55 protein-coding genes and 4 pseudogenes (2 of these 59 cut by a window edge) are annotated in these 57,671 nt (G+C 43.7%); 38 read left to right on the forward strand and 21 right to left on the reverse strand.

All coding sequences use genetic code 11. The annotated features are described in order from the left end of the window. From CKV74_RS10415 to CKV74_RS10340, 6 genes are all read left to right on the forward strand, one after another. Window positions 1-1,702 carry the 3' portion of a hypothetical protein gene (locus tag CKV74_RS10415; protein WP_164703773.1) on the forward strand. It extends 4,388 nt beyond the left edge of the window, so 1,702 of the gene's 6,090 nt are visible here — the last part of the coding sequence; the start codon falls outside the window, past its left edge; it ends in the stop codon at window positions 1,700-1,702. Window positions 1,703-1,845: 143 nt separating this feature from the next. Next, entirely contained in the window at window positions 1,846-2,094 is a 249-nt protein-coding gene (locus tag CKV74_RS10420) for a hypothetical protein (protein ID WP_164703771.1), read from the forward strand. A 144-nt stretch (window positions 2,095-2,238) separates the two neighbouring features. Beyond that, window positions 2,239-2,478: a DNA-directed RNA polymerase II gene (locus CKV74_RS10425; RefSeq protein ID WP_164703774.1), complete on the forward strand. Its 240-nt coding sequence runs from the start codon at window positions 2,239-2,241 to the stop codon at window positions 2,476-2,478. A 51-nt stretch (window positions 2,479-2,529) separates the two neighbouring features. Continuing rightward, complete coding sequence (locus CKV74_RS10430) at window positions 2,530-3,405, forward strand: hypothetical protein (RefSeq protein ID WP_164703775.1); 876 nt, start codon at window positions 2,530-2,532, stop codon at window positions 3,403-3,405. Window positions 3,406-4,617: 1,212 nt separating this feature from the next. Beyond that, on the forward strand, window positions 4,618-5,007 hold the full coding sequence (locus CKV74_RS10335; protein WP_123947605.1) for a hypothetical protein: 390 nt from the start codon (window positions 4,618-4,620) through the stop codon (window positions 5,005-5,007). Window positions 5,008-5,265: 258 nt separating this feature from the next. After that, window positions 5,266-5,535, forward strand: a complete 270-nt coding sequence (locus CKV74_RS10340) for a DNA-directed RNA polymerase II (RefSeq protein WP_123947606.1) — start codon at window positions 5,266-5,268, stop codon at window positions 5,533-5,535. A gap of 1,211 nt (window positions 5,536-6,746) precedes the next feature. Here the strand turns inward: CKV74_RS10340 and rdgC are convergent. After that, window positions 6,747-7,661: a recombination-associated protein RdgC gene (gene rdgC, locus CKV74_RS00555; RefSeq protein WP_095176609.1), complete on the reverse strand. Its 915-nt coding sequence runs from the start codon at window positions 7,659-7,661 to the stop codon at window positions 6,747-6,749. Window positions 7,662-7,732: 71 nt separating this feature from the next. On the opposite strand from rdgC, the gene proC reads away from it, so the two are divergent. Genes proC through xerD form a run of 3 tightly spaced genes read left to right on the forward strand, consistent with a single transcriptional unit; the run spans window position 7,733 to window position 10,604 of the window. Continuing rightward, window positions 7,733-8,548, forward strand: coding sequence for a pyrroline-5-carboxylate reductase (gene proC / locus CKV74_RS00560; protein ID WP_039847731.1), 816 nt, complete (start codon window positions 7,733-7,735; stop codon window positions 8,546-8,548). Beyond that, window positions 8,548-9,711, forward strand: a complete 1,164-nt coding sequence (locus CKV74_RS00565; protein WP_095177122.1) for a 3-phenylpropionate MFS transporter — start codon at window positions 8,548-8,550, stop codon at window positions 9,709-9,711. The genes proC and CKV74_RS00565 overlap by 1 nt, the downstream gene beginning before the upstream one ends. Next, window positions 9,711-10,604, forward strand: coding sequence for a site-specific tyrosine recombinase XerD (gene xerD, locus CKV74_RS00570; protein ID WP_007241827.1), 894 nt, complete (start codon window positions 9,711-9,713; stop codon window positions 10,602-10,604). Before CKV74_RS00565 ends, xerD begins: the two co-directional genes overlap by 1 nt. A 270-nt stretch (window positions 10,605-10,874) precedes the next feature. Here the strand turns inward: xerD and groL are convergent, their stop codons facing one another. Both groL and CKV74_RS00580 read right to left on the reverse strand, forming a co-directional pair. Further along, complete coding sequence (gene groL, locus CKV74_RS00575) at window positions 10,875-12,521, reverse strand: chaperonin GroEL (protein ID WP_095176610.1); 1,647 nt, start codon at window positions 12,519-12,521, stop codon at window positions 10,875-10,877. Window positions 12,522-12,613: 92 nt separating this feature from the next. Next, window positions 12,614-12,907 carry a co-chaperone GroES gene (locus CKV74_RS00580; RefSeq protein WP_007241745.1) on the reverse strand — a complete coding sequence of 98 codons (294 nt, stop codon included), beginning with the start codon at window positions 12,905-12,907 and terminating at the stop codon, window positions 12,614-12,616. Window positions 12,908-13,128: 221 nt separating this feature from the next. On the opposite strand from CKV74_RS00580, the gene aspA reads away from it, so the two are divergent. Next, complete coding sequence (aspA, locus tag CKV74_RS00585) at window positions 13,129-14,550, forward strand: aspartate ammonia-lyase (protein WP_007241629.1); 1,422 nt, start codon at window positions 13,129-13,131, stop codon at window positions 14,548-14,550. Between the two features lie 224 nt (window positions 14,551-14,774). Here aspA and uvrA read toward each other — a convergent pair whose 3' ends face one another. Further along, window positions 14,775-17,606 (reverse strand): excinuclease ABC subunit UvrA, encoded by a 2,832-nt coding sequence (gene uvrA / locus CKV74_RS00590; protein WP_007241680.1) that lies wholly within the window; start codon window positions 17,604-17,606, stop codon window positions 14,775-14,777. 156 nt (window positions 17,607-17,762) lie between these two features. On the opposite strand from uvrA, the gene ssb reads away from it, so the two are divergent. The 6 genes from ssb (at window position 17,763) to CKV74_RS00620 (ending at window position 23,295) form a co-directional block, all read left to right on the forward strand. After that, window positions 17,763-18,248, forward strand: a complete 486-nt coding sequence (gene ssb / locus CKV74_RS00595; protein ID WP_007241594.1) for a single-stranded DNA-binding protein — start codon at window positions 17,763-17,765, stop codon at window positions 18,246-18,248. Window positions 18,249-18,481: 233 nt separating this feature from the next. Beyond that, the gene (locus CKV74_RS00600; RefSeq protein ID WP_007241540.1) at window positions 18,482-19,060 is read left to right on the forward strand and encodes an NAD(P)H-dependent oxidoreductase; all 579 of its coding nucleotides are present in this window, start codon (window positions 18,482-18,484) and stop codon (window positions 19,058-19,060) included. A gap of 334 nt (window positions 19,061-19,394) precedes the next feature. Beyond that, entirely contained in the window at window positions 19,395-20,684 is a 1,290-nt protein-coding gene (locus CKV74_RS00605) for an ATP-binding protein (protein WP_095176612.1), read from the forward strand. A 70-nt stretch (window positions 20,685-20,754) separates the two neighbouring features. Beyond that, window positions 20,755-22,155 carry an SIR2 family protein gene (locus CKV74_RS00610; RefSeq protein WP_095177123.1) on the forward strand — a complete coding sequence of 467 codons (1,401 nt, stop codon included), beginning with the start codon at window positions 20,755-20,757 and terminating at the stop codon, window positions 22,153-22,155. Window positions 22,156-22,157: 2 nt separating this feature from the next. Next, complete coding sequence (locus tag CKV74_RS00615; RefSeq protein ID WP_007241627.1) at window positions 22,158-22,652, forward strand: TIR domain-containing protein; 495 nt, start codon at window positions 22,158-22,160, stop codon at window positions 22,650-22,652. A gap of 16 nt (window positions 22,653-22,668) precedes the next feature. Further along, window positions 22,669-23,295 (forward strand): TIR domain-containing protein, encoded by a 627-nt coding sequence (locus CKV74_RS00620; protein ID WP_007241620.1) that lies wholly within the window; start codon window positions 22,669-22,671, stop codon window positions 23,293-23,295. A gap of 26 nt (window positions 23,296-23,321) precedes the next feature. On the opposite strand, the gene CKV74_RS00625 is transcribed toward CKV74_RS00620, so the two are convergent. Continuing rightward, on the reverse strand, window positions 23,322-24,212 hold the full coding sequence (locus CKV74_RS00625) for a LysR family transcriptional regulator (protein WP_007241728.1): 891 nt from the start codon (window positions 24,210-24,212) through the stop codon (window positions 23,322-23,324). A 177-nt stretch (window positions 24,213-24,389) separates the two neighbouring features. Between CKV74_RS00625 and CKV74_RS00630 the strand changes: the two genes are divergently transcribed. The 5 genes from CKV74_RS00630 to CKV74_RS00655 all read left to right on the forward strand — a co-directional run bounded on the left by CKV74_RS00630 (window position 24,390) and on the right by CKV74_RS00655 (window position 27,960). Further along, a complete protein-coding gene (locus CKV74_RS00630) occupies window positions 24,390-24,968 on the forward strand; it encodes an NAD(P)H-dependent oxidoreductase (protein WP_007241562.1) in 579 nt (192 codons plus the stop codon). Window positions 24,969-25,167: 199 nt separating this feature from the next. Next, complete coding sequence (locus CKV74_RS00640; protein WP_197691636.1) at window positions 25,168-25,668, forward strand: OsmC family protein; 501 nt, start codon at window positions 25,168-25,170, stop codon at window positions 25,666-25,668. 92 nt (window positions 25,669-25,760) lie between these two features. Then, a complete protein-coding gene (locus CKV74_RS00645) occupies window positions 25,761-26,096 on the forward strand; it encodes a thioredoxin family protein (protein WP_007241657.1) in 336 nt (111 codons plus the stop codon). 267 nt (window positions 26,097-26,363) lie between these two features. Continuing rightward, window positions 26,364-26,675 carry an ArsR/SmtB family transcription factor gene (locus CKV74_RS00650; protein ID WP_007241804.1) on the forward strand — a complete coding sequence of 104 codons (312 nt, stop codon included), beginning with the start codon at window positions 26,364-26,366 and terminating at the stop codon, window positions 26,673-26,675. Between the two features lie 73 nt (window positions 26,676-26,748). After that, entirely contained in the window at window positions 26,749-27,960 is a 1,212-nt protein-coding gene (locus CKV74_RS00655; RefSeq protein ID WP_007241529.1) for an NADH:flavin oxidoreductase/NADH oxidase family protein, read from the forward strand. Window positions 27,961-28,075: 115 nt separating this feature from the next. Here CKV74_RS00655 and CKV74_RS00660 read toward each other — a convergent pair whose 3' ends face one another. Continuing rightward, on the reverse strand, window positions 28,076-28,693 hold the full coding sequence (locus CKV74_RS00660) for a glutathione S-transferase family protein (RefSeq protein ID WP_007241858.1): 618 nt from the start codon (window positions 28,691-28,693) through the stop codon (window positions 28,076-28,078). A gap of 70 nt (window positions 28,694-28,763) precedes the next feature. Next, a complete protein-coding gene (locus CKV74_RS00665; protein ID WP_039847754.1) occupies window positions 28,764-29,195 on the reverse strand; it encodes an organic hydroperoxide resistance protein in 432 nt (143 codons plus the stop codon). A gap of 86 nt (window positions 29,196-29,281) precedes the next feature. Here CKV74_RS00665 and CKV74_RS00670 point away from each other — a divergent pair, with 86 nt between their 5' ends. The 5 genes and pseudogenes from CKV74_RS00670 to CKV74_RS00685 all read left to right on the forward strand — a co-directional run bounded on the left by CKV74_RS00670 (window position 29,282) and on the right by CKV74_RS00685 (window position 32,427). Further along, window positions 29,282-30,196 (forward strand): AraC family transcriptional regulator, encoded by a 915-nt coding sequence (locus CKV74_RS00670; RefSeq protein ID WP_007241640.1) that lies wholly within the window; start codon window positions 29,282-29,284, stop codon window positions 30,194-30,196. Between the two features lie 133 nt (window positions 30,197-30,329). Then, window positions 30,330-31,122, forward strand: a pseudogene (locus tag CKV74_RS00675) (ABC transporter permease). Next, window positions 31,122-31,547: an ATP-binding cassette domain-containing protein gene (locus CKV74_RS10560; protein ID WP_231897298.1), complete on the forward strand. Its 426-nt coding sequence runs from the start codon at window positions 31,122-31,124 to the stop codon at window positions 31,545-31,547. Before CKV74_RS00675 ends, CKV74_RS10560 begins: the two are co-directional and overlap by 1 nt. Window positions 31,548-31,571: 24 nt before the next feature. Then, entirely contained in the window at window positions 31,572-31,898 is a 327-nt protein-coding gene (locus tag CKV74_RS10565; protein WP_231897299.1) for a P-loop NTPase family protein, read from the forward strand. Continuing rightward, window positions 31,813-32,427: a CadD family cadmium resistance transporter gene (locus CKV74_RS00685; RefSeq protein WP_003766668.1), complete on the forward strand. Its 615-nt coding sequence runs from the start codon at window positions 31,813-31,815 to the stop codon at window positions 32,425-32,427. The genes CKV74_RS10565 and CKV74_RS00685 overlap by 86 nt, the downstream gene beginning before the upstream one ends. Before the next feature lie 108 nt (window positions 32,428-32,535). Here the strand turns inward: CKV74_RS00685 and CKV74_RS00690 are convergent, their stop codons facing one another. Continuing rightward, on the reverse strand, window positions 32,536-32,754 hold the full coding sequence (locus CKV74_RS00690; protein WP_007241575.1) for an OsmC family protein: 219 nt from the start codon (window positions 32,752-32,754) through the stop codon (window positions 32,536-32,538). A gap of 130 nt (window positions 32,755-32,884) precedes the next feature. On the opposite strand from CKV74_RS00690, the pseudogene CKV74_RS00695 reads away from it, so the two are divergent. After that, window positions 32,885-33,748, forward strand: a pseudogene (locus CKV74_RS00695) (AraC family transcriptional regulator N-terminal domain-containing protein). A 202-nt stretch (window positions 33,749-33,950) separates the two neighbouring features. On the opposite strand, the gene CKV74_RS00700 reads toward CKV74_RS00695, so the two are convergent. Further along, complete coding sequence (locus CKV74_RS00700) at window positions 33,951-34,715, reverse strand: hypothetical protein (RefSeq protein WP_095176614.1); 765 nt, start codon at window positions 34,713-34,715, stop codon at window positions 33,951-33,953. Window positions 34,716-34,876: 161 nt separating this feature from the next. Here CKV74_RS00700 and CKV74_RS00705 point away from each other — a divergent pair, with 161 nt between their 5' ends. Together CKV74_RS00705 and CKV74_RS00710 are read left to right on the forward strand one after the other, a co-directional pair. Then, window positions 34,877-35,263 (forward strand): pyrimidine dimer DNA glycosylase/endonuclease V, encoded by a 387-nt coding sequence (locus CKV74_RS00705; RefSeq protein WP_095176615.1) that lies wholly within the window; start codon window positions 34,877-34,879, stop codon window positions 35,261-35,263. 2 nt (window positions 35,264-35,265) lie between these two features. Next, entirely contained in the window at window positions 35,266-36,411 is a 1,146-nt protein-coding gene (locus CKV74_RS00710) for an iron-containing alcohol dehydrogenase (protein ID WP_007241507.1), read from the forward strand. A 128-nt stretch (window positions 36,412-36,539) separates the two neighbouring features. Here the strand turns inward: CKV74_RS00710 and CKV74_RS00715 are convergent, their stop codons facing one another. The 3 genes from CKV74_RS00715 to greB all read right to left on the reverse strand — a co-directional run bounded on the left by CKV74_RS00715 (window position 36,540) and on the right by greB (window position 38,604). Beyond that, window positions 36,540-37,463, reverse strand: a complete 924-nt coding sequence (locus tag CKV74_RS00715) for a DMT family transporter (RefSeq protein ID WP_007241676.1) — start codon at window positions 37,461-37,463, stop codon at window positions 36,540-36,542. A 110-nt stretch (window positions 37,464-37,573) separates the two neighbouring features. Beyond that, the gene (locus CKV74_RS10520) at window positions 37,574-37,915 is read right to left on the reverse strand and encodes a YMGG-like glycine zipper-containing protein (protein ID WP_007241576.1); all 342 of its coding nucleotides are present in this window, start codon (window positions 37,913-37,915) and stop codon (window positions 37,574-37,576) included. Window positions 37,916-38,127: 212 nt separating this feature from the next. Then, a complete protein-coding gene (greB, locus tag CKV74_RS00725; protein ID WP_007241736.1) occupies window positions 38,128-38,604 on the reverse strand; it encodes a transcription elongation factor GreB in 477 nt (158 codons plus the stop codon). A gap of 113 nt (window positions 38,605-38,717) precedes the next feature. Here greB and CKV74_RS00730 point away from each other — a divergent pair. After that, window positions 38,718-40,892, forward strand: a pseudogene (locus tag CKV74_RS00730) (Tex family protein); the annotation flags it as partial. A 334-nt stretch (window positions 40,893-41,226) separates the two neighbouring features. Here CKV74_RS00730 and CKV74_RS00735 read toward each other — a convergent pair. From CKV74_RS00735 to rplU, 5 genes are all read right to left on the reverse strand, one after another. Continuing rightward, a complete protein-coding gene (locus CKV74_RS00735; RefSeq protein ID WP_007241855.1) occupies window positions 41,227-43,461 on the reverse strand; it encodes a TonB-dependent siderophore receptor in 2,235 nt (744 codons plus the stop codon). 179 nt (window positions 43,462-43,640) lie between these two features. Then, on the reverse strand, window positions 43,641-45,299 hold the full coding sequence (locus tag CKV74_RS00740) for an ABC transporter ATP-binding protein/permease (protein WP_007241790.1): 1,659 nt from the start codon (window positions 45,297-45,299) through the stop codon (window positions 43,641-43,643). Beyond that, on the reverse strand, window positions 45,299-46,213 hold the full coding sequence (locus CKV74_RS00745) for a DMT family transporter (RefSeq protein WP_007241631.1): 915 nt from the start codon (window positions 46,211-46,213) through the stop codon (window positions 45,299-45,301). The genes CKV74_RS00740 and CKV74_RS00745 overlap by 1 nt, the downstream gene beginning before the upstream one ends. Before the next feature lie 156 nt (window positions 46,214-46,369). Continuing rightward, window positions 46,370-46,627, reverse strand: coding sequence for a 50S ribosomal protein L27 (rpmA, locus tag CKV74_RS00750; RefSeq protein ID WP_005539872.1), 258 nt, complete (start codon window positions 46,625-46,627; stop codon window positions 46,370-46,372). Window positions 46,628-46,647: 20 nt separating this feature from the next. Beyond that, on the reverse strand, window positions 46,648-46,959 hold the full coding sequence (gene rplU, locus CKV74_RS00755) for a 50S ribosomal protein L21 (RefSeq protein ID WP_005626416.1): 312 nt from the start codon (window positions 46,957-46,959) through the stop codon (window positions 46,648-46,650). A gap of 235 nt (window positions 46,960-47,194) precedes the next feature. Here rplU and ispB point away from each other — a divergent pair, with 235 nt between their 5' ends. Together ispB and CKV74_RS00765 are read left to right on the forward strand one after the other, a co-directional pair. Beyond that, window positions 47,195-48,166: an octaprenyl diphosphate synthase gene (gene ispB / locus CKV74_RS00760; protein WP_039847752.1), complete on the forward strand. Its 972-nt coding sequence runs from the start codon at window positions 47,195-47,197 to the stop codon at window positions 48,164-48,166. Between the two features lie 52 nt (window positions 48,167-48,218). Then, window positions 48,219-48,941, forward strand: a complete 723-nt coding sequence (locus CKV74_RS00765; protein WP_095176616.1) for an epoxyqueuosine reductase QueH — start codon at window positions 48,219-48,221, stop codon at window positions 48,939-48,941. A 179-nt stretch (window positions 48,942-49,120) separates the two neighbouring features. Here CKV74_RS00765 and glpK read toward each other — a convergent pair whose 3' ends face one another. After that, window positions 49,121-50,632 (reverse strand): glycerol kinase GlpK, encoded by a 1,512-nt coding sequence (glpK, locus tag CKV74_RS00770; protein WP_005694750.1) that lies wholly within the window; start codon window positions 50,630-50,632, stop codon window positions 49,121-49,123. 367 nt (window positions 50,633-50,999) lie between these two features. Between glpK and CKV74_RS00775 the strand changes: the two genes are divergently transcribed. The 6 genes and pseudogenes from CKV74_RS00775 (at window position 51,000) to CKV74_RS10530 (ending at window position 55,206) form a co-directional block, all read left to right on the forward strand. Next, a complete protein-coding gene (locus CKV74_RS00775) occupies window positions 51,000-51,743 on the forward strand; it encodes an MIP/aquaporin family protein (RefSeq protein ID WP_007241818.1) in 744 nt (247 codons plus the stop codon). Window positions 51,744-52,057: 314 nt separating this feature from the next. Beyond that, window positions 52,058-52,687 carry a YkgB family protein gene (locus tag CKV74_RS00780; RefSeq protein ID WP_007241583.1) on the forward strand — a complete coding sequence of 210 codons (630 nt, stop codon included), beginning with the start codon at window positions 52,058-52,060 and terminating at the stop codon, window positions 52,685-52,687. Window positions 52,688-52,787: 100 nt separating this feature from the next. Beyond that, window positions 52,788-52,997, forward strand: a pseudogene (locus tag CKV74_RS10645) (hypothetical protein); the annotation flags it as partial. Window positions 52,998-53,316: 319 nt separating this feature from the next. Further along, window positions 53,317-54,282, forward strand: a complete 966-nt coding sequence (locus CKV74_RS00785) for a retron St85 family effector protein (protein ID WP_095176617.1) — start codon at window positions 53,317-53,319, stop codon at window positions 54,280-54,282. Beyond that, complete coding sequence (locus tag CKV74_RS10525) at window positions 54,279-54,698, forward strand: hypothetical protein (protein WP_197691639.1); 420 nt, start codon at window positions 54,279-54,281, stop codon at window positions 54,696-54,698. The genes CKV74_RS00785 and CKV74_RS10525 overlap by 4 nt, the downstream gene beginning before the upstream one ends. Continuing rightward, entirely contained in the window at window positions 54,685-55,206 is a 522-nt protein-coding gene (locus CKV74_RS10530) for a reverse transcriptase domain-containing protein (protein WP_197691641.1), read from the forward strand. Before CKV74_RS10525 ends, CKV74_RS10530 begins: the two co-directional genes overlap by 14 nt. A gap of 163 nt (window positions 55,207-55,369) precedes the next feature. Here CKV74_RS10530 and glpQ read toward each other — a convergent pair whose 3' ends face one another. The 3 genes from glpQ to glpT all read right to left on the reverse strand — a co-directional run. Next, a complete protein-coding gene (gene glpQ / locus CKV74_RS00795; RefSeq protein WP_007241563.1) occupies window positions 55,370-56,455 on the reverse strand; it encodes a glycerophosphodiester phosphodiesterase in 1,086 nt (361 codons plus the stop codon). Between the two features lie 17 nt (window positions 56,456-56,472). Then, window positions 56,473-57,384: a hypothetical protein gene (locus tag CKV74_RS00800; RefSeq protein ID WP_007241643.1), complete on the reverse strand. Its 912-nt coding sequence runs from the start codon at window positions 57,382-57,384 to the stop codon at window positions 56,473-56,475. A 95-nt stretch (window positions 57,385-57,479) separates the two neighbouring features. Further along, window positions 57,480-57,671, reverse strand: partial view of a glycerol-3-phosphate transporter gene (glpT, locus tag CKV74_RS00805; protein ID WP_007241762.1) — the final stretch only. Its footprint extends 1,251 nt past the window's final position; only the last 192 of its 1,443 coding nucleotides appear in the window; the start codon falls outside the window, past its right edge — the gene reads right to left on this strand; it ends in the stop codon at window positions 57,480-57,482.

Below are 57,671 nucleotides of genomic sequence, written 5' to 3' on the forward strand. Positions count from 1 at the left end.
TCCGCCGCAGATGCTGAAGAGCTTGCCGCTTTCGCTGAGCTGTCCGCTGCTGATGCAGAAGAACTTGCTGCTGTTGCTGAACTATCCGCCGCAGATGCTGAAGAGCTTGCTGCTTTCGCTGAGCTGTCCGCTGCTGATGCAGAAGAACTTGCAGCTGTTGCTGAACTATCTGCCGCAGATGCAGAAGAACTTGCAGCTGTTGCTGAACTATCTGCCGCAGATGCTGAAGAGCTTGCCGCTTTCGCTGAGCTATCCGCTGCAGAGGCAGAACTTGAAGCTGCGGTTGCTGAACTATCCGCCGCAGATGCTGAAGAGCTTGCCGCCTTCGCTGAGCTGTCCGCTGCTGATGCAGAAGAACTTGCAGCTGTTGCAGAACTATCCGCCGCAGACGCTGAAGTTGATGCCGCCTTCGCTGAGCTATCCGCTGCTGATGCAGAAGAACTTGCTGCTGTTGCTGAACTATCCGCCGCAGATGCTGAAGAGCTTGCTGCTTTCGCTGAGCTGTCCGCTGCTGATGCAGAAGAACTTGCAGCTGTTGCTGAACTATCTGCCGCAGATGCAGAAGAACTTGCAGCTGTTGCTGAACTATCTGCCGCAGATGCTGAAGAGCTTGCCGCTTTCGCTGAGCTGTCCGCTGCTGATGCAGAAGAACTTGCTGCTGTTGCAGAGCTATCCGCCGCTGATGCTGAAGAGCTTGCCGCTTTCGCGGAGCTATCTGCTGCTGATGCAGAAGAACTTGCTGCGGTTGCAGAACTATCCGCCGCAGATGCTGAAGAGCTTGCCGCTTTCGCTGAGCTATCCGCTGCAGAGGCAGAACTTGAAGCTGCGGTTGCTGAACTATCCGCCGCAGATGCTGAAGAGCTTGCTGCTTTCGCTGAGCTGTCCGCTGCTGATGCAGAAGAACTTGCTGCTGTTGCAGAGCTATCCGCCGCTGATGCTGAAGAGCTTGCCGCTTTCGCGGAGCTATCTGCTGCTGATGCAGAAGAACTTGCTGCGGTTGCAGAACTATCCGCCGCAGATGCTGAAGAGCTTGCCGCTTTCGCTGAACTGTCCGCTGCTGATGCAGAAGTACTTGCTGCGCTTGCAGAACTATCCGCCGCAGAAGCTGAAGTTGATGCAGCTTTCGCAGAGCTATCTGCTGCTGATGCAGAGCTTGATGCTGCAGTTGCAGAACTATCCGCTGCTGATGCAGAAGAACTTGCAGCTGTTGCTGAACTATCTGCCGCAGATGCAGAAGAACTTGCAGCTGTTGCTGAACTATCCGCCGCAGATGCTGAAGAGCTTGCTGCTTTCGCTGAGCTATCCGCTGCAGAGGCAGAACTTGAAGCTGCGGTTGCTGAACTATCCGCCGCAGATGCTGAAGAGCTTGCCGCTTTCGCTGAGCTGTCCGCTGCTGATGCAGAAGAACTTGCTGCTGTTGCTGAACTATCCGCCGCAGATGCTGAAGAGCTTGCTGCTTTCGCTGAGCTGTCCGCTGCTGATGCAGAAGAACTTGCAGCTGTTGCTGAACTATCTGCCGCAGATGCAGAAGAACTTGCAGCTGTTGCTGAACTATCTGCCGCAGATGCTGAAGAGCTTGCCGCTTTCGCTGAGCTATCCGCTGCAGAGGCAGAACTTGAAGCTGCGGTTGCTGAACTATCAGCCGCAGAAGCCGAAGTTGACGCTGCAGTCGCTGAGCTGGTTGCTTGAGATGCAGAAGTAGATGCTATCGTTGCAGAACTGGTCGCTTGAGAAGCAGCGGCCACCGCTTGAGATGCCGCAGACACCGATGTTGATGCTGCTGATTGAGCGGTTGAGATCGCTGTAGTCGCGGAAGTTGCTGCGTTTGAAGCCATAGAATAAGCTGTGCTTGCTAAGGATGCAGCGCTATTGGCTGTACTTGCAGCTGTGCTTGCAACGGTTGCTGTACTATCGATCGCTGTGCCCAATACACTGGCTACCGCATATAATTGTGAACCATTGATCGCTTCAGTAGATGTTGCAGAAATATTGCCTGCAGCAAGATTGGTGATCTTACGCTCATTACCAACTGCACCTACGCTAACAAAACTGCCCGCGCCGGCAACGGTACCCGCAAAGGTTCCGAACGTATAATTACCAACAGTTGCAGAAGAGGTTGTTTGAATATTGTGACTACCGGTAGTAGAAGATGCATGACCTAATACAACAGCGTTATCCACACCTGCACCAATATTTTGGTTATTACCTAGTGCAATAACGTTCTCGGAAGCAACAGTATTGTTATTACCGATTGAAATTGAACCGGCACCAGTTAATTTACTGTCTTTACCGATCACAGTACCGGAAGCGGTTGCCGTGGTGTTTTCACCCAATGCAAAAGCGCTTGCCGCTGTAGCGGTGACATTCACACCCGCTGCGATCGAATTTGTACCGGTTGCACCGCCGGCTTCGCCAACACGACCTTCATTCGTAGTCGCATTACCGCCGGTGGCTGTACCATTATTTACATGGAAATAGGTTTTCGCGTTATACGCGTTTTCTGCTGTAGTCAATGCAGTTGCAGCAGCTGTGCTGGCTGCTACCGCGGTTGCATTTGCAGTATTGGCTACAGTTGCTGCGCTGGCAGCAGTGCTTGCCGCAGTTGAAGCTGTGCTATTTGCTACAGTCGCTGTAGAAAGCGCAGTACTTGCAGAAGAGTTTGCTGTATTCGCAGTGGTATTTGCTGCATTCGCTGTAGTTAACGCGCTGTTTGCTGTACTTGCTGCAGTTGAAGCTGTGCTATTGGCTACAGTCGCTGTAGAAAGCGCAGTACTTGCAGAGGAATTTGCAGTATTCGCAGTGGTATTTGCTGCATTCGCAGTGGTATTTGCTGCATTCGCTGTTGTTAACGCGCTGTTTGCCGTGCTTGCCGCAGTTGAAGCTGTGCTATTTGCTACAGTCGCTGTAGAAAGCGCAGTACTTGCGGTGGAGTTTGCAGTATTCGCAGTTGTATTCGCTGCATTTGCAGTCACCACAGCGGTGCTAGCGGCTGTGCTAGCTGCACGCGCAGTTGTATTTGCCGCATTAGCTGTCGCATTAGCTGTACTTGCGGTTGTGTTCGCTGTATTAGCTGTCACTACGGCTGTACTTGCTGCTGTGCTTGCAGCAACGGCAGTTGTATTCGCAGCATTAGCGGTCACCACTGCGGTGCTAGCGGCTGTGCTAGCTGCACGTGCAGTCGTATTTGCCGCATTGGCTGTGGCATTTGCTGTACTTGCGGTTGCATTCGCAGCATTGGCAGTCACTATGGCTGTACTTGCTGCGGTGCTTGCAGCACGCGCGGTCGTATTAGCGGCATTCGCTGTTGAAAGCGCAGTACTTGCGGTACTGTTGGCTACAGTCGCTGTGCTAAATGCGGTACTTGCTACGCTCGCCGTAGAATCGGCAGCCATCGCTACTGCGTAAAGTTGTGAGCCGTTCACCGCATCGGTGGATGTTGAGTTTAAAACACCGGCCGCCACATATTGAACGCGACGAAGGTTGGATGCACTACCCACGGCAACCACACCGTTACCGCCCGTAGGGCCACCGCTCCCGGTAGTGCCCACTTCAACGCCACCAACTTTTACAGAAGTCAATGCTGCAGCAGTGGAGGTTTTAGAATCTTTACCTAAGGCAACATCATATGTGCTTGTCGCTGTAGCTGAATCACCGAGGGCAACAGAGTAATCTTTTGTCGCATTAGCACTTTTACCTAATGCAACACTACTGATACCTGCGCTAGCCTGTTTACCTATTGCAACGCCATTGATGCCGCTAGCATTAGCCTGCGTACCAGCAGCAATACTATCATTCGAGGTTGCTTTGGCATTAGTACCTAATGAAATCGCATAGTTAGAAGCATTTGCATTTAGACCAAGTGCAATCGAGCTCCCTGCACCGGTTGCATTATTCCCCAGTGCAATACCATTTCCACCGGTGGTTGTTGAACCTTTACCGATAGCCATAGAATAATCACCGGTTGCATTACCACCGCCTACTGCAATGGTATAAGCATTTGCAGAAGCAACAGAACCACCACCAAGAGCAACAGAATTCAAGCCTTGCGCCTTAGAACTATTCCCGATAGCAACAGCACTGGCATTACTTGATGTTGCATTGTCACCCAAGGCAATCGCCGAGGCTCCAGAAGCATTAGCTAATAGACCGGCCGCGATACTAGATTCGCCTGTAGCACTTGCACCGGTTCCCAAGGCGAGGGTCGCGCGACCGGAAGCGGTGGTGTTATTACCCATGGCCGTAGACAGAATACCCGTGGCTTTAGCATTCGGACCAACTGCAGTGGTGTACATATTGGTTGCCACCGCATTATAACCTATCGCTGTAGCACAGGTACTAGTGGCTTGAGCCCCAACGCCTAACGCTGTCGCATTCACTCCTGAAGCTACGGAACTTAGCCCCATCGCCATAGCATTAGTATTATTGGCTTGAGCCCCAACACCTAACGCGGAAGCATTCTCTCCTGAAGCTACGGAATTTAGCCCCATCGCCATAGCATTAGTATTAGTGGCTTGAGCCTTAACGCCTAACGCTGTCGCATTCATTCCTGAAGCTACGGAACTTAGCCCCATCGCCATAGCATTCGTTTTATTTGCAGTTGACGCGTTACCAATTGCGATGGTGGAATTGCCTTTTGCCGTGGCATTCGTACCAAAAGCAATAGCATCATTAGAAAGATCACCTACGCCGCTATTAACATTTGCGCCCACACCAAAGGCAATCGAGTTTGTGGAGTATCCGCCTAAGGTTGCACCGGATCCCATCGCCATCGCATTGATTGCGCCATGGGTATTCCCGGTACCAATTGCGATACCGCCAACATTGGATACGCCGGTATTAGTACCGATCGCAATAGTATTCTGGTTAGAAGCGAGAGAACCAAGACCAATTGCAGTAGCGTTTGCTCCACTGGCATTGGCGAGTGAACCTAAGGCACTTGCATTAGCACCTGAGGCCGTGGCATTTGCACCAACAGCGGTAGCATTCATTCCTGATGCCATCGCTTGACGACCAATCGCAGTTGTGTCATTGGCAGTCGCATTTGCGCGTACACCCACGGCTAGCCCCCCCTGCGCACTAGCCGTTGCGTATGCACCCTGAGCAATTGCACCATTTTGTGAAGCAGTAGCATTGGAACCTAATGCTAAAGCATTACCTGCTAAAGCTTGAGCATTATAACCAAAGGCTGAAGCATAATCGCTTCCTACAACTGTATTAACACCTAATGCCGCCGCATAATTACCTGTCACATTAGCGTTCTGACCAATGGCAATTGCGCTGGTATTCGCTGCATTTGAAGCGGTACCGAGTGCTATAGTATTTTCTTTAGAAGCGAGAGAACCAAGACCAATTGCAGTAGCGTTTGCTCCACTGGCATTGGCACTTGTCCCCAAAGCCGTCGCGTTCACTCCGGCAGCATTTGCACCGCTACCAATAGCAGAAGCTTCGCTTCCTGATGCATTCGCATCAGAGCCAATAGCAATCGCTTTTAAACCTGATGCCTTAGTAGCAATACCATTAGCGACTGAGTTCTGACCACTTGCCAAAGCCATATTACCTAATGCGGTCGCGCCTACAGCTGAAGCTTCTGAACCACTACCAATGGCCGTGCCATTAGCCTGAGCAGTAGCTTGAAAACCTGCCGCTAATGCGAATTGACCTACAGCAGATGCCGATGCCCCAAAGGCTGACGCGTAATTACCGCTAGCCGAGGTACGCGTACCGAGTGCACTAGACCAGTGGCCTGTTGCATCAGCAGCATAACCTAATGCTGCACTATCTCGCCCTCTAGCATTCACATCACGGCCGATAGCCACACCACCGTGATCGGCAGTTGTTCCACCACCGATAGCCACAGAGCCGGTATCAAGAGCGGTACCGCCACCGACTGCAACTAATTTATTAGGGTTGTTACCAACAATACCGTTAAATGGCGCAGTAATCGCATTTGCCTGTTGCGATAGGCCTAAGGTTGCCAATGCGATAGCGCTTAGTTTAAATAATTTCATAACGCGGCCAACAGAATTTGGCGATGCGTCAGAGGACGATTTTACCTGTCCCTTGGCTAATTCAGAGGTGACCACTAAGGATTGCGTAGTACGATTCCAAATCACCTTAAATATTTTGTTCATTAAAAATTCCTCATCATTAAATAGGGAAACCAAAGTAAAAATGCTAATTCCCGTTCCGCCTCCCCAATCGCCGGGATGTTAAAAATGCACGGCGGCAACAGAAAGTGATAAAAAGCGTCACAATATACTGTAAATCCTCCGACCTGTCTAACCAAAAAATGAACATTTTGATGTTTTTTTAGGCACTCTCTTTACACAATCTTTACGAAAACGATTTCGCAATTCCAACCCAACCCATTAGGGGTAAAAGAAAACAAACGTTCATTTTTGTATGGGGAAAAACTCCAATATTCCAGGTTAAATTTTTTCCTTTTCTCGTCGTAATAAGTGCCTGATTCTGTGGTGAAACAGTCGCCCATCAGCAAATGGATAAAAAATAGATTTTTAAAGTAATACTAATAAAATCAATAACTTAGATAGTGTTTTAAAGAAAACTTTGATTTTGATGGGGGCGTTGCTAGGGACAGGTTTTATCTCTGCCTTACGCATCATTGAATTATTGCAGGAATGGGGCAACTCGCCCTTTCGTCAACTTGACCGTTGGGAGATATGTTGGCAGCGAAACAAGGACAGACATAAAGTCTGTCCCTAGATGTTATTAAGAAGGGAAGCTGATTAATCAGCCAAACGGGCTTTTTCACCACCGAAGGCATCGAGTAGATTTTCGGTCAATTTACTGAGAATGCCGGTCATCAAAACAAAATCGGCATCAAAACGTTGAGTATAATCTTCCTTGAGGATATCTTCATTTTTCTCGCGCACCGGATCAGCAAATTTTAAACGTTTCAGAGTGCAATCTTCATTAAACAGGAAGCTCAGGGTTTCCGGCCATTCCAAGGCCAATTTGCTGACGAGCTTTTTACCGTCCTGCAAGAGGGCGAGGATTTCTTCATTTTCCAATGGCTGTTTTTTACAGCGGATCACACTGTCCTCTTGGCTACCGCGCAATTCGGCCTCTTCCAAGGCGGTTAACCAATGCGGCAAGCTCTCTCCCAAGATCCAATCGGTCAGCACTTGCGCCGGCTCATTAGCAAAAGCCAACGGCACCACCGGTAACGAACCTAAGGATTTACGCAAGAGTGCCAAGGCATCTTCGGCACGTTTGGCGGAAGCGGCATCCACATACACAAGGGCATTTTGCGGATCGATCCAGAGCGCAGTTTGTTGCATTTTAGAAAAAGCACGCGGCAATAAATTGAGCACTACGGCGTCTTTCAAGCTTTGTTTTTCGGTTTTCGAGGCTTTACGATTTTCCCGTTGTTCAAAATCGGCGATGCGTTCGTCCAATTCGCGTTTCACCACATTGGCCGGCAGCATTTTGTCCTCTTTTTGCGCCAGCAACAGAATTTGCCGTCCGTCAGAAAAATACAAGGTTTCGCCACCACGCAATGGGCTCACCCAGCCGAACTTGGATTGTTCCTGCGCGCCACAAGGATGAAATTCACAATCGCTCAAGGCGTTTTGCAATGTATCCAACGTCCAATCCAATGGCTTGGTGAGACGATATATCATCAAATTTTTAAACCACATCGGTAGATCCTTTAAGGTTATCGGGTAAAATGGGCGGCAATTTTAACCTTAGAATACAGGCAGGGCAAATCATGCAACAGCGTACAATCACTTTTATCGGCGGCGGCAATATGGCGCAAGCCATTATTTTAGGCTTGTTAAAACAGGGCTATCCTGCTGCCTTATTGGGAGTGAGCGATCCGAGTGCGGAAAAACGCGCCTATTTTGCCGCCCTTGGCCTGCGCACCTATACGGATAACCTAAGCGCGGTGGCGGAAGCCGAAGTTGTCTTATTGGCGGTGAAACCACAGGTGCTGACGGAAGTTTGCGCGCCCTTTGCTGCGTTGGACTTTAGTCAAAAATTATTGATTTCAATTGCTGCCGGTATTAATACCGCCCGCTTGGCACAATTAATTCCTTCCGTGCAAGCCATTGTGCGGGTGATGCCGAATACCCCGGCACTGGTTGGCGAAGGCATGGCCGGACTCTTTGCTGCAACGCAAACGGCACAACCGGATCGTGATTTTGCCGCGGAATTGCTTTCTGCCGTGGGCGATATTCTGTGGGTGAAGGATGAAGCGCAAATGCATGCAGTTACCGCGGCTTCAGGGAGCAGCCCGGCTTATTTCTTCCTCTTTTTAGAAGCCATGCAACACAATTTAATCGAGCAAGGTTTGAATGCCGAAGAGGCTCGCCATTTGGTGCAACAGGCGATGTTCGGTTCAGCCAAAATGGTGTTGGAAAATCCGCAATTAGACTTAGCCACCCTGCGTCAAAATGTCACCTCTAAGGGCGGCACCACCGCCGCCGCCTTAGCGGTATTTGAACAACAACAATTTCAACAAACCGTACAGCAAGCCATGGCCGCCTGTATTGCCCGTTCACAAGAAATGGAAAGTCAATGCTAATGCGTATCTCCCCATTCAATTGGCTCGCTTTGAGCTTTTTGGGCTATTACTGCGCCTACGGCGTATTTTTACCGTTATTTCCTGCCTGGCTGAAACAGCAAGCCTATGATGCGGAAACCATCGGCCTGTTATTGGCGAGCGCCTATGTATTTCGCTTTATCGGCGGTATTTTCTTCTCCGGTTTGATTAAACGCGCCTCCGGCCTGATTCGCACCTTGCGCTATTTGGCCTGGGCTGGCTGTCTTACGATGCTATTGATGGGCTGGTTTTCCCACTCCTTTATATTGTTGTTCGGCGGACTAATGCTATTTTCAATGGTTAATGCCGCCGGTATGCCAATTGGCGATAGTTTGGCCACCACTTGGCAACAACAAATTGGTCTGGATTATGGCAAAGTCCGCTTGATTGGGTCGGCTGCATTCGTGGTGGGCGTGGTGCTCTTTGGGCAAGTTGTCGGTTACTTGGGCGAATCGACCATTCCTTGGATTATCGCCACTTTATTGGCACTCAATGGGATATTGCAATTACTCCAACCGCAACCGATGCCGCTGGATATTACGGGCAAGGCTCATGAAGCTTCCATTGGCTTTGTAACCCTCTTAAAAGATCCCACCACAACCCGCCTATTGTTGGCGATTGCACTTATTCAAGGCTCCCATGCAGCCTATTACGCCTACAGCGTACTGTATTGGCAAAGCCTTGGGATTAGCGTTTCGGTAACCGGTTTGTTGTGGGGCTTAAGTGTCATTGCAGAAATCGCGCTGTTTTTTTTCTCTTCCCGGTTATTTAAAAATACCTCCGTCACCCGACTATTTTATATCACCGGGATTGCTTCCATTGTGCGCTGGCTGTGCTTCCCTTATGCCGATGTATTATGGGAAATTGCGCTGCTGCAATGTATGCACAGTCTCACCTATGTAGTAGGACACTATGCCACCGTGCGCTATATTTCCACCCGACCGCAGGGGCACATTGCCAAACTACAAGGGCTGTATAACGCCATTGCCGCCTGTGCAGCCATTGCCTTGTTGACCGCCTTAAGCGGTGTACTCTACCCGATTCAACCGGCCTACGCCTTTGCTGCCATGGCTGCCTCGGCCGCCTTAGGTCTACTTATCACACCGCGTCGGGTGAAGGGCTTTTTGTTGCGCGAGGTGAACTAATGAATAATTTGGTGCTGATGGATTTATTCCTGAACGAATATTGGATTGAAAAAGGCCTATCTGAAAATACCGTACAATCCTATCGTTTGGATTTAACCGCGCTGTGCCAATGGTTGGAAAGCCAAAATCTGACTTTGGAAACTTGTGATGGTGTGGATCTTCAACAATTTTTAGGTGAACGCTTACAACAGGGTTATAAAGCCACCAGTACCGCACGTTTACTGAGCGCCATGCGTAAGCTGTTTCAATATTTGTATCGGGAAAAATATCGAGATGATGATCCCAGTGCGATTCTCAGCTCACCGCGCCTGCCCGGACGCCTCCCCAAATATCTTAGTGAACAACAGGTGGCGGATTTGTTAAATACGCCAAGCATTGATGTGCCGCTGGAATTGCGCGACAAAGCCATGCTGGAATTGCTATATGCCACGGGATTGCGGGTATCGGAATTGGTCGGCCTTACCATTGAAAATATTGGTTTGGAACAGGGCGTAGTGCGAGTTATCGGGAAAGGTAATAAGGAACGGATTGTGCCAATGGGCGAAGAAGCCGCGTTTTGGTTGCAGCAGTTTATCGCTTACGGACGGCCGTTATTATTAAACGGACAAAGTTCCGATGTGGTTTTCCCAAGTCTACGTGGCCAACAAATGACCCGACAAACCTTTTGGCATCGCGTCAAACATTATGCCGTACTGGCTGGCATTGATAGTGAAGCACTTTCCCCGCACGTATTACGCCATGCCTTCGCCACCCATTTAGTCAATCACGGTGCGGATCTGCGCGTGGTACAAATGCTGCTCGGACACAGCGATTTATCCACCACACAAATCTATACCCATGTCGCTAAAGAACGTCTCAAACGCCTACACGAACGCTTCCACCCACGCGGTTGATTTCGCTAATGCAAGGGGAAAGAAGGACTCGTATAAAAAACCTATCCCTACGAATCGCATAATTTTGAACCGAATCGCAAAAAAACCTTAGGGACAGACTTTATGTCTGTCCTTTGTGCGATGATAAAAGATTATGGGGGATTTTAGAACGCCCTATCAAAAATCAGAGTTTTTGCCAAAATAGCATGTAACCCATTGATTTTATTGATATTCGATTAAAAACAAAAAAATGCGACCCGAAGGTCGCATTTTTGTTTGGAGCAGGGGAAATTACATCATTCCGCCCATGCCTCCCATTCCGCCCATGCCGGCGCCGCCTAGGTCGGCTTTGTCATCTTTCGGTAGGTCGGTCACCATACATTCGGTGGTGATCATTAGACCTGCGATAGATGCAGCAAATTGTAATGCGGAGCGGGTTACTTTAGTTGGATCCAAGATACCCATTTCGATCATATCGCCGTATTGTTCGGTCGCGGCGTTATAACCGAAGTTACCTTCGCCATTTTTCACTGCGCTAGCTACCACCGATGCTTCTTCACCGGCGTTGGAAACGATTTGACGTAATGGGGCTTCCATTGCACGTAATGCCAATTTGATACCCACATTTTGTTCTTCGTTGTCGCCTTTTAAGCTGCCGGCAACTTTCGCTGCTGCGCGGACTAAGGCCACACCACCACCGGCAACAATACCTTCTTCAACCGCTGCACGGGTGGCGTGTAATGCGTCATCCACACGGTCTTTTTTCTCTTTCATCGCCACTTCGGTCGCTGCACCTACTTTGATTACTGCTACACCGCCGGCTAATTTAGCCACACGCTCTTGTAGTTTTTCTTTATCGTAATCAGAAGTAGATTCTTCGATTTGTTGACGAATTTGCAATACACGGCCTTTGATTTGTTCTTCATCACCGATACCATCAATGATAGTGGTATTGTCTTTGTTGATTACTACGCGTTTAGCTTGACCTAAATCTTCTAATGTCGCTTTTTCAAGTTCCATACCGATTTCTTCAGAAATCACGGTACCTGCAGTTAAGATCGCAATATCTTGTAACATTGCTTTACGACGATCACCAAAGCCCGGCGCTTTTACTGCAGCCACTTTCACGATACCGCGCATAGTGTTCACCACTAAGGTAGCTAAGGCTTCGCCTTCAACATCTTCAGCAATAATCAATAATGGTTTACCGGCTTTCGCTACGCCTTCAAGTACCGGTAGCAATTCACGGATATTGCTGATTTTTTTGTCCACTAACAGGATGTATGGGTTATCCAATTCAACGGTAGCCGCTTCCGGTTTGTTGATGAAGTATGGAGAAAGGTAACCACGGTCAAATTGCATCCCTTCAACAACCGCTAATTCATCTTCCAAGCCGGTACCATCTTCTACGGTAATCACGCCTTCTTTACCAACTTTTTCCATCGCTTGAGCAATTAATTGACCAACGATGTTATCGCTGTTCGCGGAAATCGTACCCACTTGTTCGATTTCTTTGGAGGTTTCGCAAGGTTTGGAAAGGGATTTTAATTCTTCCACTACGGCATTTACCGCTTTGTCGATACCGCGTTTTAAATCCATTGGATTCATGCCTGCGGCAACTGCTTTTAAGCCTTCGTTTACAATAGCTTGCGCCAATACGGTTGCGGTAGTAGTACCATCACCGGCTGCATCATTCGCTTTAGAAGCCACTTCTTTCACCATTTGTGCGCCCATATTTTCGAATTTATCTTCTAATTCGATTTCACGTGCAACGGATACGCCATCTTTGGTGATGGTCGGTGCGCCAAAGGATTTATCTAAAATCACATTACGGCCTTTTGGACCTAGAGTGACTTTAACTGCATCGGCTAATACGTTTACGCCGTTTAACATTTTTACGCGGGCTTCATTGCCAAATTTTACGTCTTTTGCTGCCATTTTTAATTTTCCTTTTCTTTGTCGAAGCGGCTTTAATACCGCCTAATATTCATTACAAGGTAAACCCGACACGGTGTCGGATTAGGGGCTTTCTATTCTTCTACGATAGCTAAGATATCGTCTTCAGAAACGATTAAAACTTCTTCACCATCGATTTTTTCGGTTTTTGCACCGTAACCGTCGTTAAAGATAACGGTATCGCCCACTTTAACGTGCATCGGATGAACACTACCATTATCCAAAATGCGACCAGCGCCTACCGCTAATACTTTGGCACGGGTGGATTTGGTTGCGGCAGAACCGGTTAATACGATGCCACCGGCAGAACGGGTTTCAACTTCTTCACGTTTTAAAATCACTTTGTCATGTAACGGACGAATTTTCATTGGAATTTCCTTCTAGTAAAAATAAAAGCAGACACTATATAGGGGGGATTCAATAGCCTTTCAAGGGTTGCTAAAAAATTTTTCGCAATAAAAAAACTAATGCGAAAAATGAAAATATGTCTTACTCGCTTGGGATTAAATGTGATCCATGTCAAGTTTATTTTGTACTCGACTCCCTATAATGCCCCCGAATTTTTGATTAACCATAAAGGGTGATTACCATGACAGAACAATACAGAACCGAAGTTGATTTATTGGGTGAACGCGAAGTGCCAGCTGATGCATACTGGGGCATCCATACATTGAGAGCGGTTGAGAATTTTAATATTTCCAATGTGACTATTTCCGATGTGCCGGAATTTGTACGCGGTATGGTCATGGTGAAAAAAGCGACTGCTTTGGCCAATGGTGAATTAGGTGCAATCCCAAGCGATATCGCAAAAGCAATTGTGGATGCCTGTGATGAAATCTTAACAACCGGTAAATGTTTAGATCAATTCCCGTCTGATGTGTATCAAGGCGGTGCCGGTACTTCCGTTAATATGAACACCAACGAAGTTGTAGCCAACTTAGCCTTAGAAAAAATCGGTCATAAAAAAGGCGAATACAATGTGATTAACCCAATGGATCACGTAAACGCCAGCCAATCTACCAACGATGCCTACCCTACCGGTTTCCGTATCGCAGTATACAACAGCATTTTGAAACTCATCGAAAAAATCCAATATTTGCATGATGGTTTCGATAATAAAGCAAAAGAATTTGCCAAAATCTTAAAAATGGGTCGTACCCAATTACAAGATGCGGTTCCGATGACCGTAGGCCAAGAATTCAAAGCCTTTGCTGTGCTTTTAGAAGAAGAAGTGCGCAACTTAAACCGCACCGCCAAATTATTACTTGAAGTGAACCTTGGTGCGACTGCAATCGGTACAGGTTTAAACACCCCACAAGGCTACACCGAACTAGCCGTAAAACGTCTTGCTGAAGTGACCGGTTTACCTTGCGTACCGGCTGATAACCTAATCGAAGCAACCTCCGACTGTGGTGCTTATGTAATGGTACATGGTGCGTTAAAACGTACTGCAGTGAAACTCTCTAAAGTATGTAACGACTTACGTTTACTTTCTTCCGGTCCACGTGCTGGTTTGAAAGAAATCAACTTACCTGAATTACAAGCCGGTTCCTCTATCATGCCAGCTAAAGTAAATCCGGTCGTGCCTGAAGTTGTTAACCAAGTGTGCTTTAAAGTGATCGGTAACGATACCACCATCACCTTCGCCTCCGAAGCAGGTCAATTACAATTAAACGTAATGGAACCGGTGATTGGTCAAGCGATGTTCGAATCTATCGATATCTTAACCAACGCTTGTGTGAACCTACGCGATAAATGTGTGGACGGTATCACCGTAAACAAAGAAATCTGTGAAAACTTCGTATTCAACTCCATCGGTATCGTGACCTACTTGAACCCATTCATCGGTCACCACAACGGCGACTTAGTGGGTAAAATCTGTGCTCAAACCGGTCGTGGCGTACGTGAAGTTGTGTTAGAGAAAGGCTTGCTCACTCAAGAACAATTGGATGATATCCTATCCGTTGAAAACTTGATGAACCCAACCTATAAAGCCAAATTGAATAAATAATTCAAGGACATCAAATACAAGACCGCATCCATTGGATGCGGTCTTTTTTATGGGTAAATGTCCTTTTTTGACAGACGGTATGTTTCAAACGCCCCTATGAAAATTGGAGTTTTTGCTAAAAACGCATGTAACCCATTGATTTTATTAGAATTGATTTAAAAACCGATTATTATCACGTTTCTCCATAAAAAAGCAGGCATTACGCCTGCTTCTATTTATTATTCTCAGCCTTTTGCCAAAATTGGTTTTAAGAAACGTGCGGTATGCGAACCTTCTACTGTGGCCACCTCTTCCGGCGTTCCTTCAGCGATGATTTGACCACCGCCACTACCGCCCTCCGGACCAAGATCAACGATCCAGTCAGCTGTTTTGATCACATCCAAGTTATGCTCAATCACCACAATGGTATTGCCCTGATTACGTAAACGATGCAACACTTCCAGCAATTGTTTGATATCGGCAAAATGCAAACCGGTGGTCGGTTCATCCAAAATATACAAGGTTTTACCGGTATCCCGTTTGGATAATTCCGTCGCCAATTTCACCCGCTGCGCTTCCCCACCGGATAAGGTTGTCGAGGATTGTCCCAAGCGAATATAGGACAGGCCAACATCCATTAGCGTTTGTAATTTACGGGCAATCATCGGAATCGCATCAAAGAATTCACGTGCCTCTTCCACGGTCATATCCAATACTTGATGAATGGTTTTACCTTTATAACGGATTTCCAAGGTTTCGCGGTTATAACGCTTGCCCTTACATTGATCACAAGGCACATAAACATCCGGTAAAAAGTGCATTTCTACTTTAATCACGCCATCGCCCTGACAGGCTTCACAGCGACCGCCACGTACGTTAAAACTAAAACGCCCCGGATTATAGCCACGCGCACGCGCTTCCGGCACCCCGGCAAACAGTTCGCGGATTGGCGTAAACAATCCGGTGTAAGTCGCCGGGTTAGAGCGTGGCGTCCGGCCAATTGGACTTTGATCGATATCGATCACCTTGTCAAAATGCTCAAGACCTTCAATCGATTTATAAGGAGCAAAATCCGTTTTATCCGCGCGGTTTAAGGCATTTTGCGCCAACGGGAATAAGGTATCATTGATTAGGGTCGATTTCCCCGAACCCGACACCCCTGTGATACAAGTGAAAAGCCCAACCGGAATACGGAGATCCACCGCTTTTAGATTGTTACCGGTCGCACCTTTTAATTGCAGTATTTTCTTTTTATCGATTTTCGTGCGCTGATGGGGAATTTCAATTTTTTCTGTACCGGACAAATAGCGACCGGTGATCGATTGTGGATTCGCCATAATTTGTGCGGCGTTACCTTCGGCAATTACCTGTCCACCATGCACCCCGGCACCGGGGCCGATGTCGATAATATGATCGGCGGCACGAATTGCATCTTCATCGTGTTCCACGACGATCACTGTATTTCCCAAATTACGCAGATGGATCAAGGTATCCAACAAACGTTCGTTATCCCGTTGATGTAAGCCGATGGACGGTTCATCCAACACATACATGACGCCGACCAATCCGGCACCGATTTGACTAGCCAAGCGAATACGCTGTGCTTCACCACCCGATAGGGTTTCCGCCGAACGGGATAAGGAAAGATAATTCAAGCCAACGTTCACCAAAAATTGCAGGCGTTCACGGATCTCTTTCAGAATTTTCTCAGCAATTTGCGCTTTTTGTCCGGTTAGAGATAGCGCATGGAAAAATTCTAAACTTTCGCCAATGCTTTTTTCTGAAATTTGCGGCAGATTGGTTTCCCCAATATACACGTGGCGGGCTTCCGGCCGTAGACGTGAGCCACCACAATCGGCACAAGGACGATTGCTAATATTCTTGGCCAACTCTTCACGCACCGCTAAAGATTCGGTTTCTTTATAGCGGCGCGCCATATTATTCAAAATGCCTTCAAAAGGATGCTTGCGGGTTACCGTATCGCCACGATCATTGACATATTGAAAAGCAATATCCTCTTTACCGGAACCATGCATTAATACATGGCGAATGTGCTCCGGCAGCTGTTCATACGGGGTTTCTATATCAAAATCATAATGTTTAGCGAGGGAAAGTAGCATTTGGTAATAATAGAAATGACGACGATCCCAGCCCTTGACTGCCCCACTGGCCAAGGAAATGCTCGGATTCTGGATTACCCGTTGTTCATCGAAATATTGCTGAATCCCCAAACCATCACAGGTTGGGCAAGCCCCTGCAGGATTATTGAAGGAAAATAAACGCGGCTCTAATTCAGGAATCGAATAACCACAATGCGGACAAGCAAAATTAGCGGAGAACACCAACTCCTCTGCGGATTTGTCATCCATATCCGCCACCACTGCCGTACCACCGGAGAGTTCTAAGGCTGTCTCAAAGGATTCCGCCAAACGTTGGGCTAAATCCTCCCGCACTTTAAAACGATCCACTACGACTTCAATGGTATGCTTTTTCTGTAATTCCAGTTTCGGGGGATCTGATAAATCGCAGATTTCACCATCAATACGGGCGCGGATATACCCTTGAGCAGCAATATTCTCAAGGATCTTAAGATGTTCCCCTTTACGATTTTTTACCACCGGTGCCAACAACATCATTTTGCTATCCGCCGGTAAACTCAATACCTTATCCACCATTTGGCTGATGGTTTGTGCGGTGAGCGGAATATTATGAGTTGGACAGCGCGGTTCCCCCACGCGGGCAAACAAAAGACGTAAATAATCGTAGATCTCAGTAATCGTACCCACCGTTGAACGTGGGTTGTGCGAAGTGGATTTTTGCTCAATCGAGATGGCCGGTGAAAGCCCCTCAATAGCATCCACATCAGGTTTTTCCATTAGGGACAAAAATTGTCTGGCATAGGCAGAAAGGGATTCCACATAACGGCGTTGACCTTCCGCATACAGCGTATCAAAGGCCAACGAGGATTTACCCGAGCCGGAAAGGCCGGTAATGACAATCAGTTTATCGCGAGGAATGGTGAGATTAATATTTTTCAGATTATGGGTGCGGGCGCCCCGAATATCGATAGTGTCCATAAAGATCCAAGATTCAAAAAGAAATGTCAAAATTGCGAGGATTATCGCACATTTCAATATCTGTGCAAATATCCAGTTAATCACTCTAGATTTATTAGGGATTTTCAGGCAGAATAGCGCGCAATTTTAACCTAATTAATCAGAATAGAGGATTTTATGGCAGGTATTAATAAAGTAATTATCGTGGGTAATTTAGGTAACGATCCCGAAGTGCGCACCATGCCGAACGGCGATGCTGTTGCGAACATCAGCGTAGCAACCAGTGAAAGCTGGACTGACCGTAACACCGGTGAACGTCGCGAAGTGACCGAATGGCACCGCATCGTATTTTTCCGTCGTCAAGCGGAAGTCTGTGGTGAATACCTGCGTAAGGGCTCTCAAGTGTACGTAGAAGGCCGCTTAAAAACCCGTAAATGGCAAGATCAAAACGGCCAAGATCGCTACACCACCGAAATTCAAGGCGATGTATTACAAATGTTAGGCGGTCGTCAAAACGCTGGTGACTTCCAACAAAGCGCCCCATCCTACGGTGCACCAAATAGCCAACCTAGCTATCAAGCTCGCCCAGCAGCTAAACCTGCTGCAGCACCACAACCGGCAGCTGAACCACCAATGGATTTTGACGACAATATTCCGTTCTAAATTCTATTGATAAGACATCATTTATACATATAAAGCCACTCCTTCGAGTGGCTTTTATTTTAGTCTAAATGCTCCAGTTTCCCGATAATTCCACATTAGAATTCCCCTTACTGCCTATAAATAGCCTAACAAGTAACCATAAAGCGGCCCTCTAAAATGTCTTTTAAAATATAAAGTAAAAATACATAATAGCAGCCCTATTTTTTAGACTTATTTATTTTAGGAGCAAAAAGATGAATATTTTATTATTAGATGGTGGTAAAGATTTTGGCCATTCACATGGAGAGTTAAATCACACTCTTCACAAAAAAGCGAAAGAAGTTTTGACCGCACTTGGACACAATGTAAAAGAAACTGTGATCGATGCCGGCTATGATGTTGAAGCAGAAATCGAAAAATTCTTGTGGATGGATGCTGTAATTTGGCAGATGCCAGGCTGGTGGATGCACGAACCTTGGACGGTGAAAAAATACATAGACGAAGTATTAACCAGTGGACACGGCAAGCTTTACCACAGTGATGGCCGTCATCGTGTTAACCCAACTGAAGGCTACGGCACAGGCGGTTTGTTGCAAGGCAAAAAACACATGCTTTCACTTACTTGGAATGCACCGATTGAAGCGTTTACCCGTGAAGGTGACTTCTTTGAAGGTAAAGGTGTAGATGCTTTATACATGCACTTCCACAAACTCAACGAGTTCATCGGCTTAAGCCGTCTGCCGACATTCTTATGTAACGATGTGATTAAAAATCCACAAGTAGAACAATACTTAGCAGACTACCAAGCACACTTGGAAAAAGTGTTTGGCTAATTACAAAATATTAGTTTAGAAGGTGGGCATTTTTGCTCACCTTTTTTATTTCAAACGCTTATCAAACTTTTTGATAGGGAGGGGAAGATGAATAGACTGAGTTTAGATCACACAAGCGGTCTAATTTTGAACTGAATTTGCAAAAACACCTAAAAATCTGACCGCACTTTGTTATGAAAAAGGCCGTCTGAAAAAAACTTATCCTTCACTTTTAAAAGTGAGTAAACTAACATTTTTTCATTGGGAAAAATGTATAAATATAAACTTATATCGTTAGAAAAAATGTATGCGGTACTGTATAATTAGCCTACATCCCTTGTTTTAGAGAGGCATTATGCAGCGTAAGATCATACAATCCTTAGAAAAGTGGAAGCACAAAACAAACAGAAAACCATTAATTATTCAAGGAGCAAGACAGGTAGGAAAAACCTGGGCGATGAAACACTTTGGCGAGCAATCCTTTGAAAAAGTGGCGTATATCAATTTTGATAATAACCCTCGCATGAAAACGCTATTTTCTGGCGATTATGATATTGATCGCTTAATGCTCGGTTTGAAAATTGAAAGCGGTGTCGATATTCAAGCAGAAAACACCCTGATTATTTTTGATGAAGTACAAGAAGTCCCACAAGCATTATCTTCACTCAAATATTTTTACGAAAATGCACCTCAGTTTTATATCGTCGCGGCAGGTTCATTGCTTGGGGTATCACTACATCATCAAGTCTCTTTTCCTGTCGGCAAAGTGGACTTTCTACCACTTTATCCCATGGATTTTCATGAATTTTTAACCGCACTTGGCAAACAAGATTTGGTGAAATTGCTTGAGCTGAAAGACTGGTCGCTAATTTCAGCCATGAAAACCACTTATATTGATTTACTCCGTTTATATTATTTTGTCGGCGGTATGCCCGAAGCGGTAAAAGTATTTATCGAAACACAAAATGTCGATGAAGTGCGCCAAGTGCAACGTAATTTATTGATGGCGTATGAGCAAGATTTTTCCAAACATATTCACGATGGCCAAACCGTGCAAAAAGTGCGGTCAATTTGGGCTTCCATTCCTGAACAGCTTGCCAAAGAAAATAAAAAATTCATCTATGCTCAGCTACAAAAAGGGGCGAGAAGCAAAGACTATGAAATTGCGCTGCAATGGCTAAAAGACAGCGGCTTAGTGCATAGCGTGCCTCGTGTGAAGAAACCACATTTACCACTTTCCGCTTATCAAGATAACGCCTTTAAATTATATGGCTTAGATGTGGGGCTACTTGCCGCACAAAGCAATTTGGATGCCAGCGTATTGCTAGAAGGTAGCCGTATTTTTACCGAATTTAAAGGCGCTTTAACTGAACAATATATCTTGCAACAATTGATTGCCATGCAAGAAAACCCTGTTTTTTATTGGGCAACTGAAAAAGGCACAGCAGAGGTCGATTTTGTTGTGCAACGTAAGCAAGCAGTGATTCCGATTGAAGTCAAAGCTGAAGAAAATCTAAAAGCGAAAAGTTTGAAAGTGTATGTAGAACAATTTCAGCCTGACCAAGCAATTCGATTTTCCATGGCGGATTATCGGGAACAGGATTGGCTGGTGAATGTGCCGTTGTATGCTACATATTTTATTTAAAAAGCTTGAAAAAGTCCTATTTATCTATATTTCAAGAAAAGTTATCAAACAAAAGAATGAAGAGAGAATTATGAACAAAAAACAGTTTATACGAGAATTGGTTAATGAACTATCTGCAAATAATTTAGCAATTTTTGCTGGGGCTGGATTATCTGTTGCTGCTGGATTCGTGGATTGGAAAGGGTTGCTTAAAGATTTAGCTGAAGAATTAGATTTGAATATTGACAAGGAAGAAAATGATCTAATTTCCTTAGCACAATACTACATTAACGAAAAACAGGGTAATCGTTCTAAAATAAATCAAATCATTTTGAATGAATTTTCTCAACAAGCAGTTCTAACGGAGAACCATAAAATTTTAGCTAGATTACCTATAGATACTTTTTGGACAACCAATTATGATTCAATGATAGAGAATGCTTTAAAAGATGCGGGGAAAGTTGTAGATATAAAACATTGTATAGAACAACTCCCTACATCTGTTCATAAGAGAGATGTTGTAGTTTATAAAATGCATGGTGATGCTTCTCTGCCAAACCAAACAGTCTTAATTAAAGATGATTATGAAAAATTTCATTTGACAAGAAATGATTTTTTTACTGCTCTGCGTGGAGATTTATTAACTAAACGTTTTCTGTTCTTAGGGTTTAGTTTTTCCGATCCTAATATTGACTATATCTTGAGCAGAATCCGCTCATCATATAACGAAAATCAGAAAGAACATTTTTGTATTCTTCGCAAAGTTCAGAAATTACCTGAAGAAAATAAAGCAGACTTTGAATACAGAGAGCGTAAACAAAAACTATTTATCAATGATTTACAAAGAGTAGGGATTAACGTTTTATTGGTTGACAGATATGAGGAAGTTACGGAGATTTTACGTGAGGTGGAACAAACACAAAAACGTAAAACCATCTTTATCTCAGGTGCAGCAGAAGATTATTCTCCTTACTCTCAACAAGACGTTGAAGAATTTGTTTCTTCTCTTTCTCAAGAGATTTTAAAACTAGGATATCGTATTGTTACAGGTTTTGGATTGGGAATAGGTAGTTCAGTTATTTCAGGATCGATAAAATATCTTACAGAACAAAATTTAAAAATAGATGAGGACTATTTGATACTTCGCCCATTTCCCCAAAACAAAGAAGGAAAAGAGTTGTGGTCTGCTTGGCGTGAAGATATGATTTCTTATGCTGGTATCTCTATATTTCTATTTGGAAATAAATCACAAAATGGAGAGATAATTCAATCAAATGGCATGCAAGAAGAGTTTGATATCTCCAAAAGAAATAACAATGTCTTAATTCCCATTGCCAGTACAGGTCATATGGCAAAACAACTTTGGGAAGAAGATATGAGCAAGGAGTGCTCTGAAAATATTGAAACTGAAATGCAGGCACTATCTAAAGAAAATATTCCGTTAGATGAATTAAAATCTAATATTTTGTCAATTTTAAAAAAGGTTAAATAACTATGGCTAGAAAAGTTTTTTATAGCTTTCACTTTGATAACGATGCCTGGCGAGCTGGTCAAGTACGTAATATTGGTGTAGTTGATGGTTCCGAACCGTTAAAAGGTAATCGTTGGGAAGATGTTAAAGCTAAATCTGACAAAGAGATTGAGAAATGGATTAATGATAATCTAAAAGACAAATCTTGCCTTGTTGTTTTAATTGGTTCAGAAACGTCAGAAAAGAAATGGGTAAAGTATGAAATCGAAACAGCTTGGAAACTAGGAAAAGCTGTATGCGGTATATACGTTCATAAATTAAAAGATGCTAATGGAGAACAATCAGATGAAGGAAATAATCCATTTTATTGTTTTACAATAGGCGATAAAAATTTATCTGAGATAGCTCCAGTATTTAAATCTTCATACCTTAGTAGTAAATATGTATATGATGATATAGCAGAGAATATTGAAGATTTAGTTGAAGAAGCAATTTCTGTTAGGGAAGAATATAAATAATTTTAGGAAGTTTATTATGGGAAATAAAGTATTTATTTCATACAAGTATTCTGATGATTCAGTGCAACAATTAAGGCCATATGAATTTTTTCATGTAACAACTGCCCGTGATTATGTGGATATTATTCAAAATAAATTTGATCGAGATGGAATTCATATTAATAAAGGTGAAAAGGATGACGAGAGCTTAACTGAATTTAAAAGCGAAACTATTCGCTCAAAACTAGCGGATAAAATTTTCGATAGCTCTGTTACTATTGTTCTCCTCTCTCCGAATATGAAGGATTCTTGGAAATTAGAGAAAGATCAATGGATACCTTGGGAAATTGCTTATTCATTAAGAAGCAAACGACGTTTAGATAACAGGAGCAAGCGTAATGCAATTTTGTTAGTAGTCTTACCTGATAGATGTGGAAATTATGATTATGTAAATTCATATGGATTTTATTTTGATATTATTAAAAATAACTTAAATAACCTTCATACTCCATATATTGCAGATAAACTAATAAATGGTTGCTCTAATTCATATATATTGAAGTGTAATTGGGCTCAGTTTATTTCTAATCCAAATGCTTGGATAGACGCTGCAATAGAAATTAGAGATAAAGGAGACAAATATAATATCGTAGTAAGACCTTAGTACATATCCAAAAGCCGTCTGAAATTTCAGACGGCTTTTACTTTTAACGCATCCACAATCAACTTAAACACATTGGAATGCCCGCGGCGGCTGGGGTAATAGAGGTAAAGCGGTTCGTAAGTTATAGCATACTCAGGCAACAGCTCGACCAGGTGCCCCGAATTGAGTGCATCCGCTACGCTCATATGTGCTATCCACGCAATGCCAAGGCCGTCTGAAACGGCTTGCAGACGCAGATGATTGTTGGTGGAAAACTGCGATTTGGGCGTGAACGTAATCAGCTCTTTTTTGTATTTGAATTCCCACTGCATCTCCGTGCCGTGTTCAGCGGAGAGTTTTATGCCGATAAGGCGGTGCTGTTGCAGATCATCAATATTTTTCGGTGAACCATGTTGCGCCAAATAATCGGGCGAGGCAACCAATACCATTTTGAGCGGTGCGGAAATTGGCACCGCAATCATCTCTTTCGCTACCTTGTTACCTAACCGAACGCCCATATCAAATCCTTCTTTCACAATATCTGCCCAACGATCGTCCACCACGATTTCCAAGCGGATTTTCGGGTATTGGTTCAAAATCGGCTTTAATTTTGGATACAACACGGCTTCCGCTGCCATCGCCGGGGCGTTGATGCGAATCAATCCCGATGGCGTATTCAAAAAATCATTTAATGCATCGACTTCTTGGTTTATGGCTTGATAAAGTGGGGAAAGTTGGTCGAAAAGCTGCTGCCCGGCTTCGGTCAGCGACACATTGCGTGTAGTGCGGTTGAACAGACGCAGGTTCAGCCGCGTTTCTAAACTTTTCATGCTATGGCTCAACGCCGAAGAAGAAATCCCTAAAAGTTGTCCAGCTTTCACAAAACTCTGCGTTTGCGCCAGTGTTAAAAAATAATTCAGTTCGTTAAAGTTCTGCATTTTCTCTTTAAACTCTCTTTTATTAGTGAATTTAATTCATTACATCATAAAGCTAAACCCTATTTATCTCAATAAAAACAAATCATAAAATGACTGCACTTTCATGAGAGTAAACAGAAGACAATATCCGTAAACATCACATCCTTTTTTTATAAATTATTTATTCTAGGAGTAAAAATGAACATTTTATTATTAAACGGTGGAAAAGAATTCGGCCATTCGCATGGTGAGTTAAACCACACGCTTCACAAAAAAGCAAAAGAAGTTTTGACCGCACTTGGACACAATGTAAAAGAAACTGTGATTGATGCTGGCTATGATATTGAGGCAGAAATCGAAAAATTCTTGTGGATGGATGCCGTGATTTGGCAGATGCCTGTTTGGTGGATGCACGAGCCTTGGACAGTGAAGAAATACATAGACGAAGTATTTATCGCCGGACACGGCAAGCTTTACCACAGTGATGGCCGCCATCGTGTCAGCCCGACCGAAGGATTTGGCACAGGTGGTTTGCTGCATGGCAAAAAACACATGCTTTCGGTTACTTGGAATGCTCCGATTGAAGCATTCACCCGTGAAGGCGACTTTTTTGAAGGAAAAAGCGTGGATGACTTGTACATGCACTTTCATAAACTCAACGAATTCCTCGGTATGAGCCGTTTACCGACATTTATGTGTAACGATGTAATTAAAAATCCACAAGTAGAACAATACTTAGCAGACTATCAAGTACACTTGAAAAAAGTGTTCGGTTAATGATAAAACATCAACTTGAAGCGGTGGGCTTTTGCTCTCAGCGATGAAGACAAAGCCGAAATTGCCAAACTGGACGGCACGTTCGCCGCCATCGTCAATCACGACACGGTGGATAATTTGAAACGCATCTCCGCGTGGAAAATGGGTGCGCAAGTGTAGCGAAAAACCATCTGCAATTCATCATATGAAAGGACAAAACATGATTAACGGGTTAGATATTGAACGTTTCCGAACTACCATGGCAGCGGTTGAAAACGACCATACAAAAGGCAAGGCAGCATTACGCGCCGATTCGCGCTGGGTATCCGGCACGAAGAACGAAATCTCCGTGCGCCGCTTCCCTGCCTTTACCACAGACGAACCGAAAAACATGGGCGGTGAAAACACCGCCCCAAATCCGATGGAATACCTGATCGGCGCTGCGGCAGGCTGCTGCTCCATAGGTTTCGAGTTGCAAGCAGCACAGGCAGGCGTGAAACTGGAACAGTTTGAAATATCCGCAAGGGGCGGTATCGACATGGCCAAACTGTTCGGCATGGAAGATGGCTACGGCGGACTGGATAATCTGGTGCTAACCGTAAAAGTAAAAGCCGACGCCGACCTTCCTACCCTGCAAAATTTCGCCGACCGCTCAGCCGCCACCTCCCCAGTGTTGAACAGCCTGAAAGCGCGGGCAAAAGTGGTTGTGGAAAAAATCTAGACGACTCAAACCGTTTTCTTGTTTTCATTTCGTTGAAAGCCCCTTTTCTAGACAACTTGAAACGTGCTTAATCGCTCAAAGGAGTACATGACATGCAACAACTGCACACTCTGAAAGACATCGAACAGGCCATCGCCACACACCCTTTAGTATCACTGTACATCAAAGCCCCAATCTGCGGTGTTTGTACGGTCGTGGCCGCCCAGCTTGACTCAGCTTTGGCGGTGGAAGGAAATGTGTATGCCGTAAAAGCCGATATTGCTGAAATACCCGAAATGGCCGGGCGTTTCCACGTGCTGACCGCACCTGCATGGCTGCTGTTTTATCAAGGCAAGGAAGTAGAACGGATGGCCCGCTTCATCCCTCAGGCACAGATGAAGCAGACATTGGCAAAATGGACAAAAATAGCAGAAAGCGGACATCAGTAACCGGTCTATCAATGTTTCAGACGGCTGCGGTCTTGATAATGATGCAAGTGGTCAAGTTTTTAAGATGATTTGCAAAACACTTAAAAATTTGACCGCTCTTTATTACGAAAAAGGTCGTCTGAAACGGCTTGCAGACTGAGATAATGATTGATGAAACGCTGTGATTTGTACACTAAAACCATCTTCTAAAAATTCCCTTTGACATTCTCCATCTTTCCTAATAAGATGCGTTCAAGTTTTTAAACATATAAACTCAAGAAGCCAAATATGCCGCAACAAACGATGAATTTAATGCGCGAGTGCATTCCCATCTTTACCGTGTTGAGTGATGAAAACCGCCATCAAATCCTGCATGTATTGTGGGAACACGGCAGGATGAATGTGAATGAGCTGACCGAGCATCTGCATCTGTCGCGTCCTGCGGTGTCGCATCATTTGAAAATTATGCTGCAAGCCGGAGCGGTGGCAGTGGAGCAGGTCGGCAAAGAGCGGTTTTACAGTATTGCCATGGCGGATGCGGTGGCGAGGTTGAAACAGCTTGCCGATTTGATGGCTCAAAATTGCCCGCTTTCAAAATAGGGTTATCCGTTAACCCTTTATTTTTACTTAAATACGTTTACATTTTTAAACTTATCAACTTAAAGGAACGATTATGTTATTCACTTCATTCACTTTTCCAAACGGCAAAACTGCTAAAAACCGTATCTTCAAATCTGCCATGGAAGAGCAACTTGCCCAAAACGACCAGCCGTCTGAAAAACTTGTCCGCCTCTACGGCACTTGGGCAAAAGGCGGTGCGGGCGTTTTGGTTACGGGCAATGTGATGGTCGCCGAAAGCGGCAAAGGTTCAATAAACGATGTGGTGATTTCAGACGACCGCAGCCTTGAGATGCTGAAAAAATGGGCGAAAGCTGGCACACAGAATGACACATTACTCATCATGCAAATCAATCATGCGGGCAAACAGTCGCCTGCGGTGGTCAATAAAACGCCGCTTGCACCGAGCGCCGTACCGTTGGTGGGCATGGATGGCTTTATCAATCCGCCGCGTGAATTGAGTGCCGATGAAATCAACGGGCTGATTCAGCAATTCGTGCAAACCGCGAAAATTGCCGAACAGTCAGGCTTTTCAGGCGTACAAATTCACGCCGCACACGGCTATCTCATCAGCCAATTCCTCTCGCCACACCACAACCGCCGCCAAGACCAATGGGGAGGCAGTTTGGAAAATCGTATGCCCTTCCTTTTGGAAACCTACACCGCCATCCGCGCTACCGTTGGCAAAGATTTCTTGGTTGGCGTAAAACTCAATTCGGCGGATTTCCAAAAAGGCGGTTTTGATGAAAGCGAATCGGTGCAAGTGGTACAAAAACTGTCGAAAATGGGCATTGATTTTATTGAAGTTTCCGGTGGCAACTACGAAAGCCCGCAAATGCTAGCCGCCAAAGACAGCACCCGCAAACGCGAAGCCTTCTTCATCGATTACGCCGAAAAAGCCCGTGCAGTGAGCCAAGTTCCATTGATTATTACCGGTGGCTTCCGTTCGCAAACCGCCATGGAAGACGCCTTATCCAGCGGCCATTTGGATTTGGTAGGTGTTGCCCGTCCGTTTGCCTTAGTGCCTGATTTAGCAAACCAAATGCAAAATGGCACCTACCAAACCGTGCAAACCGACCGCATCAAAACAGGCGTAGCGTTGGTTGATAAAAAAGCAGGTGCAATGTTAGAAATGAACTGGTATATGACGCAAATGGACTTCATTGGCCAAGGCAAACAGCCTGATCCCAAATTGTCAGCGTGGAAAGTTTTACTGAAAACTTTGTGGGAAAATGGCAAAGCAGGGTTAAGTACGGGAAGAGCTTGATGGAGTAAGCGGTCAAGTTTTGAAGAGCATTTGCAAAAATGCCTGACAATTTGACCGTACTTCGTTATAAAAAGCTGTCTGAAATTTCAGACGGCTTTTATGTCAAAATTAATTATTATGCCAATTTTTTTAATTCTAATTCACCAACGCGCTCACAGGCTTTACGGTAATATTCGTTGCTTTCCACTTGGGCAACGAAACGTTCAATGTTAGGAAATTGACCTTTAGGTACGAGCATGAGAGCAAATTGTAGAGGGAAAGACATCATGATATCTGCACCGCTTAACTCTTTGCCTAAAAACCAGGTTTTACCATGTAGGCTATTTTCTATATAGTTGAGGTGTAGGTTAAATTGAGCATCGCAAAATGGCTTCATGGCTTCTGACTGAGTCATGTATTTCATTATCATGGCTGGCATAGCGGAACCTTCTGCGTAATGCACCCATTGCAAATAGTTCACGTAGTCTGCATGGTTGATATCAGGATGTAACTTGCCGTTACCATAACGAGCTAGAATATATTCAACAATCGCACCGCTTTCTGCAACGATGGTTTCATCGTCTTTAATCAGTGGCGATTTACCAAGTGGGTGAATATTGTGTAGCTCTTTAGGCGCTAATTTAGTCACGGGATCTCGCTCAAAATTTTGTACGTTATATGGTAGATTCAAAGCTTCCAGTAACCATGCGATACGTTGTGAACGAGACTGTTTAAGGTTATATAGGGTAATCATATTTGCTCCTTTTTTCTATAAATTAAGGTAGCTGAGTACTACTTGATGTATTCAAGCTGCCTTTGTTTTATTACAAATCAAACGATTGGATTACGTTCATATGTAAGCGTACATCGACATTACCACGAGTAGCGTTAGAGTAAGGGCAAACTTCGTGAGCACGAGTAATCAATTTGCGTGCCTCATCTTCCGTCAAACCTGCTACGGTAATCGTGATATCTAAATCTAAGCCAAATGCACCATCGGCTTTTTGACCGATCCCCACGCCAACAGTAGTGGAAGACTTCGTTGGTTTCAAACCAAGAGTCGGTGCTACATGGTTCATTGCGCTATCAAAACAAGCCGCGTAACCCATAGCGAAAAGTTGTTCCGGGTTAGTACCCTGTTTGTCGCTTTCATTTTGGAATGAAACCAAATCAAAGCCGATTGAACCGTCGTCTACTTGGGTACGACCATCACGTCCACCAGTTGCTGTTGCTGATGTTTTGTAGAAAATTTTCATAATGTTTTCCTCAATTAAATATTGGTTAATATGTTTTGGCGTACTGCCGTTGAAAGTGAGTCCATTATATTGAACGGCAATATGAGGTGTTATATGATTCATCCAAAATACTTGCCTATTCCTACAAAACTATATTCTCAACTGAAACGATAGAACGCTTATTACAAGTTATTCCATATAACCAAACCTATTCATCTCCAATTAAAGGCTTGGTGATTCGCCATGCCGATCAGCCGTTTTGCTACGAGGGTATTATTCAAGAACCAAGCATTTGTATCGTGTTAAGTGGGGAACGTGAAATACAGTTGGGCGAACAATGTTACCGCTTTGATAATCAACACTTTATGTTCTGTCCTGTCAATGTACCGATGCGCGGCGAAATTAAACATGCCGAGCCGCAAAAGCCGTTTTTAGTGATGTCGATGAAAATTGATATTGAGAGCGTTAGCAAGATTTTATTAGCAAATCCAAACCTTGCAGATGATGTTCAACAGGGCGACAAAGGCTTTGCACAATGGCATTTGGATGAATCTCTCAAAAATGCTGTTGAACGCTTATTGATCTTGCACGAAAATCCAAAAGATATTGAGTTTCTTGCACCGCTTATCCAACAAGAAATTTATTATCGACTCCTTACAGGCGAACAAGGTGGCAAATTTAAAGCTATGGTAAGCAATGGATCGCACACCAAAAAAATCGCCCAAGCCACCCATTATCTGCAACAACATTTTAGTGAAACCATCACCGTGGAAACCTTGGCAAATCTAAGTGGTATGTCGCTGTCTGGTTTTCATAGCCATTTCAAAAAAATCACTAGCCTTTCACCACTGCAATATCAAAAATCCTTACGTCTAATGGAAGCTAGACGACTGATCGCACAAGAAGGACAAGGCATTACCGAAGCCGCTTACCAAGTCGGCTACGAGTCACCCAGCCAGTTCAGCCGTGAATACAAACGCTATTTCGGGCATGCGCCAAAAAGGGAAGCGGGGGTAAAATAGTCAGCAATGCAAGGAAGTTCAGCCCACCGTTTTTTAGATGATATTGAGCTGGGTTACGCTAGCAGTTAACCCAACCAATATTTTCAGACGGCCTATCATCTCCAAACCATCACTATAAACCAACACTCAAACCATGATTAAAACCGACAAAATCCGCAAACCGCAGCCTGCGCTGTTTTACATCATCGACTACCTTTGGAGCGGCTTTGCCGGTCTGAGTGTGGCGATGGTGGTGGCGTTGTGGGCGTGGGGAAGCGCCGTGTTCGGCGAGTTTATGCTGCCTGCGCCGGTGGAGGTGTTTCAAAAGTCATTGGATTTATTGAAACATTTTCAGGAAAACGAAATCGGGATTTCGCTGTGGCGGTCGGTGGTGGGGATTTCGGTTGCGCTGGTAGCGGGATTGGCTGCGGGGCTGGTGGCGGGCAGTTTTAAGACGGCGATGGCGTTGCTCAAGCCTGTGATTACGATTTTGTTGGCGATGCCGCCGATTATTTGGGTGGTGATGGCGTTGTTTTGGTTTGGTTTCGGCAATCCGAGCGTGTTGTTTACCATCATTGTGTTGGTTGCGCCGCTGACGTTTGCAAGTGCGGCGGTTGGGATGGCGAGCGTGAACAGGCAGCATGAGGAATTGTTTGACGCTTATAAGTTAGGCCGTCTGAAAAAAATCCGTTATCTGTATATCCCACATCTGACGGGCTATGTGATTTCCAGCATCGGCGTGGCGGTGGCGATGGGGGTGAAAGTGGTGATTATGGCGGAACTCTTGGGCGCGAGCGAAGGCGTGGGCGCGCGGATTGCGGACGCGAGGGCGATGCTGGAGACTTCGACGGTGATGGCTTATGTTGTTGGTTATCGTGTTTGTGTCACTGTTTGAATACCTGATTACCAAGCCTTTGGAAATTTTGTTTATGCCGTGGAGAAGGTGATGCTCTGTCTTGAAAACGTGCGTTTTGAAATTCTCCGCGACCCCATCGTGCGCGATTTCAGTTTGAACCTGCAACATGGCGAAGTGAAAGCTTTGTTCGGGCCGAGCGGCTGTGGCAAGACGACGGTTTTGCGTTTGATTGCGGGCTTGGAAACGCCGAAATCGGGCACGATACGCAATACTTTCCACAAAACGGGTTTTCTGTTTCAGGAAAACCGCCTGCCGGAAAACTTGACCGCGATGCAGAATATCGCTATTTTTATGGACAAACCCGATGAAGGCGAAATCATCGCGCTGGCGGCGAAAGTCGGGCTGACTGCGGGCGATTTGAACAAATATCCGACCGAATTGTCCGGCGGCATGGCGAAACGGGTAGCATTTTTGCGCCTGCTACTGTGCGGCTGCGACCTTGCCTTGCTGGACTAGCCGTTCGTCGGTTTGGACCGCGATTTGCGCGATATTTTGGTCGCAATGCTGGTGGAAAAAATCGAGCGGCAGGGCATGGCGTGTATGCTGGTAACGCACGACCGCTTCGAAGCCGCGCGCCTGAGCCATGAAATCATGCTGCGTTCCGCTAAGGGCATGAACGTGCAAAACGTGATTACTCTGCCCACGCCGCTGTCCGAACGCGATTCGGTTTTTGAAAAAGCCGTGGTGCCAAGGGGGCAGGGGATTCATTATGAGGTGCTTTATGTTTTCGACTGTGATTACTGCTGCTGTTTTATATATTGCTACAGCAGTAGATTTGTTGGTAATACTATTAATATTTTTTGCTAGAGCAAATACTAGAAAAGAATATCGAGATATTTATATCGGACAATATTTAGGTTCTGTAATTTTAATATTAGTTAGTTTATTTCTAGCTTTTGTTTTGAATTATGTTCCGGAAAAATGGGTGTTGGGTTTATTAGGTTTAATACCGATTTACTTAGGTATTAAAGTTGCTATTTACGACGATTGTGAGGGCGAAAAAAGAGCTAAAAAAGAATTGGATGAAAAAGGGTTGTCAAAATTAGTCGGTATTGTTGCTTTGGTTACAGTTGCTAGTTGTGGTGCAGATAATATTGGACTTTTTGTTCCTTACTTTGTGACTTTAGATCTTGTCGACTTATTAGTTACTCTTCTTGTATTTTTAATATTGATTTTTGTTTTAGTATATACAGCACAAAGATTGGCTAATATTTCAGGTGTTGGTGAAATTGTAGAGAAGTTTAGTCGTTGGATAATGGCTGTTATTTATATTGGTTTAGGGTTATTTATTATTATTGAAAATAATACAATTCAAACAATAATATCAATAATATGAATGATACGGGCATTTGAGTATCTGACAAACCTTCGGCTTGCTTCTTCAATACAAGATACAACCCTGTCCGCCCAATAAATCCATATCCGAAAGCATCTTTATGCAGAATTAAGCCAAACCATGAATAAGTTTTTCACCCACCCCATGCGGCCGTTTTTCGTCGATGCGGCGGTGCTTGACATACTCGGCGCGTTGGTGTTTTTCATCAGCTCCGGTGCCATCATTTTGAAATGAAACCAAATCAAAGCCGATTGAACCATCGTCCACTTGGGTACGACCATCACGTCCGCCGGTTGCTGTTGCTGATGTTTTGTAGAAAATTTTCATGATATTGTCCTCAATTCAATATTGGTTAAATGTTTTGGCGTACTGCCGTTGAAAGTGAGTTCATTATATTGAACGGCAATATGAAGTGTTATATGATTCATCCAAATTATTTGCCTATTCCTACAAAATTATGTTCTCAACTGAAACGATAGAACGCTTATTAAAAGTTATTCCACATAACGAACTCTATTCATCACCGATTAAAGGCTTATTTCTTCGCCATTCAGATCAACCATTTTGTTACGAAGGTATTATTCAAGAGCCGAGCATTTGCATCGTGTTAAGCTGAGAACGTGAAGTGCAGCTAGGCGAACAATGCTACCGTTTTGACAATCAACACTTTATGTTCTGCCCTGTCAATGTGCCGATGCGCGGCGAAATTAAATATGCCGAGCCGAAAAAGCCGTTTTTAGTGATGTCGATGAAAATTGATATTGAAAGCGTTAGCAAGATTTTATTAGCAAATCCAAACCTTGCAGATGATGTTAAACAGGGCGATGAAGGTTTTGCACAATGGTATCTGGATGAATCTCTCAAAAATGCTGTTGAACGTCTATTGCTCTTGCACGAAAATCCAAAAGATATTGAGTTTCTTGCACCGCTTATCCAACAAGAAATTTATTATCGACTCCTTACAGGCGAACAAGGTGGCAAATTTAAAGCCATGGTAAGCAATGGATCGCACACCAAGAAAATCGCCCAAGCCACCCATTATCTGCAACAACATTTTAGTGAAACCATCACTGTGGAAACCTTGGCAAATCTAAGTGGCATGTCATTATCTGGCTTTCATAGTCATTTCAAGAAGATAACCAGCCTTTCACCGCTGCAATACCAAAAATCATTACGTTTGATGGAAGCTAGACGACTGATCGCACAAGAAGGGCGAGGCATTACCGAAACCGCTTACCAAGTCGGCTACGAGTCACCCAGCCAGTTCAGCCGTGAATACAAACGCTATTTCGGGCATGCGCCGAAGGGGGATACTAAATAGATAGGGCTACAAAGAAACATCAGCCTGTCGATACAAAACTTTATAGCTTTGCCTGAATTACCGGCTCAAAGCAATTTATTAACGATTGGCCTGCATCTGTGTTTGCTAACCAGCTTTCCTCAATCGATTTGAAGCATCCCTTTAGATTCAAAAGACTTATTTTGCACATATGGGTACATAAAGCGCCCACATACGTAGAATACTATTTTTTTACCTTTTTCTCTTTTACAAAACGTTCACCGTCAAATCGATAATAAATGCGTTTTGAGGTCATTTTTCCATCTCCGCAAGATTCGGAAAATGGAAGGACTAATGGAAAGCTGAAGCGATTCTGCTGCAGATCGTAGTCAACATATGCATTCGAAGTTGGTAAATCTGAATTGGTTGTTGAAATATAGCTAGTATAAATATCTGAAATGAGTTTTTTACCCTGAATTAACGGTGCCTCTTCTAGGCCATTTGGAGTAATTTGGTAAAACTGCCCGCTGATCCCATAAATACAGGAACTGGCAATATAAGCACTTTCGATAAAATAATAAGGTTTTCCATTTAAGACAGGATTAAATACTCGTCTTATTGAACCATCATTTTCATTAAATTTGGTTTTCCATGTGCCATTAGGTAACCGATAACGCCAAAAACTACCATAATCATGCATTGAACCACCGGATTGCCAATCCCAACTCAGAATTTCAAGTTGTTTATCCGCTGAGGTTAACAAATCAACATCTTCTGCGATGGTTTTTGTCCAATTGCAATGATTTCCCCCCAATGTTGCAATTTTATCTAATGCATCATTAAAACGTTTAGCGGCCGATTCATAGTTTTCATAATTATAATTTGTTCTATAACTCCCATAAGTTTTCATATCGGCATAAGCGGCTGCCAATTCGGCATCAATGACGGCACATTGATTGGCATAACCGGCAGAAGAAAATAAACAAAGGCAAAGTAAGTATTTTTTCATATTGAACTCCTAGGACAATAAATATCTCAATCACAACTGGTTTGATGATATAGCTTCTTCAGGCAAAATACTAAAATTCTTTGTAATTTAAAGAGAATAAACAATCCGTAGACAAATGAACTCTCCCCCCGTACTATGTTCCCTTTTCTTTGGTATTAATGATGACTCGAATTAATCTTGTTCCGCCGGCTGAGCTATGCGATCAACATCTTTTAGCGGAACATCGTGAGTTAACCCGCATTCCCAACGCCGTGGCAAAAGGCAAATATCACCTGAAAGGACAACCGACCGAATATAAATTAGGCGAAGGTCATGTGCGTTTTTTCTTTAATAAATTGGCCTTTTTGAAGCAACGCTACGATGCCTTACATGCGGAATGCAAAGCCCGCGGCTTCAACGTACAATATATCTGGAATGAAAATCTGCCCGACGATCCTACCCTTTGGCAGGATTATCAGGCCACCGAACAAGCCTTACAGCTCAATCGCCAGCGTATACGCGAAAGAATGCCGCAGAAGGCGCGATTTACCCAACATCGACAGGAGTAAACATGTATCCATTTAGTTTTCACAATCCAACCCGTATTGAGTTTGGCGTGGATAAAGAACAATTTATGGGCGCTTATATGCGTGAATACGGAGCTAAACGGGCATTGATCGTTTATGGTAGCGAACGGGTGAAACAATCCGGCCTTTTCGCACGCGTTGCCAACGGCTTGCGTGAACAAGGAATTGAATTCATCGAATGTGGCGGTATCAAAAGCAACCCGGTACTCAGCAAAGTACGCGAAGCCGTGCAAATGGCCAAGGATTTTAAAGCTGACAGCGTGCTTTCCATCGGTGGCGGCTCCTGTTTGGACAGTGCCAAAGCCATTGCGGCCGGTGCCTGCTACGCCGGCGATGTGTGGGACTTTTTCAAAGGCACGCCAATTCCTCAAGCCTTAATGATTTTTGATGTCATCACCCTTGCCGCCACCGGGAGTGAAATGAACTGGGGTGCGGTGATTACCAATGAAGAAACCCGACAAAAAGACTCCATCCACGATCGCCTGCTGTTTCCTAAGGTGTCAGTCATCAATCCACAATTACAGGCCACCGTCAGTCGTGAGTATTTAGTCTATTCTGCCGCGGATATTATTGCCCACTCCATCGAAGCCTATTTCACCGCAGAAAATCGACCACAAATTATCGATGGCTTAGTGGAAAACAATATTAAAAGCGTTATCCAAACCACCGAAAAACTCCTTGCCGATCCCAACGATCTCGATGCCCGTGGTGAATTTGCTTGGGCTGCCACCCTTGCACTAAATGGCCTTACCCATTTAGGCATCGGCAAATATCAGTTCCCAAATCATATGCTCGAACATTCCATGAGTGCTATTTGCGATGTGCCACACGGCGCCGGCTTATCGGTCTTAATGCCGGCTTGGATGCATTGGTATCAAGCGCATAATCCGCAACGGTTTATCCGTTTTGCTCGAGAGGTGTTTGCTTTGGATTCCGCGGAACAAGGAATTCAGGCGCTACGTGCTTGGTTTGACAAAATCGGGACGCCTACCCGCCTCAGCCAGCTCAATATTACTGATGCCCAATTAGAGGAAATTATTGAGAATGCGGCACAAACCGCCAAGCAGCGCAATCTAGATGTGCTGTATAGCAAAGCAGCGATTAGCGATATTTTTGCCCTAACCCGCTAATTCAACAAATAAAAATGCCGATGTCTCAACACATCGGCATTTTTTAAATCAACCCTAATAAAATCAATGACTTACACTCTATTTTAAGAAAAACTCTGATTTTCGAAGGGGCGTTATCCGTATTGGAATCACCCTAAACGCACCAAAGCAATCCCTCCCAGCAATATACATAGCCCTAACCATTGCACGGCATGAATGCGTTTACGCGGAGACCCTAGCAGGCCAAACTGATCGATCAATAAGCTCCCCCCAATCAACCCGAGTAAACTCACCAGTACCGTTAATCCCGTGCCAATCAGCGGTACTAGAATTACCGAACCAGTGATAAAAAATGCCCCTAAACAACCTCCGCCGATACACCAAATTGGCATTCCGGCCTGCAATGCCTGTGGCAAGCGTTGCCAACGCCCTTCCTTTAATGCGACTAATAGGATTAAACAAAGCGCGCCTAAGAAAAAGGAAACAAAAGCCGCCAATATCGCAGAATCCAATAGCCGCCCCAACGTGCCATTCATTGCGGTCTGAGTTGCACTCAATCCACCGGCCAGCACGCCGAGTACACGCCAGCCCCATAGGCCACTGGCTACAGTATTTTTGGCTTGGCGTAAATTGGGTAAGACCACGGTAATAAAGATTCCAGCCAACACCAGTATCACGCCGCCCAAACGGGTAAGCCCAAAGGATTGCTGCGGTGCACCAAACCAACCGAAATGATCAATGAGTACGCCCATCAATACTTGCCCTAAAATTGGCATCAAGGCGGTTTGCATACTCCCTAAACGGGGAAACAATAAAATATTACTAGTCAGCACAATTACACCGAGGCTGCCACCGCTCCACAACCAAAAGGGTGTATTAGCCCAAGTTGTGGCGCTAATCCATAGGGATTGACCGGATAATAATGCGACCAGTGCCAGACAGAGCGTACCGCCGGAAAAGGAAATCAGAGAGGCATAAAAAGGCGATCCCAAATAACCGCGCAAACGGGAATTAACGGCAGTTTGTAAGGCTTGGCCGCCACCAATAAAAATACCCAATAGTCCGGCAAACATATATTCTCCTTAGTAAAATTGGCGCTTATTATGCCGTAAACCGATGCACTTGCCGAATTTTGTCCATAAAAAACGCCCGTTGCTATGGACGGGCGTTGGCTTATTTGGGACTAATCGTCGTCATCATCGAAGTAATGGCGATGGTGGCGGCGATGTTCATGGCGATCGTAATAACGCTCGCGCTCACGCTCCCAACGACGTTCTTCGCGCCGTCTGTCTTCGTTGCGACGGGCTTCTTTTTTGTTTTGTACGTGGTCATAAACGCCACCGGCAATTGAGCCGAGTGCAGCGCCGCCCACGGCGGATTGGGTATCGCCGCCTAACACGTAACCGGCCAGTCCGCCGATAGCGGCTCCGGTTCCCACGCGACGATTGGTTTGATGATTACCGCAAGCGCTCAAGGCTACGGCAAGGGTTGCCACAACAATGGTCTTTGCAATTGTTGCTTTCATCTGCATTCTCCTATTTGATTTAATAATGCGGCATTGGTTACCCAATGCGCTGCATAAGAGTGATGAAGATAAATGAAAGTTCATTTCAATCGCTTAAACTTTGTACAGGATTTTTTCTCCTTTAAATACAACCCATTTATTTTTAAGGAAAAACGGTGATTTTTCTGAAAACTTAAAAAAACCACCGTTTGTCTATTTTTTATACCATCTGATTATTTTTCATACCATATGCGGTTGATATAACAAATGATCCGCCCTGAGGGGGTTTCCACCGCAATTTCTTCGTCCACCGTTTTCCCAATCAATGCCCGTGCCACCGGAGAATCAATGGAAATCCAGTTCTTCGCCGGATCAAATTCATCGCAACCCACCAAGCGATATTGTTTCAATTGACCTTGCTCGTCCTCCAGCTCCACCCAGGCGCCAAAAAACACTTTGCCTTCCTGTTTCGGGCTGTAATCCACGATCTGCAATACTTCTAAACGCTTGGTTAAAAAGTGTACCCGTCGGTCAATTTCCCGTAAACGGCGTTTGCCGTAAATATATTCAGCATTTTCGCTACGATCGCCCAAGGCTGCAGCATCGGAAACCGCTTGAGTCACTTGTGGACGTTCCTCTTTCCATAAAAATTTCAGTTCTTTATCCAGCGCATTCCAACCGGCGCGGGTGATGTAATGAGATTTAGCCATAGTGAATTATCCATCGGTAAAATTTATGGAATTATATTTGAGCCAAGGGTCTAAAACCAGTATTCTATCGCCCGCGTTATGCGCTTTACCCTTTGAACAAAGAAGTTTTTATAATGTTAAATCAACAAATTAGCCAAATTATTGCAGCGGAATTAACCGTTCAACCACAACAAATTCTTGCCGCCATCCAATTACTTGATGACGGTAACACCATTCCTTTTATCGCCCGTTATCGGAAAGAAGCCACCGGTGGTCTTGATGACACCCAGTTACGCCACTTTGAAACCCGTCTACTCTACTTACGTGAGCTTGAAGAACGCCGTCAAACCATTTTGAAATCCATTGACGAGCAAGGCAAATTGACCGATGAATTACGCGACAAAATTTTTGCCACGCAAAGTAAAACCGAATTAGAAGATTTATATCTCCCCTACAAACCCAAACGCCGTACCAAGGGCCAAATTGCTATTGAAGCTGGGCTTGAGCCTCTTGCGGATTTACTCTGGAATGAGCCGCAACATGAGCCGGAAACTGCCGCAGCAGCATTTATCGATGTGGACAAAGGCGTTGCCGACAGCAAAGCCGCCCTTGATGGTGCTCGCTATATTTTAATGGAGCGTTTTGCCGAAGATGCCGGCCTATTAGCTAAAGTACGTGATTATTTAGCGAAAAATGCTGTGATTGTGTCCAAAGTGATCGAAGGCAAAGAAACCGAAGGCGCAAAATTCCAAGACTATTTTGATCACCAAGAATTGCTGAAAAATGTGCCTTCACACCGTGCGCTAGCAATGTTCCGTGGGCGTAATGAAGGTATTTTACAACTCTCCTTGAATGCTGATCCCGATGCCGAAGAGGGCGTACGCCAAAGCTATTGCGAAGAAATTATCCGTGATTATTTAAATGTGCGTTTTAGTGGCCAACCGGCGGATAAATGGCGTGAACAGGTAATCAGTTGGACCTGGAAAATTAAGGTCTCACTCCACTTGGAAACGGAATTAATGGCGAGTTTGCGGGAAAAAGCGGAAGAAGAAGCCATTGATGTATTTGCGCGCAACCTCACCGCGCTATTGATGGCGGCACCGGCAGGCGCAAAAAACACCATGGGATTAGACCCGGGTTTGCGTACCGGAGTGAAAGTGGCAGTAGTGGATAACACCGGTAAATTATTGGATACCGCAACGATTTATCCACACACCGGCCGAGAAGCGGAAGCGCAAATGACGATTTTTGGCCTAATTCGCAAACACCAAGTTGAGTTAATTGCTATCGGTAACGGTACGGCCTCCCGTGAAACCGAACGATTTGCCAAATCGGTAATTAAGGAAATCAAAGAGCATAAACCACAAACCGTGGTGGTTAGCGAAGCGGGCGCATCGGTGTACTCTGCCTCCGAATTTGCCGCCAACGAATTCCCGAACTTGGATGTGTCCTTGCGTGGTGCTGTGTCAATCGCCCGTCGTCTGCAGGATCCGTTAGCTGAATTGGTAAAAATCGAACCCAAAGCCATCGGTGTTGGCCAATATCAGCATGATGTAAACCAAAGCCAATTAGCCCGCAAATTGGATGCGGTGGTGGAAGACTGTGTAAATGCCGTAGGCGTGGATTTAAATACCGCATCAGCACCATTATTGGCACGCGTGGCGGGAATGACAAAAACCTTGGCACAAAACATTGTGGATTACCGCGATGAAAACGGCCGTTTTGAAAGCCGTGTACAATTGAAAAAAGTACCACGTTTAGGGCCTAAAGCCTTTGAACAATGCGCCGGTTTCATGCGCATTGCGGCGGGCAAAAATCCACTGGATGCCTCCGGCGTTCACCCGGAAGCCTATCCAATCGTTGAGAAAATCCTGCAGGCCACCGCGCAATCCATTCAGGATTTAATGGGCAATGCCGGCATTGTGCGCCAACTGGATGCCAAACAATTTACCGATGAACAATTCGGTTTGCCGACCGTGTTGGATATTTTCAAAGAATTGGAGAAGCCGGGGCGAGACCCGCGTGGTGAATTCAAAACCGCGGTATTTGCCGATGGTGTTGAAGAAATCACCGATTTAAAACCGGGCATGATTTTGGAAGGCACGGTCACCAATGTGACCAACTTTGGCGCATTCATCGATATCGGTGTTCATCAGGACGGTTTGGTGCACATTTCCTCCTTAAGCGATAAATTCGTAGAAGATCCGCATCAAGTAGTGAAAACCGGTGATATCGTGAAAGTGAAAGTGTTGGAAGTGGATATTCCACGCAAACGGATTGCCCTCACCATGCGCCTTGATGAAGAAGCCCGTGCGTCAAGCAAAGCTGAACGCCCGCAGGGCAAAGCTCGTCCACAGGCACCGCGGGAACGTAATCCACAAAGCAACAGCGCCATGGGCAACGCCTTCGCCGATGCGCTGAAAAACTGGAAAAAATAATTCCAAACCTATGCAAACCAAATGGCCGGCTTACCGGCCATTTTTATTTCAGTCGCGTCTAACGCCCCCTCGAAAATCAACGTTTTTGCTAAAATAACATGTAACCTATTGATTTTATTAGAGTTCGTTAAAAAAACGATAATTCCTGATTGTGCAATGCTTTTCCCATAAACAAAAAACCGCCCGTAGGCGGTTTACTTGTCTTTTAGAATTGCCAATCTAACATAAAGCTATAAGTACGTGGCTCAGCGTAAAAATTGTTACCGCCATACACCCGCACTTTTTGGTTTTCAAAATAGCGTTTATCGGTCAGGTTCAAGACACTGAATCGCAAGCTGATATGCGGACTCACCTGATATTGCAGATTAGCATCCCACACAGCATAACTGGCTTGCTGTACGTTATACAAACTGGTTACCCGGCTTTGGAAATTCACACCGCCGCCAATCGTCCATTTTTTGTTATCAAACGGCAGATTGTAACTGCTATACAGGCGGAACAAATGTTTCGGGGTATAACTGGAATAGTTGCTACCGGCAAGATATCTGCTGGATTCACTCTGTTTATATTTGGATTTGTTGTAGGTATAACCGGCAAATAACGACCAATCCGGTGTGAGATTACCCGATACTTCCAATTCAAATCCTTTGCTTTCCACTTCCCCCATTGGAATGTAATAGCCTTGTTTCCCCTTAGCATTCAGGCCGCTGAAATAAACCGGGCGATTTTTCTGGCGCACATCAAACAGAGCCAACGAGGTATTTAAACGCCCATCGTAATAACTGCCCTTCAATCCCACTTCATAATTGGTACCGGTAATCGGCGCTAGGGTTTTGGAGTCGTAGTCTTTCGCCGATTGCGGTTTAAAAATACTGGTGTAGCTGGCGTATAGGCTATGATTTTTATCGATGTCATAGGTAATCCCCACATAAGGTACGATACGGTTACGTTTGGTGACCGTATAGCTATCGGCATCGGAATCCACCGCGCTATTCCAAATATCATAGTTAGTTTCGCTGATATTACGCCATTGGGTCGCCCGCGCACCGGCTAAAATATGCCATTTCTCCGTTGGGCTAAAACGGATCCCGGCCGACAAGGCATTGGAAATAATACGATTACGATAGTGCGTACGATCCCGTTTATTTACGCTGTCGGTTACATTATTCCAATCCGGTTCGGCAATTTCCGCGCCGTTAAAAGAGAAAGGATCAAAGGCCGTGGAATTACGCACACGACGCCACATGGTATTTTCTTTTTCATAGGAATAGGTGTAATTCAAAAAGACATCCTGTTGCTGTCCCAACCAATCAAATTTGCCGGTCAGCCCGGTACGATAAACAAATTCATCGCCGTGGTTGAGATAATTTTGCAAATTATTGGTGGCCAAGCTGCCGCCTTGCGCTAATCCTTTGTAATTGGTGGATAGATTGGTAATTGCCCCGACTTTATCGGTGGAATTGCTACGCGTATAGCTGAAGCGATTTGACCATTGCCAGTTGTCATTCAAAAAGGAGTTGGTTTCACTAAATAAATTAAATTGGCGAATTTGTCGACGCGCCCAGTTGTAGCCTAAATAGGTATCGTATTTAAACGGTGAGTTAAAACTGTTTTCATGCAAAGGCACTCCAAAATAATCCGGGGTTTCATGACGATTTTGATACATCATTCCAACGCTTGCGACGGTGTTATCACCCAAGTTGCTTTCAACAACACCATAAAGCAGGCGGTTACTATCGGCTTTGTTGATATTTTTGAAGCTAGGATCATGTTCCAAAGCCGCAATAAAACGCCCACGCAACGAACCAGAATTATTTAACGGCCCGGATACATCCACATTAGTATAGGCTTTGCCCCAATTATTGAAGGTAAAATTACCCTTGGCTTGGAAATTGCTGGTCGGTTTTTTACGCACCGCGTTGATGGTGCCGCCCGGTTCGCCATTGGATTGAGTTAAGCCGGTCGCTCCGCGCACCACCTCCAGATGATCGTAAATTAGCAAATCCGCCATGGAAGACGAATCACGATAAGGATTGCCATTAGCGCCACCGGCTACTGTTGTCGGCAAGCCGTCAACCTCCATTTGATCGATCAAAAAACCGCGCGAGTAAAAACGATGCTTGCCGGAATCCCGTACTACACTTACGCCAGTCGTGGTTTTTAAAGCATCTTCCATTTTATTGATGCCGCGATCTTGCAACTGTTGCTTAGTGATAACGCTCACCGATTGCGGAGTTTCCTTTGGACTGAGTTCTAAACCGGTGGTGGTTTTCATGGCGGAGGTGGTGAAGGATTTGCTGTGTTCCGTAGCAGTCGCATCGGCACTACTGCTTACATTAATTTCTGCCAAATCATCTTCAGTGGTAGCAAAGGCAGTTTGGCTTAAGGCGATAAATACCGCACTTAAGGCAAAAGTACGGCGCGAGGGCATCAATAACATAAAAAGGCTCCGAGAGTGATAAAAAATAGGAGCTAATAATAACAATTATTGATTACATAAAAAAGAGCTGGCATAAAAAAGCCTTGGCAAACGCCCCATGAAAAAAGGACGTTTTACCAAAGATTAAGCATAACTCATTGATTTTATTAGAGTTGATTTAAAAATAGAGGAAAGTCGAATTATCCCCGTTGCAATACATACTGAGAGTTGAAGAAGTCTGCGAGCTCAGCCTGATGCGTCACGGCAATGACAATCGCTTCGGGTAGTTGCTGTTTTAACAAACTGAATAAATGACGGGCGGAGGCGATATCCAGCTGATTGGTATTTTCATCACAAAAAATCACTTGTGGCCGTTGCAGCAATAAACGGGCAAAGGCAATGCGCTGTTGTTCTCCTCCCGACAGGCGTAACGCCCAATCCCGAGCAACTTCAAGCTGAGTGGATAAATGCGCTAATCCCACCATTTGTAACAACTGCCCTAAATCGGCTTGAATTTCTATTGGCCGACGTGGATAGCAGAGTAATTCATCCAGGCGAGCAAATGGCAAATAGCTTTTTTGCGGCAAAAACAGCACATTGCCGACCGGTAGAGAGATTTTTCCGGCATAGGCTGGCCAAAGCCCGGCAAGGGTGCGCAACAAGGCGCTTTTACCAATTCCGCTAGGTCCTTGCAACTGCAACCAATCACCGGGTTGCAATGCACAAGAAAAAGGTGCTAAGCAGGGCTGTGGTTGATGCGGTAATGCCACCTGCAATGCGTCACAAACCAATGTCCGGCCTTGAATGATTGGTGTTGGCAACGGTGGTAACTGCGCAAGGGATTCATTAAACTCCGCCAACCGCTGTACACAGGCAGCCCATTCCATAATGCGTTTATAAAAATCCATAAACCAGCCGAATCCGTCCTGCACCGAAGAAAACGCCGATCGCGCTTGCATCATCGTACCAAAAGTAATGGTTTTGGCTAAATACAGCGGCATCACGGCAAATAACGGTAAAATATTGGTGAGGCGTAAATAGGCTGCGCTGAAGGTTTCCAGACGAAATTCTCGCCCCATAATGGCATGCCAGTTCCGTTCAATATGAGCAAAATAAGTGGCTAGACGATGCTTTTCGGTTTCTTCACCACGGTAAAAAGCCACCTGCTCCGCATTGTCGTGCAAACGTAGCAGCGTACGCCGGAAATTCGCTTCTGCCTGTTGCTTTTGCACATTCAACGGATGCAACTTGCGGCCAATCCAATGGGTCAGCAAGCTGCATAGCAAGGTATAAAACAGCGCCAACCATACCAAATAGCCATGGATAACCACTTCTTGACCGGCAATTTGAAAGGATAAGGTGCCGGAGATTTCCCATAATATTCCGACAAAAGCGATGATCTTTGCCATATTCATGACGAAATTCTTCAGGAGATCAATACTCTTTTCCGCCAGCATCGCACAATCTTCGGCAATCCGTTGATCGGGATTATCCGGTTGTACGGACAGGCTTAATCGATAGAGATTATGCTCTCGAAGCCATTTTTCCTGTAATTGTTCGGTTAAATGACGACGCCAACGGATCAACAATAGCTTACGCAACCAACCGGCAGAACTGACACAAAGTACCACTAGCGCCATATAGGCCAAATATTGAATAGATAACGGCAGTATTTTGGCAGTTTCAAATGCGGTTAACGCATCATAGAAATCTTTATTCCATTGATTGATAAATACCCCGATATAAATGATCGCCAAACTGAGGCCTAACACGGCCAGCAATAATGTCCAAGCGAACCATTGAGTACGGGAAAACCAATAAGGACGAATTAACCAGAAGAAACGGCGTAAAGTTTGCATTAACGACCTCGCAAAAATTGCTGGCCAATGGCCGAGAAAATTGCCCCACAGACCACAATCAAGGCGCCCAAATAGCTTAAACCATTTAACTGCGGTACGGCGAAACGCGCTGGTGCGCAATAATGAGCCAAATGGGCGAAGAAAATCGTAAAGAGTGGTACTAACGTAATCACGACACTAACTTTGGAGACTTCCCAGCGATTGAGCGCTTCAGCATAGGCACCATAGCCAAATAAGGTATTGGCACAACAATAAAGAAAACAAGCAACCGCAAAAGGATCTAGCCCTTGTACTTGAGCAGGCGATGCTGCCGGTGTAAATACCAAAGCGCAACCGAAATAGATCATCAGCAAAATTTGTTGTGCACTAAAACGCCGTAGCAACAATTTTTGTGCCATACCATAAGCGACCCATACCAAGGATGCCGTACAGCTGATAACAACACCAAGGAGATAATCACCACCTTGCCGAAAAATATCGAATTTATCATTGAAGAAAAGGCCAAGGCCAAACACTAATAATCCTAAACCGATTTTTTGATGTAGTCCTAAACGTTCTTTAAATACGAAAACACCGCAAATCAACATGCCGAAGGAGGAAAAATGAATAAAGATTTGAGCGACCGAAGGTTCAATAAAATTCAGTGAGCTGTTAAACAGGAAGAAATTTCCTGCCAAGCCAAATACGCCAACGACAATCAGGCCAAGCATATTGGCGCCACGGCTAAAAGAAGGCAAATTGCGGCGATAGGCCAATAATAAAAATAGCACCAATGAGGCAACCCAAAAGCGATACCAGACAATGGTCTGCGCATCCATGGTGGAAAGTACCTGCTTTAACGCAATGGGTAAGGAGCCCCAAGCCATTGCAGTGATCATCGCAAAACAAAAGCCTAAAAGAGGTTGCTGTTTCATGGTATGTCCTATTGGAAATAGATGGTAAAACGCCCAGTCAGAAATCGAAGTTTTTCTAAAAAACAAGGCTAAGTCATTGATTTTATTAGAAACACTTTAAAAAAGACAAAAATAAAACGCCCCACATCTGTAGGGCGTTTTTAAAAAGGGTTTAAATTATTCAGTAACAATACTTACGTATTTACGGCTTTTCTCGCCTTTTACTTCAAATTTAACTTTACCGTCTGCAGTAGCGAATAAGGTGTGGTCACGACCCATACCTACATTGTTACCTGCGTGGAATTTAGTACCACGTTGACGAACAATGATGCTACCTGCTAATACGGATTCACCACCGAAACGTTTAACACCAAGGCGTTTAGCTTCAGAATCACGACCGTTGCGGGTTGAACCCCCAGCTTTTTTAGTTGCCATCTATTTGATCTCCTCTGAAATTATGCTTGAATGCCGGTGATTTTCACTTCAGTGAACCACTGACGATGACCTTGTTGTTTACGGCTGTGTTTGCGACGACGGAATTTAACGATTTTAACTTTCTCGCCACGACCTTGTGCAACCACTTCAGCCACTACTTTTGCGCCTGCAACAACAGGTGCACCAATTTTAACATCTTCACCATTAACGACCATCAACACTGAATCAAATTCAACCGTTGCGCCGGTGGCAAGTTCAAGTTTTTCTAAACGAACAACTTGACCTTCGCTGACACGGTGTTGTTTACCGCCACTTTGGAAAACTGCGTACATAAATACTCCGCTAATAATGTGCTCTACCGTCCTTACGGTTCGCACTCTAAATTCATATAAATAGGGCGCAAATTCTACGGAAAAAAAGATCTGTATGCAAGAACTTATTTGCAATAAAGTAAAAAAATTCCCCGCATATTCGGATTGCTTTCAGAATGCGCGAAAAATCGGGTAGAATCCCCTGCACGCAATTTTTCAGCCTATTTAAAGAGAAACAATGACACATAGCAATCCAATGGATATGAAGGCGATTCAGGCATTAGCCGATGCCGATATGCAACAGGTCAATGCGATGATTCTTGCGCAATTGACATCCGATGTGGTTTTAATCAATCAGCTTGGTTATTACATTATTCAAGGTGGTGGTAAACGTATTCGTCCGTTAATTGCCGTATTGGCCGCCCGTGCCTTAGGTTATCAGGGGACGAAAGCCATCACTTGCGCGACCTTTGTGGAATTTATTCACACCGCATCACTCCTGCATGACGATGTTGTGGATGAATCCGCGATGCGTCGCGGTCGTGCTACGGCTAATGCGGAATTTGGTAATGCCGCCAGCGTTTTAGTGGGCGACTTCATTTATACCCGCGCTTTCCAATTGGTCGCCGAATTGCAATCCTTGGATATTCTCAAAATCATGTCCGATGCGACCAATGTGTTGGCGGAAGGTGAAGTGCAACAATTAATGAATGTGAATGACCCGGACACCACAGAGGCCAATTACATGCAGGTGATTTATCGTAAAACTGCCCGCCTGTTTGAAGTGGCGGGACAAGCTGCCGCTATCGTGGCCGATGCACCGCTTGAGCAACAACAAGCATTGCAGGAATATGGCCGCTATTTAGGTACCGCATTCCAATTAGTCGATGATGTTTTGGATTACAGCGCTAATGCAGCCGCGCTAGGTAAAAATGTCGGTGATGATTTGGCGGAAGGCAAACCCACTCTTCCTTTATTACATGCCATGCGTCATGGCGATCCGGCGCAATCAGCACTCATTCGCGAGGCCATCGAGCAAGGTGGCAAACGTGAAGCCATTGATGAAGTCTTAGCCATCATGGCGCAATATCGTTCCTTGGATTACGCAATGGAACGCGCCAAACAGGAAGCGCAAAAAGCGGTGGATGCCTTACAAATATTGCCACCAAGCGAATATAAGGATGCCCTCATTGCCTTGGCGTATTTATCCGTAGATCGCACCTATTAAACTTAAGGGCGCAAGCCCTTTTCTTTTGTCTTTTTAATTTTATTGTTTAGCTATGACCGAATCACAATCCCAACAACCGGAACACCACAAAAAACCCCGTAAAATCAAACAGGATCCCAATGCGCCCTATGTGCGCCCCAAATTAATTATGCCCAATGACCATAAAAAGTTGTTGTTGCATACCTGTTGCGCACCCTGTGCCGGTGAAATTATCGCGGCAGTAATGGCCTCCGATGTGGAATTCACTATTTTCTTCTACAATCCCAATATTCATCCGCACAAGGAATATTTAATTCGCAAAGAAGAAAATAAACGTTTTGCGGAAAAAAATAATATTCCATTTATTGATGCCGATTACGATCGCGCTGAATGGTTTGAGCGGGTTAAAGGTTTGGAACATGAACCGGAACGCGGCGAGCGTTGCACCAAATGTTTTGATATGCGTTTAGAACGCACTGCTCTCTATGCCCATGAACACGGTTTTCCGGTGATTGCTACCAGTTTGGGGATTTCCCGCTGGAAAAATCAAGAACAGGTTTATGATTGTGGCCGCCGTGCCGCGGCCCGTTATGACGATGTGATTTTCTGGGATTTCAACTGGCGGAAGGATGGCGGCTCAGCGCGTTCCGACCGCATCCGTAAAGAGGAACGTTTTTATAAACAGGAATATTGTGGCTGTGTTTATTCCCTGCGGGATGCCAATAAATGGCGAGAAGAAAAGGGATTAGGCAAAATCGAAATCGGGGTGCAATACTATTCTTTGGATGAAAAATAATGGCCACATTGAGAAAAATGTCACATTCTTTTTACCTTTAAAAACCTTTTCAAGCAAAATCAATAGGTTATAGTCAATTTCCAGTAAAACTCTGAAAATCGTAGGGGCGTTTTGATGTCACATTTCCCCATTAAAAAAGGCGTGTAAAACACGCCTTTTGTTTATTCATGAACGGAGATTTATTCCGCGTCTTCTTTCGCCCATTCAAGGGAGCGTTTAACCGCTTTTTTCCATCCTTTATAACGACGTTCACGTTTTTCTTCGTCATTATCCGGTGTGAAGGTGCGTTCAACACGGGCTTTGTCGTGAAGTTCGTCCAAGTCTTTCCAGAAACCAACCGCAAGACCCGCAAGATAAGCCGCACCAAGTGCGGTAACTTCTTTCACTACAGGACGTTCAACATTCACATCTAAAATATCCGCTTGGAATTGCATTAAGAAGTTATTGTTGGTTGCACCACCGTCCACGCGTAAATATTGTAAGCGTTGGCCGGAGTCAGATTGCATTGCTTCTAATACATCGCGGGTTTGGTAAGCAATAGATTCAAGGGTTGCACGTACGATGTGGTTACGGTTAGAACCGCGGGAAAGACCAAAAATCGCACCACGGGCATACGGATCCCAATAAGGCGCACCTAAACCGGTGAAGGCCGGAACAACGTACACGCCATTGCTATCAGGAACTTTTTGTGCGAAGTATTCGGAGTCATGGCTGTCATGTACGATTTTGAGTTCATCACGTAACCATTGAATAGAAGCACCCGCGATAAATACAGAACCTTCAAGAGCATATTCAGGTTCACCTTTAGCATTACATGCAATAGTGGTTAATAGGCCATTTTTAGAGGTAATGGCTTTATCACCGGTGTGAAGCAACATAAAGCAGCCTGTACCATAGGTATTTTTCGCTTGACCTGCGCGGGTGCAAAGATGGCCGTAAAGAGCCGCTTGTTGGTCACCGGCAATACCAGCAACAGGAATACGCACGCCGCCTTTACCACCGATGTTAGTTTGGCCATATACTTCGGAAGAGTTGCGCACTTCAGGCAACATGGAACGTGGAATATTTAATAATTCCAACATTTTGTCATCCCATTTTTTCGTATGGATGTTAAATAACATAGTACGGGATGCATTGGTGTAATCAGTTACATGCACGCGGCCTTGAGTTAATTTCCATACCAACCAAGTATCTACGGTACCGAATAGGAGCTCGCCACGTTCAGCTTTTTCGCGTGCACCTTCTACATTGTCCAAAATCCATTTCACTTTAGTACCGGAGAAATATGGATCCACCACTAAACCGGTAGTATTACGAATATATTCTTCGTGACCATCGGCTTTTAATTTATCGGTGATATCCGCGGTACGACGACATTGCCATACGATTGCATTATAAACCGGTGTACCGGTCGCCTTTTCCCACACAATGGTGGTTTCACGTTGGTTGGTGATCCCAATTGCCGCAATCTCATCGGAAGTAATACCGGCTTTGGCGACAACTTCATTTAATGTTGAACTTTGTGTCGCCCAAATTTCCATTGGATTGTGCTCCACCCAGCCGGCTCGTGGATAAATTTGTGTAAATTCACGTTGAGCAATTTCCACCACATTGGCATTGTGATCCAATAATACGGCACGGGAGCTGGTGGTACCCTGATCTAAGGCGATAATATACTTTTTGTCGGTCATAGAATTGTCCTAAGATGCGGCAAGTGCATCAATTATGGTTGTAAACGAACTAATTTTGAGCTTAAACGAACAAATTGCCCCGACAAACTAATAGAAATTACCATTAAATGAAATAGGCAAAATCTAAAATCTTGACATTGATCACAAAGTTTTTTATCGAAAAAATTCCCCCATTTTTAGAATGTGATCTCGCTCTCATTTCTGTATTTTCAGGCGCATATTTTCTTGATAAATAAAGAAAAAAAAAGATAATGTGACCGCTCACTCTGAGTATCTCAATATTTGATCGAATAAACGAACACAATTGCCCAATGGTGATTTTTAAACCAATAAAATCATCCGTTTAATCATTATATGGAGATCTCTTATGAATGCTTATTTTGCAGAATTCTTCGGCACGGCATTATTGATTCTGTTGGGGAATGGCGTTGTAGCTAATGTTTGCTTGAATAAAACCAAAGGACAAAGTTCTGGTTGGATCGTTATTACCACCGCTTGGGCGTTTGCTGTATATGTGGCTGTGGTGGTTACCGGTCCTTATAGTGGCGCCCATTTAAACCCAGCGGTAACTCTAGGTTTGGCATTTAAAGGCGTATTTAGTTGGGCAATGGTTCCTGGCTATATTGCTGCGCAAATCGTTGGTGGTATGGTGGGGGCATTGTTAGTTTACATCACCTATAAAGATCACTTCAGCGCTACTGAAGAAGACGGTTTGAAACGCGCCTGCTTCTGTACAGAACCTGCTATCCGTAACTACCCGATTAACTTAGTGAGTGAAATTATCGGTACCTTCGTATTGGTATTTGTTATTTTCTACATTACTGGTGCCAATATCACTTTACCGGGTGCAACGGAGCAAACTCCTATCGGTTTAGGTTCTATCGGTGCTCTACCGGTTGCGATTTTAGTATGGGCGATTGGTTTAAGCTTAGGTGGTACCACCGGTTATGCAATTAACCCTGCACGGGACTTAGGACCACGCTTGACTTTAGGCCTTTTCTTAAGCCGTAAACTGAACACTAAAGCTGACTGGGCATATAGTTGGGTTCCGGTTATCGGTCCATCCATCGGCGCCGCACTTGCCGCATTGGCTTATAGCGCAATGATGTAATTTTTACTTGATTAAAAATAGGGCCTAAAAGCCCTATTTTTTTGGGTGATACATCAATCATCCAATGATATTAGTGCATTTCTAATATAGATGAATGTATCGCAATCATGGTTTTATCCAGAATATGTACTGCATGCAGTCGGTTAGCATGGTATACAAAAGATTAATCTGAAGATGCTGCTTAGGTGTGGATTTTTAGAAATGCGAGAGTAAATTTTTAGGGAAAATAATACAAACAGTAAGATAAAAATCTCATATAACTATTCTTGGACTTTATGTCCGTAATATCAATTGAACTAAATAAGGAGTTCTGAATGAGTGCATTAGTTACATTGCTGGCTAATATTGTTGCGCCATTGCAACGTCAATTTATTAACTTTATTCGCATTGCGATTTGTATTGTGATGGTTTGGATTGGAGGTTTAAAAGTTTGCCAATATGAGGCAGATGGTATCGCACATTTTGTGTCAAATAGTCCTTTCTTAAGCTTCCTTTACAAAAACGGTGCGAATACAGTAGAGAATGATAAGGGGGTTTTAGTAAAAGAATATACCTTATATAAAAACCCTGAAGGCAAAATGGTCGCAAAAAATATTGAATGGCATAAAGCCAACGGCACCTATACCGCTTCTTATATTATTGGCGCAATCATTGTGACAATTGGTATTTTAGTATTAGCAGGCATTTGGTCTCCAACATTAGGTTTATTCGGTGGTTTACTCACCTTTGGCATGTCGATAGTCACGCTGTCCTTCCTGATATTTACGCCAGAAACCTGGGTGCCGAATTTAGGTGGAGACTTCCCAACACCTAATTATGGCTTCCCATATCTCTCAGGCGCCGGCCGACTTGTTATTAAAGATATTATTATGATGGCAGGCGGCTTAGTTGCTGCAGCAGAATGTGCGAAACGTTATTTAGAAAATAAAAAGCAATTTGCTTAATGGAGTTATTTTAAAGGGCTTGCTGAGATAAACAGCAAGCTTTTTTGTTATTAAGAGATATAAACCAATAACAGAGAAGGGAGATAGAATTCAAAAAACTGAGAATTTGACCGCACTTCAAGCGCAAAACTTGATTGTGGCACAGTATATCGACAGCCATTTAAATGTGACTGAAACCTGCCCAGCCAGAATGGTTCAGTATTAGGTATTGTGTGGACGGTCGTATCGCTGCGATGATGCTGCTTGGATGCGAATTTTTAGAAATGCAAGAGTTGGTTTAGAGGGATTAAGCTTAATTTCTGTAAAGTGATAAAGTCATTTCGATAATTTGTAAAAATAATCATCGGCATGCCTATGATTTTGGATAAAGAACAAAAGACTACAAAAAATAATTAATTTGTTTATAATACTTAGTACTCTTTAGCGTATAAGCAATTTGCTTCGTCGGGCGTTTCGCTAGACACAAACTTATTGATTAGATTTAGGTTGCGTTAGAAAATTTCTGACGATCCTAAATCGGAGCGTCAGAAATTTTCTAACGCTGCCTTTAGTAAAGAGATAAATATATAAGGTAGGTGTTACACCTACCTTATTGTTTATTTAGTGCATAAAAATTTTAATATATAAATATGGCTAGTAAGAATAAATATGAAGATATTCTTAAAAATGTCTATCAGACATATGATTCTTCAAAGTGTAAAGTTCAGTTAGATAAGTTAAAAGTATTTATTTGTGGAGGGCTAGTTGATATAACGCAAAGTACGCCTCCTAGCTTTAGAGCATGTTTTTTTCAGGAATGTGCTAATGTAGCCCCTGAGTTAGAAGCTCTGCTTATAGTAGCTGAATCTTTTAAGGATTATTTCAGGGATAATATTTATACGGATTTATTAATTTTTGAAGATGATATTGCTTCAATCTCATCTCTGATTCTTATTTTTTTAGAAAGTCCTGGTTCATTAGTTGAATTTGGCACTTTTTGGGGGCGAGCAGAATTTTATAAAAAGCTATTAGTTATAGTGCCTAATGACGCAGATAAAGATTCTTTTATTAATTTAGGACCATTAACTCATATAAAAAAGAAATGTGATACCTCAGTAGTTTTTTACCCTTTTCCAAAGAAAGGAGTAGCGTATGATAAAGAAATAGTTCATACCTTAATAAAGGATACTGAAAACAAACTTTCTAGATTAGATAAAACCCAAGGGTTTGATAAAAATAATAGAGCTCATGTTATTCTTCTTGTTTTAGAAATTATAAGGTTATCCTTTCCGATCACTTTAACGGAAATTGAATTAACATTGCAAGCGTTTGATATTAGCCTTAATCAATCAGAAGTTAAACGGTTTTTATATTTATTAGAAAATCTAGAGTATATAAAGTTCTATGAATATAGTACATACAAGTTTTATTATCCGTCTAATGAATATAAAGAAACTCCTTTCGTAAAATTTGGGAGAAATAGGAGCAATATACCTTTTGATGAAAGTGGGCATAAAACTATGCTGTTGCAATCTTATTTAAATTCAAATGATGATATATCGCAGAAACGTAAAGCAGCTTTAAAATTTATAAATACTAAAATAGGTGTCTCATGAATATAGTTGATTATCTTTCTGATTTAATTTTAATGGACCGGAGAGAATTATTGAAATTTTCTTCAACATCCCCTTATAGGTATAAGGTTTATGAAATACCTAAAAGAAATTCAAATGGGAAGCGGACCATTGCACAACCATCTAAAGAGTTAAAATATATACAGAGGGCTCTTCTAAAATTTTTTGATGGAGTTATTCCGATACATGACTCTGTTTTTTCTTATAAGAAAGGTATTAGCATTAAAGATAATGCTTGTTGCCATGTAAATTACAAGTATTTACTTAAAATGGATTTTAAGGATTTTTTCCCAGTATCACTCCATCAATTCTTTTTAATGAGTTTGAAAAGTATAAACTGTATTTTAATGATGATGATAAAAAATTGTTATCAGGTTTGTTGTTTTGGAAAAAAATAGGAAAAATAATTTTTTACAGTTAAGTATAGGTGCGCCAACCTCACCATTTATATCTAATTTTATACTTTATTCATTTGATAAGGCTATTTCTGATATTTGTTCAGAGAAAAATGTTGTGTATTCTCGATATGCAGATGATATTACATTTTCGAGCAATGTTAAAAATGTACTTTTTGAATTCCCAAAAATAGTAATTGAATTATTATATCAACTATATAATGGCAATATAAAAATTAATAAAGATAAAACGGTATTTTCATCAAGGGCTCATAATCGTCATGTAACAGGAATTACACTATCTAATGATGGCTTTCTATCTATAGGTAGAGAAAAGAAAAGGAAATTGTCCTCCTGCTTTCATTATTACATAACAAGAAAGCTCTCTAAAATAGAGATAGATAAATTAAAAGGTGAGCTAGCTTTTGCTTTTTATATAGAGCCTGATTTCAAAAATAGATTAATGGGGAAATATGGGGAGAAAACTTTAGAGTTGTTGATGAGAGAATGAGTTCTATAATAGCAGGCGGCTATTCATTAGATGATAATTTCCTCTTTAACTATATAGACAGTTATCAGAATGGCTGTAACTAAGTTGATGGAGCCCTTAGGAGAAAAGCGGTCAAAAATCACAATGAATTTTGACCGCTCTTTTTATTACTTTTACTTACGTATTATTTTTGTTTTTTCAAAAACTCAACGCCTGTGTCTGGGAAGTCGGTGAATACGCCAGTTGCACCAGATTTATTCAATAACGCATCGTACATTTGATTTACGTCAGTGAAGAATTCAGGTAAAGCATCTTTACGCACGGTATATGGGTGTAATTCCACTTTGTATTGTGCGAGTTCTTTCACTAATGGAGTGTACACGATGTTGCCTGGTTTAGATTTTTCTTTATCTACTAACATGTACCAGCCTGGACCAACACCATCAGCATATTTTACCACTTCTGCCATTGCGCCTGGTTTGAACATCCAATCGTAATCGTAGTTCACCCATTTGCCTTTTGCATCTTTTTCTTCAGTTTCATGCCAGTCGGTGTATGCCACTAATTGAACAAGTTTTAAATCCATGCCCATTTTTGGTAGCAATTCGTTTTTAATACGTTTTAACTCATTGAAGTCGAAGGTTTGTAAGTAAACCATGTCTGATTTCTTGTCGTAACCGTATTTTTTCAACACTTTAAGGGTTTCAACTGCAATATCTTTGCCATTTTGGTGGTGGAACCAAGGTGCTTTGATTTCAGGGTAGATACCCACTTTTTTACCGGTAGATTTTTCTAAACCTTGGATAAATTCCAATTCATCTTCAAAAGTATGGATTTTGAAGTGTGATTTCCAAAGTGGGAAACGACCCGGATATACTGCAACTTGTTTACCATCTTTAGTTTCAAAGTTTTCAGTCATATTTAAACTTTGAATTTCTTTCAAGGTGAAATCGATTACGTAGTAACGACCATCTTTACGATGACGATTTGGAAATTTTTTCGCGACGTCAGTTAAACCATCTAAGAAGTGGTCATGGATAACCACTAAACGACCATCTTTTGTCATCGCTAAGTCTTGTTCTAAGTAGTCTGCATGTTGTGCAAATGCAAGCGCTTTAGACTCAAGGGTGTGCTCTGGTAAATAACCACTTGCACCACGGTGAGCAATAATAATTTTGTCTGATTTCATAGAGTTTGTGGAAGAATGTACGCTACAACCAGCAAGTACACCTGCTGCTAATAAAGAAAGCGCTAAAGTTTTAAGTTTCATTGAGTGTTCTCCTTGATTTACTTATTACATCTTGGTTTCATGTCGTAAAAATAGATTTCATTAATTTCACGATCATATCCTGGATAAAATCCCTTTGGCATCCCTAACACTATTTGTTTGCCTCGGTTTGCATGGACAAGTAGTTGTTTGGTTTTCGGATTCACATTCAAGCCTTCGACTTCGCCGACATCTCGAATATCGTCTAATGTTTTTTCTAAAACAACTCTGGCTTCATTGGTTTTATCTGAGATTTCTACGCGATAAATATGATCGGGTTCTTTTTCATCGGCAGTACCATCGTCAGCAGTCACATAGAGATCGCCATTGTAGGCATAAACCCCTTGAATCCATTGTGGAACAGGTTGTAAATGCACCTTACGTTTATATTTACCGGTTGAAAGATCATATTCATATAAATAACGGCCGCTTTCCTCTCCCACCCAAGATGCCATCCAAACTGAATTGTGAACGGTATCTACGGTGATGCCGGAAACTTCGACTTGACCTGATTCGGGATTAAAATCAACTGATCTTTTTAACGCGAGCGTTTCAGGATCATGAATCGCAATTTGAATATTTTTACCTACGCCGGCATCAAACCATTCTGAGGAAACATAAAGTTCATTGTTGTAGATATCGATGTCACCAATATGGTTGGCTTCTTTTTGATATCCCACAAAAGGCTCTTTATTTTCTTTAATAAGTTTCCCATCCATATCGTATTTGGCTAACGTTTTACTGCCCGATACATATAGGTATTTACCATCGGTTGTAATCCCTTGGCGTCCATTTACTTCAAGCACCTTCGCCAACTTATAGGTATAAGCCGGTAATGCCGAACGATAAGGTTCATTACAGGTTTGATCTGCTAACGCTGCATTTGCCATAACTGCCGCGCCAAACATAATGGTTAATTTATTCAATTTCATCACATTATCTCCTTTAAAGTGCGGTTAAAAATTCAGTTGTTCTTTGCAATAAAAAAGGCGGCAAGCCTATAAGCCTGTCGCCTTTAACTCATTGATTATTTAGTACCGTAGGTATCACCTAATTTAGCTTTGTGTTTACCTTCTTCAATCATTACGTTGAAGAGTAATAACACTGCTAAGATACCACCGCCGATCATGACGTAGAAACCGCCATCCCAGCCGTAATGTTGTGCAGCCCAACCAATAACGGCAGAAGCTGAAACAGTACCACCTAAGTAACCGAATAA

This window comes from Haemophilus pittmaniae (assembly GCF_900186995.1).
GTDB lineage: Bacteria > Pseudomonadota > Gammaproteobacteria > Enterobacterales > Pasteurellaceae > Haemophilus_D > Haemophilus_D pittmaniae.

Bases quoted from the DNA above. Each gene is read 5' to 3' on its own strand.
- CKV74_RS00700 (WP_095176614.1), bottom strand. From the start codon at position 34,715: ATGAAAAAATACTTACTTTGCCTTTGTTTATTTTCTTCTGCCGGTTAT.
- proC (WP_039847731.1), top strand. From the start codon at position 7,733: ATGCAACAGCGTACAATCACTTTTATCGGCGGCGGCAATATGGCGCAA.
- CKV74_RS00785 (WP_095176617.1), top strand. From the start codon at position 53,317: ATGGCTAGTAAGAATAAATATGAAGATATTCTTAAAAATGTCTATCAG.
- CKV74_RS00740 (WP_007241790.1), bottom strand. From the start codon at position 45,299: ATGCAAACTTTACGCCGTTTCTTCTGGTTAATTCGTCCTTATTGGTTT.
- CKV74_RS00765 (WP_095176616.1), top strand. From the start codon at position 48,219: ATGACCGAATCACAATCCCAACAACCGGAACACCACAAAAAACCCCGT.
- rpmA (WP_005539872.1), bottom strand. From the start codon at position 46,627: ATGGCAACTAAAAAAGCTGGGGGTTCAACCCGCAACGGTCGTGATTCT.
- CKV74_RS00620 (WP_007241620.1), top strand. From the start codon at position 22,669: ATGGGAAATAAAGTATTTATTTCATACAAGTATTCTGATGATTCAGTG.
- ssb (WP_007241594.1), top strand. From the start codon at position 17,763: ATGGCAGGTATTAATAAAGTAATTATCGTGGGTAATTTAGGTAACGAT.
- aspA (WP_007241629.1), top strand. From the start codon at position 13,129: ATGACAGAACAATACAGAACCGAAGTTGATTTATTGGGTGAACGCGAA.
- CKV74_RS00685 (WP_003766668.1), top strand. From the start codon at position 31,813: ATGTTTTCGACTGTGATTACTGCTGCTGTTTTATATATTGCTACAGCA.
- CKV74_RS00780 (WP_007241583.1), top strand. From the start codon at position 52,058: ATGAGTGCATTAGTTACATTGCTGGCTAATATTGTTGCGCCATTGCAA.
- glpK (WP_005694750.1), bottom strand. From the start codon at position 50,632: ATGACCGACAAAAAGTATATTATCGCCTTAGATCAGGGTACCACCAGC.
- greB (WP_007241736.1), bottom strand. From the start codon at position 38,604: ATGGCTAAATCTCATTACATCACCCGCGCCGGTTGGAATGCGCTGGAT.
- CKV74_RS00655 (WP_007241529.1), top strand. From the start codon at position 26,749: ATGTTATTCACTTCATTCACTTTTCCAAACGGCAAAACTGCTAAAAAC.
- CKV74_RS00690 (WP_007241575.1), bottom strand. From the start codon at position 32,754: ATGAAAATTTTCTACAAAACATCAGCAACAGCAACCGGCGGACGTGAT.
- CKV74_RS00710 (WP_007241507.1), top strand. From the start codon at position 35,266: ATGTATCCATTTAGTTTTCACAATCCAACCCGTATTGAGTTTGGCGTG.
- xerD (WP_007241827.1), top strand. From the start codon at position 9,711: ATGAATAATTTGGTGCTGATGGATTTATTCCTGAACGAATATTGGATT.
- CKV74_RS00610 (WP_095177123.1), top strand. From the start codon at position 20,755: ATGAACAAAAAACAGTTTATACGAGAATTGGTTAATGAACTATCTGCA.
- CKV74_RS00645 (WP_007241657.1), top strand. From the start codon at position 25,761: ATGCAACAACTGCACACTCTGAAAGACATCGAACAGGCCATCGCCACA.
- CKV74_RS00605 (WP_095176612.1), top strand. From the start codon at position 19,395: ATGCAGCGTAAGATCATACAATCCTTAGAAAAGTGGAAGCACAAAACA.
- CKV74_RS00775 (WP_007241818.1), top strand. From the start codon at position 51,000: ATGAATGCTTATTTTGCAGAATTCTTCGGCACGGCATTATTGATTCTG.
- CKV74_RS10525 (WP_197691639.1), top strand. From the start codon at position 54,279: ATGAATATAGTTGATTATCTTTCTGATTTAATTTTAATGGACCGGAGA.
- CKV74_RS00715 (WP_007241676.1), bottom strand. From the start codon at position 37,463: ATGTTTGCCGGACTATTGGGTATTTTTATTGGTGGCGGCCAAGCCTTA.
- CKV74_RS10335 (WP_123947605.1), top strand. From the start codon at position 4,618: ATGGTGGAATTGCCTTTTGCCGTGGCATTCGTACCAAAAGCAATAGCA.
- CKV74_RS00735 (WP_007241855.1), bottom strand. From the start codon at position 43,461: ATGTTATTGATGCCCTCGCGCCGTACTTTTGCCTTAAGTGCGGTATTT.
- rplU (WP_005626416.1), bottom strand. From the start codon at position 46,959: ATGTACGCAGTTTTCCAAAGTGGCGGTAAACAACACCGTGTCAGCGAA.
- CKV74_RS00650 (WP_007241804.1), top strand. From the start codon at position 26,364: ATGCCGCAACAAACGATGAATTTAATGCGCGAGTGCATTCCCATCTTT.
- CKV74_RS00705 (WP_095176615.1), top strand. From the start codon at position 34,877: ATGACTCGAATTAATCTTGTTCCGCCGGCTGAGCTATGCGATCAACAT.
- uvrA (WP_007241680.1), bottom strand. From the start codon at position 17,606: ATGGACACTATCGATATTCGGGGCGCCCGCACCCATAATCTGAAAAAT.
- CKV74_RS00640 (WP_197691636.1), top strand. From the start codon at position 25,168: ATGATTAACGGGTTAGATATTGAACGTTTCCGAACTACCATGGCAGCG.
- CKV74_RS00600 (WP_007241540.1), top strand. From the start codon at position 18,482: ATGAATATTTTATTATTAGATGGTGGTAAAGATTTTGGCCATTCACAT.
- CKV74_RS00665 (WP_039847754.1), bottom strand. From the start codon at position 29,195: ATGAAAATTTTCTACAAAACATCAGCAACAGCAACTGGTGGACGTGAT.
- rdgC (WP_095176609.1), bottom strand. From the start codon at position 7,661: ATGTGGTTTAAAAATTTGATGATATATCGTCTCACCAAGCCATTGGAT.
- CKV74_RS00745 (WP_007241631.1), bottom strand. From the start codon at position 46,213: ATGAAACAGCAACCTCTTTTAGGCTTTTGTTTTGCGATGATCACTGCA.
- ispB (WP_039847752.1), top strand. From the start codon at position 47,195: ATGGATATGAAGGCGATTCAGGCATTAGCCGATGCCGATATGCAACAG.
- CKV74_RS00660 (WP_007241858.1), bottom strand. From the start codon at position 28,693: ATGATTACCCTATATAACCTTAAACAGTCTCGTTCACAACGTATCGCA.
- CKV74_RS00630 (WP_007241562.1), top strand. From the start codon at position 24,390: ATGAACATTTTATTATTAAACGGTGGAAAAGAATTCGGCCATTCGCAT.
- CKV74_RS00800 (WP_007241643.1), bottom strand. From the start codon at position 57,384: ATGAAATTGAATAAATTAACCATTATGTTTGGCGCGGCAGTTATGGCA.
- CKV74_RS10520 (WP_007241576.1), bottom strand. From the start codon at position 37,915: ATGAAAGCAACAATTGCAAAGACCATTGTTGTGGCAACCCTTGCCGTA.
- CKV74_RS10560 (WP_231897298.1), top strand. From the start codon at position 31,122: ATGCTCTGTCTTGAAAACGTGCGTTTTGAAATTCTCCGCGACCCCATC.
- CKV74_RS00615 (WP_007241627.1), top strand. From the start codon at position 22,158: ATGGCTAGAAAAGTTTTTTATAGCTTTCACTTTGATAACGATGCCTGG.
- CKV74_RS00580 (WP_007241745.1), bottom strand. From the start codon at position 12,907: ATGAAAATTCGTCCGTTACATGACAAAGTGATTTTAAAACGTGAAGAA.
- CKV74_RS10340 (WP_123947606.1), top strand. From the start codon at position 5,266: ATGGCAATTGCGCTGGTATTCGCTGCATTTGAAGCGGTACCGAGTGCT.
- CKV74_RS00565 (WP_095177122.1), top strand. From the start codon at position 8,548: ATGCGTATCTCCCCATTCAATTGGCTCGCTTTGAGCTTTTTGGGCTAT.
- CKV74_RS00625 (WP_007241728.1), bottom strand. From the start codon at position 24,212: ATGCAGAACTTTAACGAACTGAATTATTTTTTAACACTGGCGCAAACG.
- glpQ (WP_007241563.1), bottom strand. From the start codon at position 56,455: ATGAAACTTAAAACTTTAGCGCTTTCTTTATTAGCAGCAGGTGTACTT.
- groL (WP_095176610.1), bottom strand. From the start codon at position 12,521: ATGGCAGCAAAAGACGTAAAATTTGGCAATGAAGCCCGCGTAAAAATG.